At 62.7% G+C, this 56,372-nt stretch carries 54 protein-coding genes and 2 tRNA genes (1 of these 56 running past the window's edge); 28 read left to right on the forward strand and 28 right to left on the reverse strand.

Translation table 11 applies throughout. The features are described 5' to 3' along the window. Nucleotides 1-228, reverse strand: a 228-nt coding sequence (locus tag NKI39_RS17565) for a hypothetical protein (RefSeq protein WP_352833257.1), incomplete at its 3' end; no start/stop codon positions are given. Between NKI39_RS17565 and tyrS the strand changes: the two genes are divergently transcribed. Beyond that, nucleotides 215-1,468, forward strand: a complete 1,254-nt coding sequence (gene tyrS / locus NKI39_RS17570; protein WP_352501564.1) for a tyrosine--tRNA ligase — start codon at nt 215-217, stop codon at nt 1,466-1,468. The genes NKI39_RS17565 and tyrS overlap by 14 nt on opposite strands. 547 nt (nt 1,469-2,015) lie before the next feature. Here tyrS and NKI39_RS17575 read toward each other — a convergent pair. Together NKI39_RS17575 and NKI39_RS17580 are read right to left on the reverse strand one after the other, a co-directional pair. After that, on the reverse strand, nt 2,016-3,110 hold the full coding sequence (locus NKI39_RS17575; RefSeq protein WP_352501563.1) for an alkene reductase: 1,095 nt from the start codon (nt 3,108-3,110) through the stop codon (nt 2,016-2,018). A gap of 58 nt (nt 3,111-3,168) precedes the next feature. Next, on the reverse strand, nt 3,169-3,957 hold the full coding sequence (locus tag NKI39_RS17580; protein ID WP_352472053.1) for an SDR family NAD(P)-dependent oxidoreductase: 789 nt from the start codon (nt 3,955-3,957) through the stop codon (nt 3,169-3,171). A 110-nt stretch (nt 3,958-4,067) separates the two neighbouring features. Between NKI39_RS17580 and NKI39_RS17585 the strand changes: the two genes are divergently transcribed. Beyond that, nucleotides 4,068-4,631: a TetR/AcrR family transcriptional regulator gene (locus tag NKI39_RS17585; protein ID WP_352472054.1), complete on the forward strand. Its 564-nt coding sequence runs from the start codon at nt 4,068-4,070 to the stop codon at nt 4,629-4,631. 428 nt (nt 4,632-5,059) lie between these two features. Here NKI39_RS17585 and NKI39_RS17590 read toward each other — a convergent pair whose 3' ends face one another. After that, nucleotides 5,060-8,437, reverse strand: a complete 3,378-nt coding sequence (locus tag NKI39_RS17590) for a hypothetical protein (RefSeq protein ID WP_352833260.1) — start codon at nt 8,435-8,437, stop codon at nt 5,060-5,062. Nucleotides 8,438-8,533: 96 nt separating this feature from the next. Here NKI39_RS17590 and NKI39_RS17595 point away from each other — a divergent pair, with 96 nt between their 5' ends. Both NKI39_RS17595 and NKI39_RS17600 read left to right on the forward strand, forming a co-directional pair. After that, nucleotides 8,534-9,001 carry a peroxiredoxin gene (locus NKI39_RS17595; protein ID WP_352471944.1) on the forward strand — a complete coding sequence of 156 codons (468 nt, stop codon included), beginning with the start codon at nt 8,534-8,536 and terminating at the stop codon, nt 8,999-9,001. Between the two features lie 137 nt (nt 9,002-9,138). Next, nucleotides 9,139-10,419, forward strand: coding sequence for a M23 family metallopeptidase (locus NKI39_RS17600; protein WP_352833263.1), 1,281 nt, complete (start codon nt 9,139-9,141; stop codon nt 10,417-10,419). A 74-nt stretch (nt 10,420-10,493) separates the two neighbouring features. Here the strand turns inward: NKI39_RS17600 and NKI39_RS17605 are convergent, their stop codons facing one another. Beyond that, nucleotides 10,494-11,285, reverse strand: a complete 792-nt coding sequence (locus tag NKI39_RS17605; RefSeq protein WP_352501558.1) for an alpha/beta fold hydrolase — start codon at nt 11,283-11,285, stop codon at nt 10,494-10,496. A 321-nt stretch (nt 11,286-11,606) separates the two neighbouring features. Between NKI39_RS17605 and NKI39_RS17610 the strand changes: the two genes are divergently transcribed. From NKI39_RS17610 to NKI39_RS17635, 6 genes are all read left to right on the forward strand, one after another. Further along, complete coding sequence (locus tag NKI39_RS17610) at nt 11,607-12,773, forward strand: ROK family transcriptional regulator (protein WP_352833266.1); 1,167 nt, start codon at nt 11,607-11,609, stop codon at nt 12,771-12,773. Next, nucleotides 12,770-13,534: an ATP-binding cassette domain-containing protein gene (locus tag NKI39_RS17615; protein WP_292663106.1), complete on the forward strand. Its 765-nt coding sequence runs from the start codon at nt 12,770-12,772 to the stop codon at nt 13,532-13,534. Before NKI39_RS17610 ends, NKI39_RS17615 begins: the two co-directional genes overlap by 4 nt. 39 nt (nt 13,535-13,573) lie before the next feature. Then, the gene (locus NKI39_RS17620) at nt 13,574-14,614 is read left to right on the forward strand and encodes a sugar ABC transporter substrate-binding protein (protein ID WP_292663104.1); all 1,041 of its coding nucleotides are present in this window, start codon (nt 13,574-13,576) and stop codon (nt 14,612-14,614) included. 162 nt (nt 14,615-14,776) lie between these two features. After that, nucleotides 14,777-15,772: an ABC transporter permease gene (locus NKI39_RS17625; RefSeq protein ID WP_352833269.1), complete on the forward strand. Its 996-nt coding sequence runs from the start codon at nt 14,777-14,779 to the stop codon at nt 15,770-15,772. Then, nucleotides 15,769-16,539 carry an SDR family oxidoreductase gene (locus NKI39_RS17630; protein ID WP_352766855.1) on the forward strand — a complete coding sequence of 257 codons (771 nt, stop codon included), beginning with the start codon at nt 15,769-15,771 and terminating at the stop codon, nt 16,537-16,539. Before NKI39_RS17625 ends, NKI39_RS17630 begins: the two co-directional genes overlap by 4 nt. After that, entirely contained in the window at nt 16,536-17,192 is a 657-nt protein-coding gene (locus NKI39_RS17635) for a GNAT family N-acetyltransferase (protein WP_352769713.1), read from the forward strand. The genes NKI39_RS17630 and NKI39_RS17635 overlap by 4 nt, the downstream gene beginning before the upstream one ends. A gap of 201 nt (nt 17,193-17,393) precedes the next feature. Here the strand turns inward: NKI39_RS17635 and NKI39_RS17640 are convergent, their stop codons facing one another. After that, nucleotides 17,394-17,897, reverse strand: coding sequence for a hypothetical protein (locus NKI39_RS17640; protein ID WP_352769716.1), 504 nt, complete (start codon nt 17,895-17,897; stop codon nt 17,394-17,396). Nucleotides 17,898-17,917: 20 nt separating this feature from the next. Beyond that, nucleotides 17,918-17,993, reverse strand: a tRNA-Val gene (locus tag NKI39_RS17645). Between the two features lie 217 nt (nt 17,994-18,210). Here NKI39_RS17645 and NKI39_RS17650 point away from each other — a divergent pair. Beyond that, nucleotides 18,211-18,287, forward strand: a tRNA-Asp gene (locus NKI39_RS17650). Nucleotides 18,288-18,380: 93 nt separating this feature from the next. Here the strand turns inward: NKI39_RS17650 and rbsK are convergent. Genes rbsK through NKI39_RS17665 form a run of 3 tightly spaced genes read right to left on the reverse strand, consistent with a single transcriptional unit; the run spans nt 18,381 to nt 20,869 of the window. Continuing rightward, on the reverse strand, nt 18,381-19,322 hold the full coding sequence (gene rbsK / locus NKI39_RS17655) for a ribokinase (RefSeq protein ID WP_352833274.1): 942 nt from the start codon (nt 19,320-19,322) through the stop codon (nt 18,381-18,383). Between the two features lie 4 nt (nt 19,323-19,326). Then, on the reverse strand, nt 19,327-19,779 hold the full coding sequence (locus NKI39_RS17660) for an RbsD/FucU family protein (protein ID WP_352471958.1): 453 nt from the start codon (nt 19,777-19,779) through the stop codon (nt 19,327-19,329). Between the two features lie 31 nt (nt 19,780-19,810). Beyond that, nucleotides 19,811-20,869 carry an ABC transporter ATP-binding protein gene (locus tag NKI39_RS17665; protein ID WP_352449436.1) on the reverse strand — a complete coding sequence of 353 codons (1,059 nt, stop codon included), beginning with the start codon at nt 20,867-20,869 and terminating at the stop codon, nt 19,811-19,813. A gap of 293 nt (nt 20,870-21,162) precedes the next feature. On the opposite strand from NKI39_RS17665, the gene NKI39_RS17670 reads away from it, so the two are divergent. The 3 genes from NKI39_RS17670 (at nt 21,163) to NKI39_RS17680 (ending at nt 25,008) form a co-directional block, all read left to right on the forward strand. Continuing rightward, complete coding sequence (locus NKI39_RS17670; RefSeq protein WP_023674663.1) at nt 21,163-22,827, forward strand: ABC transporter substrate-binding protein; 1,665 nt, start codon at nt 21,163-21,165, stop codon at nt 22,825-22,827. A gap of 128 nt (nt 22,828-22,955) precedes the next feature. Further along, nucleotides 22,956-24,077, forward strand: a complete 1,122-nt coding sequence (locus NKI39_RS17675) for a carbohydrate ABC transporter permease (RefSeq protein WP_352456633.1) — start codon at nt 22,956-22,958, stop codon at nt 24,075-24,077. A 13-nt stretch (nt 24,078-24,090) separates the two neighbouring features. Next, a complete protein-coding gene (locus tag NKI39_RS17680; RefSeq protein WP_352833277.1) occupies nt 24,091-25,008 on the forward strand; it encodes a carbohydrate ABC transporter permease in 918 nt (305 codons plus the stop codon). A gap of 50 nt (nt 25,009-25,058) precedes the next feature. On the opposite strand, the gene NKI39_RS17685 is transcribed toward NKI39_RS17680, so the two are convergent. Then, nucleotides 25,059-25,802 carry a creatininase family protein gene (locus NKI39_RS17685; protein WP_352833280.1) on the reverse strand — a complete coding sequence of 248 codons (744 nt, stop codon included), beginning with the start codon at nt 25,800-25,802 and terminating at the stop codon, nt 25,059-25,061. Nucleotides 25,803-25,807: 5 nt separating this feature from the next. Continuing rightward, the gene (gene hxlB / locus NKI39_RS17690; protein WP_352833283.1) at nt 25,808-26,374 is read right to left on the reverse strand and encodes a 6-phospho-3-hexuloisomerase; all 567 of its coding nucleotides are present in this window, start codon (nt 26,372-26,374) and stop codon (nt 25,808-25,810) included. A gap of 184 nt (nt 26,375-26,558) precedes the next feature. On the opposite strand from hxlB, the gene NKI39_RS17695 reads away from it, so the two are divergent. Next, nucleotides 26,559-27,581, forward strand: a complete 1,023-nt coding sequence (locus NKI39_RS17695) for an aldo/keto reductase (protein WP_352833286.1) — start codon at nt 26,559-26,561, stop codon at nt 27,579-27,581. A 74-nt stretch (nt 27,582-27,655) separates the two neighbouring features. Here NKI39_RS17695 and NKI39_RS17700 read toward each other — a convergent pair whose 3' ends face one another. From NKI39_RS17700 to NKI39_RS17715, 4 genes are all read right to left on the reverse strand, one after another. Then, nucleotides 27,656-27,928 (reverse strand): HU family DNA-binding protein, encoded by a 273-nt coding sequence (locus NKI39_RS17700; protein ID WP_006201846.1) that lies wholly within the window; start codon nt 27,926-27,928, stop codon nt 27,656-27,658. 196 nt (nt 27,929-28,124) lie between these two features. Beyond that, nucleotides 28,125-30,536: an endopeptidase La gene (lon, locus tag NKI39_RS17705; RefSeq protein WP_352491903.1), complete on the reverse strand. Its 2,412-nt coding sequence runs from the start codon at nt 30,534-30,536 to the stop codon at nt 28,125-28,127. A gap of 280 nt (nt 30,537-30,816) precedes the next feature. Further along, entirely contained in the window at nt 30,817-32,091 is a 1,275-nt protein-coding gene (gene clpX / locus NKI39_RS17710; RefSeq protein WP_006332719.1) for an ATP-dependent Clp protease ATP-binding subunit ClpX, read from the reverse strand. A gap of 304 nt (nt 32,092-32,395) precedes the next feature. Continuing rightward, nucleotides 32,396-33,025, reverse strand: coding sequence for an ATP-dependent Clp protease proteolytic subunit (locus NKI39_RS17715; protein ID WP_023674655.1), 630 nt, complete (start codon nt 33,023-33,025; stop codon nt 32,396-32,398). Nucleotides 33,026-33,368: 343 nt separating this feature from the next. Between NKI39_RS17715 and NKI39_RS17720 the strand changes: the two genes are divergently transcribed. Next, nucleotides 33,369-33,959: a hypothetical protein gene (locus NKI39_RS17720; protein ID WP_352833289.1), complete on the forward strand. Its 591-nt coding sequence runs from the start codon at nt 33,369-33,371 to the stop codon at nt 33,957-33,959. 4 nt (nt 33,960-33,963) lie between these two features. Here NKI39_RS17720 and NKI39_RS17725 read toward each other — a convergent pair whose 3' ends face one another. Beyond that, nucleotides 33,964-35,067 carry an NAD(P)/FAD-dependent oxidoreductase gene (locus NKI39_RS17725; RefSeq protein ID WP_352449347.1) on the reverse strand — a complete coding sequence of 368 codons (1,104 nt, stop codon included), beginning with the start codon at nt 35,065-35,067 and terminating at the stop codon, nt 33,964-33,966. A gap of 96 nt (nt 35,068-35,163) precedes the next feature. Between NKI39_RS17725 and NKI39_RS17730 the strand changes: the two genes are divergently transcribed. Continuing rightward, on the forward strand, nt 35,164-36,411 hold the full coding sequence (locus NKI39_RS17730) for a cytochrome P450 (protein ID WP_352833292.1): 1,248 nt from the start codon (nt 35,164-35,166) through the stop codon (nt 36,409-36,411). 160 nt (nt 36,412-36,571) lie between these two features. On the opposite strand, the gene NKI39_RS17735 is transcribed toward NKI39_RS17730, so the two are convergent. Beyond that, on the reverse strand, nt 36,572-37,486 hold the full coding sequence (locus NKI39_RS17735; RefSeq protein WP_352682001.1) for a LysR family transcriptional regulator: 915 nt from the start codon (nt 37,484-37,486) through the stop codon (nt 36,572-36,574). A 109-nt stretch (nt 37,487-37,595) separates the two neighbouring features. Between NKI39_RS17735 and NKI39_RS17740 the strand changes: the two genes are divergently transcribed. Further along, entirely contained in the window at nt 37,596-39,053 is a 1,458-nt protein-coding gene (locus tag NKI39_RS17740; RefSeq protein ID WP_352833295.1) for an LVIVD repeat-containing protein, read from the forward strand. Nucleotides 39,054-39,212: 159 nt separating this feature from the next. On the opposite strand, the gene NKI39_RS17745 is transcribed toward NKI39_RS17740, so the two are convergent. The 5 genes from NKI39_RS17745 to NKI39_RS17765 form a co-directional block, all read right to left on the reverse strand. Continuing rightward, a complete protein-coding gene (locus NKI39_RS17745) occupies nt 39,213-39,563 on the reverse strand; it encodes a cupin domain-containing protein (protein ID WP_352501543.1) in 351 nt (116 codons plus the stop codon). Between the two features lie 5 nt (nt 39,564-39,568). Beyond that, nucleotides 39,569-40,849 (reverse strand): O-acetylhomoserine aminocarboxypropyltransferase, encoded by a 1,281-nt coding sequence (locus tag NKI39_RS17750; protein ID WP_352501542.1) that lies wholly within the window; start codon nt 40,847-40,849, stop codon nt 39,569-39,571. 173 nt (nt 40,850-41,022) lie between these two features. Beyond that, a complete protein-coding gene (locus tag NKI39_RS17755; RefSeq protein WP_352682009.1) occupies nt 41,023-41,544 on the reverse strand; it encodes a CoA-binding protein in 522 nt (173 codons plus the stop codon). Between the two features lie 76 nt (nt 41,545-41,620). After that, nucleotides 41,621-42,043 (reverse strand): VOC family protein, encoded by a 423-nt coding sequence (locus NKI39_RS17760; RefSeq protein ID WP_352833298.1) that lies wholly within the window; start codon nt 42,041-42,043, stop codon nt 41,621-41,623. A gap of 9 nt (nt 42,044-42,052) precedes the next feature. Continuing rightward, entirely contained in the window at nt 42,053-42,874 is an 822-nt protein-coding gene (locus tag NKI39_RS17765) for an enoyl-CoA hydratase (protein WP_352833301.1), read from the reverse strand. A gap of 156 nt (nt 42,875-43,030) precedes the next feature. Here NKI39_RS17765 and NKI39_RS17770 point away from each other — a divergent pair, with 156 nt between their 5' ends. The 4 genes from NKI39_RS17770 to NKI39_RS17785 all read left to right on the forward strand — a co-directional run bounded on the left by NKI39_RS17770 (nt 43,031) and on the right by NKI39_RS17785 (nt 45,413). Beyond that, nucleotides 43,031-43,495, forward strand: a complete 465-nt coding sequence (locus tag NKI39_RS17770) for a PaaI family thioesterase (RefSeq protein ID WP_352542427.1) — start codon at nt 43,031-43,033, stop codon at nt 43,493-43,495. Nucleotides 43,496-43,709: 214 nt separating this feature from the next. Then, entirely contained in the window at nt 43,710-44,174 is a 465-nt protein-coding gene (gene rplM / locus NKI39_RS17775) for a 50S ribosomal protein L13 (RefSeq protein WP_023674645.1), read from the forward strand. 1 nt (nt 44,175) lies between these two features. Further along, nucleotides 44,176-44,658: a 30S ribosomal protein S9 gene (gene rpsI, locus NKI39_RS17780; protein WP_023674644.1), complete on the forward strand. Its 483-nt coding sequence runs from the start codon at nt 44,176-44,178 to the stop codon at nt 44,656-44,658. A gap of 224 nt (nt 44,659-44,882) precedes the next feature. Next, nucleotides 44,883-45,413 (forward strand): hypothetical protein, encoded by a 531-nt coding sequence (locus NKI39_RS17785; protein ID WP_352542425.1) that lies wholly within the window; start codon nt 44,883-44,885, stop codon nt 45,411-45,413. Between the two features lie 87 nt (nt 45,414-45,500). Here NKI39_RS17785 and NKI39_RS17790 read toward each other — a convergent pair whose 3' ends face one another. Then, the gene (locus tag NKI39_RS17790; RefSeq protein WP_352614137.1) at nt 45,501-46,409 is read right to left on the reverse strand and encodes a LysR family transcriptional regulator; all 909 of its coding nucleotides are present in this window, start codon (nt 46,407-46,409) and stop codon (nt 45,501-45,503) included. 94 nt (nt 46,410-46,503) lie between these two features. Between NKI39_RS17790 and NKI39_RS17795 the strand changes: the two genes are divergently transcribed. Continuing rightward, a complete protein-coding gene (locus NKI39_RS17795; protein WP_352833305.1) occupies nt 46,504-47,382 on the forward strand; it encodes an aldo/keto reductase family oxidoreductase in 879 nt (292 codons plus the stop codon). Between the two features lie 336 nt (nt 47,383-47,718). Here the strand turns inward: NKI39_RS17795 and NKI39_RS17800 are convergent, their stop codons facing one another. After that, nucleotides 47,719-48,777 (reverse strand): glycerophosphodiester phosphodiesterase family protein, encoded by a 1,059-nt coding sequence (locus tag NKI39_RS17800; RefSeq protein ID WP_352745892.1) that lies wholly within the window; start codon nt 48,775-48,777, stop codon nt 47,719-47,721. 304 nt (nt 48,778-49,081) lie between these two features. On the opposite strand from NKI39_RS17800, the gene speB reads away from it, so the two are divergent. The 3 genes from speB to NKI39_RS17815 are packed head-to-tail and all read left to right on the forward strand — an operon-like array spanning nt 49,082 to nt 51,885. Then, nucleotides 49,082-50,089 (forward strand): agmatinase, encoded by a 1,008-nt coding sequence (gene speB / locus NKI39_RS17805; protein WP_352471982.1) that lies wholly within the window; start codon nt 49,082-49,084, stop codon nt 50,087-50,089. Nucleotides 50,090-50,118: 29 nt separating this feature from the next. Next, the gene (argC, locus tag NKI39_RS17810; RefSeq protein WP_352833308.1) at nt 50,119-51,045 is read left to right on the forward strand and encodes an N-acetyl-gamma-glutamyl-phosphate reductase; all 927 of its coding nucleotides are present in this window, start codon (nt 50,119-50,121) and stop codon (nt 51,043-51,045) included. Continuing rightward, nucleotides 51,046-51,885, forward strand: coding sequence for an aminoglycoside phosphotransferase family protein (locus NKI39_RS17815; protein WP_352833311.1), 840 nt, complete (start codon nt 51,046-51,048; stop codon nt 51,883-51,885). On the opposite strand, the gene NKI39_RS17820 is transcribed toward NKI39_RS17815, so the two are convergent. Then, on the reverse strand, nt 51,875-52,969 hold the full coding sequence (locus NKI39_RS17820) for a COX15/CtaA family protein (protein WP_352833314.1): 1,095 nt from the start codon (nt 52,967-52,969) through the stop codon (nt 51,875-51,877). The genes NKI39_RS17815 and NKI39_RS17820 overlap by 11 nt on opposite strands. 151 nt (nt 52,970-53,120) lie before the next feature. On the opposite strand from NKI39_RS17820, the gene NKI39_RS17825 reads away from it, so the two are divergent. Continuing rightward, nucleotides 53,121-53,348 carry a DUF2842 domain-containing protein gene (locus NKI39_RS17825; protein WP_023674629.1) on the forward strand — a complete coding sequence of 76 codons (228 nt, stop codon included), beginning with the start codon at nt 53,121-53,123 and terminating at the stop codon, nt 53,346-53,348. On the opposite strand, the gene NKI39_RS17830 is transcribed toward NKI39_RS17825, so the two are convergent. After that, nucleotides 53,345-54,403, reverse strand: coding sequence for a polysaccharide deacetylase family protein (locus NKI39_RS17830; RefSeq protein WP_352471988.1), 1,059 nt, complete (start codon nt 54,401-54,403; stop codon nt 53,345-53,347). The two genes, NKI39_RS17825 and NKI39_RS17830, sit on opposite strands and share 4 nt — an antisense overlap. A gap of 89 nt (nt 54,404-54,492) precedes the next feature. Here NKI39_RS17830 and NKI39_RS17835 point away from each other — a divergent pair, with 89 nt between their 5' ends. Further along, a complete protein-coding gene (locus NKI39_RS17835; protein WP_352833316.1) occupies nt 54,493-55,722 on the forward strand; it encodes a GNAT family N-acetyltransferase in 1,230 nt (409 codons plus the stop codon). A 23-nt stretch (nt 55,723-55,745) separates the two neighbouring features. Here the strand turns inward: NKI39_RS17835 and NKI39_RS17840 are convergent, their stop codons facing one another. Continuing rightward, a protein-coding gene (locus tag NKI39_RS17840) for a GumC family protein (protein ID WP_352833319.1) crosses the window boundary here: on the reverse strand, nt 55,746-56,372 show its end. It continues 1,623 nt past the right edge of the window; 627 of the gene's 2,250 nt are visible here — the last part of the coding sequence; its start codon lies off the right edge, out of view; its stop codon occupies nt 55,746-55,748.

Raw genomic sequence — 56,372 nt, forward strand, 5'->3', positions numbered from 1 at the left:
ACTGACCCAGAACACGATCCACCATCGCGAATCTCCCTGCTCCAACCTCACAACAGAATCACTGATCGGCTTCTGTGCAAAGATCCCACATGGGGAGAAGGCAAGAGGGTGTCGCAAAACCGGATTCCACTTTTGCTGATCGCGCTTGAGTGCTAAACGCCCGCCTTCATGCATAGCCGAGCCGCGTTCGGCCGGAAGCTTTTCGGGAAAGAAAATGTCCGCCTTCAAATCCGATTTCCTGCGCACGATGAGCGAGCGCGGTTTCATCCACCAGACCTCGGACGATGCCGGCCTCGACCAGCTTTTCGCCACGGAAACGGTGAGCGCCTATATCGGCTTCGACGCCACCGCCAGGAGCCTGCATGCCGGGTCGCTGATCCAGATCATGATGCTTTACTGGCTGCAGCAGACCGGCCACCGGCCGATCGCGCTGATGGGCGGCGGCACCTCGATGATCGGCGATCCGTCGTTCAAGGACGAGGCGCGCAAGCTTTTGACGCCGCAGGACATCGAGGACAATCTCGCCGGCATCCGCCGCAACTTCACGCCCTACCTCAAATTTGGCGGCGGCCCCAACGACGCCGTCATGATCAACAATGCCGACTGGCTGATGGACATCAACTACGTCAATTTCCTGCGCGATGTCGGCCGGCATTTTTCGGTCAACCGCATGCTGGCCTTTGATTCGGTCAAGCTCCGGCTGGATCGCGAGCAGTCGCTGTCGTTCCTCGAATTCAACTACATGATCCTGCAGGCCTACGACTTCGTCGAGCTCTACAAGCGCCTCGGCTGCCGGCTGCAGATGGGCGGCTCCGACCAGTGGGGCAACATCGTCAACGGCATCGATCTCGGCCATCGCATGGAAGGCGCGCAGCTCTATGCGCTGACCACGCCGCTGCTCACCACCTCGTCCGGCGCCAAGATGGGCAAGTCGGCCTCGGGCGCGGTCTGGCTCGATGCGGAGATGCTGAGCCCATACGAGTTCTGGCAATACTGGCGCAACACCGAGGATGCCGATGTCGGCCGTTTCCTGAGGCTCTACACGACCCTGCCACTCGCCGAGGTCGGACGCCTCGAACGGCTCGGCGGCTCGGAGATCAACGAAGCCAAGAAGATCCTCGCCACCGAAATCACCGCCATGCTGCATGGCCGCGAGGCGGCGGAGGAGGCCAGCGAAACGGCGCGTAAGACGTTCGAAGAAGGGGCGCTCGCCGAAACACTGCCAACCGTCGAGGTGGGCAGGACCGATCTTGAAGCCGGCGTCGGCATATTGTCGCTGTTCGTCACCGCCGGGCTGGCCGGGTCCAACGGCGAGGCACGGCGGCATATCCAGGGCGGCGCCGTGCGCCTCAACGACCAGCTCGTGGCCGACGATCGCAGGATGGTGACGCTGCAGGACCTTGGCCCGGAAAACGTCGCGAAACTGTCGCTCGGCAAGAAGAAACACGTTCTGGTGCGGCCGGTCTGACCAGGGCCCGGTACTTCCTGTTAGATCTTTTCCGAAACCGGTTTCATCTTGCGGCGCTGACCTTCGGTTCGGAATCACCGCCGAGGCTAATCAGCTAGCTCCCGAGAATGGCCGAGGTGCCATTCGTCTCATCGATCGGATCGAGCAGGTAGCGCAAATAGCGGACGTTCTGCGGCGCTTCGATGAACGTCTTGTTCGGGGCACGGAAGCGGACTTGCGGCTTGGAGGCTTGGAGGCTTGGAGGCTTGGAATGTGAGAAGCGGACGTTCAGGCGCCCCCATGCATCGACGCGATCTGACCCATTCACGACAGTCGAAATCACGGTGAACGGGTCCGCTTGCGCCGGTAAAGCGAACGTACGACGTGCTACGAATCTCGCCTGGCTGGTCCTGGGCGGACCAGAGGAGCTAACGTCTATGCTATAGCCCTCCATGGCCCTCCTGAATCCCTGGGTTTGGACACCAGTTCGAGCGGAGCGCCAGAGAGATGCCCTGAGGCGCTGCTGTCACGTGGGATGGCTGCCTCGCAGGCGCCGCCCTCCGATAGCTCATGGGCGGCTTGAGGCGGCGATCGCGGGATAGTCGGTATAGCCAGCGGAGCCGCCGCCATAGAGCGTCGCCGAGTTGAACTCCGTCAGCGGCGTGCGCGTCTTCAGCCGTTCCACAAGGTCGGGATTGGCGATGAACGGGCGCCCGAAGGCGAAGAGGTCCGCCTTGCCCTCGGCGAGCCGCGACGCCGCGAGGTTGAGGTCATAGCCGTTATTGGCGATATAGGTATTGTTGAAGCGCCGGCGGAGCGATCCGAAGTCGAACGGCGCGACATCGCGCGATCCGCCCGTGGCGCCCTCGACGACATGGATATAGACGATGCCCAAAGCATCGAGTTGATCGACGATATAGTCGAACTGCGCCTGGGGGGCGCTGCTCGAGACGCCGTTGGCGGGCGAGACGGGCGAAATCCGGATGCCGGTGCGCTCTGCGCCGATCTCCTCGACCACCGCAGTCGCAACCTCCAGCATCAGCCGGGCGCGGTTCTCGACCGATCCGCCATAAGCATCCGTGCGGACATTGGCACCGTCCTTGGCGAACTGGTCCAGCAGATAGCCGTTGGCGCCATGAATCTCGACGCCATCGAAGCCGGCCTCAATGGCGTTCGCGGCTGCTTGCCGGAAATCGTTGACGATCCCCGCAAGCTCGTCGAGCGCCAGCGCGCGGGGCTCCGAAACCTCGACAAAGCCGTTGTTCACGAACGTCTTGGTCGCGGCCCGGATTGCCGAGGGCGCGACGGGCGCGGCGCCGTTCTCCTGCAGATCGACGTGCGAGACGCGGCCGACGTGCCAGAGCTGCAGGAAAATCCGCGCGTCCTTGGCGTGCACCGCGGTCGTGACCTTTCGCCAGCCGTCGATCTGAGCCTGAGAATAGATGCCGGGCGTGTCCTGGTAACCTTGTCCCTGCCGCGAGATCTGCGTGGCCTCGGAGATCAGCAGGCCGGCGGAGGCCCGCTGGCCGTAATACTCGGCGGCAAGGTCGCCCGGAACGAAGCCCGGGCCAGCGCGATTGCGCGTGAGGGGCGCCATGACGATACGATTGGAGAGCGTCAGCGAGCCGAGAGAATAAGGCTCAAAAAGTGCTTTGTTGGTCATAGGTCACCTTGTTTGTCCCCGCCGCGACGAGGTCGTTATCAAATGGTTTCGTTGGTGCTCAGGCGACCTTGCGGTACCGCTCGGCGGGATGTTCGTTCCGATAGTTCGGAAGCATGGCCTGGCGCGCGGCCTGAAGCGCATCCCACTGCCCGGCATCGGGAAGCGGCGGGATGGTCACCGGTTCGCGGCGGTCGAAGCCGACCAGCGCCGCATCAACCAGATCGTCCACCTCCATCACGTTGGAGAGCGTGTTGATGTCGGCGCCGACGTGGTCCCAGATCTCCGTACGCGTCGTGGCGGGCAGCACGGCCTGGACGTAGACACCCTTCGGCGCGAGCTCGAGGCTGAGCCCCTGCGACAGAAACAGCACGAAGGCTTTGGTTGCGCCGTAAACCGTCATCCCGAACTCCGGCGCCAGCCCGACCACGGAGCCGATGTTGACGATCGACCCTTCGCCAGCTTTCGCAAGACGCGGGGCGATGGCGCTGGCAAGTCGCAGAAGCGCGGTCGTGTTGAGCGCAACGAGCCGGGCGACGTCATTGGTACTCTGCTCGATGAAGCTTCCGCCGATGGCTGTTCCGGCATTGTTGACGAGAATCCCGATGCGGGCGTCATCGCGCAGCCTCGTCTCTACCGTTGCAAGCTCGGCAGGCTGCGTAAGATCAGCCTGGATGATATCGATCGCAACGCCAGTTTCCTGACGGAGCCGGGCTCCCAGTGCCTCCATTCGTGCCACGTCACGGGCAACCAGCACGAGGTCGTGTCCGCGGCGGGCGAACCGTTCGGCATAGGAAGCTCCGATGCCCGTGGAGGCGCCGGTGATGAGGACTGATGGAATGGTGGTCATGGCATTGCTCTTTTCTCTGATGGAACCTATATTCATGACGATCATCATGATTGCGGCTAAATATGATGGGCATCATGTAAATGTCAACGGGGCCGACGGAGAATTTTGAAATGAAGGTCAGTCGAGAGCAGATGACGGAGAACCGTCACCGGATATTGGATGCGGCCAGCCGGCTGTTTCGCGAGAAGGGGTTCGACGCGGTCAGCGTGGCGGAAGTGATGAAGGCCGCCGGGCTCACCCATGGCGGCTTCTATGGCCATTTCAGTTCGAAGGACGACCTGATCGCGCAGACCCTTGCCCACGTCCTCGCCGCGGACTCAGGCGGAGGGGGCGATCTTCGCGCTTATGTAGGTTCCTATCTTTCGCCCCGGCATCGCGACAACTGCGCCGGCGGTTGCCCGACGGCGGGCCTTGCCGCAGCCATCCGCCATCAGACCCCGGCTGCACGCTCGGCCATGACGGAAGGCCTACGATCGCAGATCGACCGTATCGGCAAGGCGCTCCCGGAGTTGGATCCGGCAGACAGACGCCGCGCGGCGATCGGAAGCTGGGCAGCGATGGTGGGGGCAGTAATCCTCGCCCGGGCGATCGACGATCCCGCGCTCTCGGATGAAGTGCTTGAGCAGACGCGTGCCTGGGTCGATGCCGGGATCAGCCAAGTGTCTGCCAGCTAGGTGGTCTGCGGCAGGAGTGCTCTTGTCGAGAGCAATGCGGCTATCGGCGTTGGTTGGGTGGCTATCTTGCAGAATATCGCACGGCAGCGTGCAATCAGCGGGATCCGCGGACCAAGAGGGTTTCGAACTTCCCTGTTGAGGGAACCATGCTGTCGCCCAATTTCCGCTAAACTGGCGAATGAAGCCGTTCAACGGCAGAACATCGAATGACCGCTCCTGGCGCAACTACGCCCTCAAGCGCGATCGCCGGTGATGTCCGCTGTAAGGCGGTGGCACAACTAACTTTAACGGCCGACATTAGGCGCAAAGCGGCCATTTAGGCCCGGGCGGACGTCAGTCGCCTTTGGATCATGGGCGTGAATTCGCGGGGCGGACGAGCGGCCGCTTAAGATCAAAACTCGGTCGCTCGAGGTAATTGGGTTTTGACCTCAGCGATACTCGAAGATCGACCTGAAAATCCCGGGCGCTATCACCGATAGCGGATTGACCTCCAGGTTCGGCTTGTTGGCGTTGCCCTTGAGCCTGTAGGTGACGCCGATCAGGCCGCGGTCGCGGCCGTTGCCGAGCAGTGCGCCGATCAGCGGCAGTTCGCCGAAGATGCGGTTTACGCCGTAGGCCGGCATGAACGTGCCGGTCATGTCCATATTGTTGTTCTGGTCGTAGAGCGTGCCCTGGAAGGTGGTGCCGATGCGCGAGCCGCGCAGTACGCCGTTGCGCAGCTTGAGATAGCCGCTGCCCTTATCGATCTCGCTGAAACCGCGCTCGAACTTCACCCTCGACGTGTCGAGATTGCCTTTGACCGCCTCGTTGAGGCTGCGGTTGTCGCCGGCCGGCGTCGTCGACACGATCGAGGCGAGCTTCGGCTCGTTGACGACAAAGAAGTTCTTGGCGTCGACCTGGCCTTTCATCGGACCGTCGCCGGCCCCGGTGAGCGCCAGCGTGATCGAGCCGCCTTCCATATGCTCGTAGATGTTGAGGAAGCGCAGTATGGCGCCGGCGTCGGCCGACTTCATGTTGAGCGTGCGCAGGCCGCCGCCGGTCGTGTTGCTGATGGTGATGGCGGCTCCCGAACTTGCCGTGGCGCTCACCTTGAGCCCGTTCACCCGGGACCCTGCGGCGCTGTAGTCGAGTTTCAGATTCGACAGCACCTCGTCGTGGAAGCCGGTCAGGGAGCTGACGTCGGCGCTGACCGAGATCGCATCGACGCCGGTGGTCTTGGTGGCGGTATCGACATCGGACGTGAATTGCTTGATCAGCGAGCGTGCGTCCAGCGCGCTGCCGCTGACCTCGACCGCATAGGCTTTGCCCGACCGCTTCACCGAGACGGCGACGTCGTCGCCCCTGTTCAACGTGACCTTGCTGAACCGGGCCGAGGACAAGGCGCCGTTGACCAGCACGGCGCTGCCGTCGATGGAGAAGGTCTTGCCGTCGAGTTCGAAATTGGACAGCGTCGTGGTGTCGCCGGTCTTCGCCATGGCGAAGACCACCTTGGCGGGAATGCCGGGGCCCTTGCTCCAGCCGGCCCAGGGAATGTCCAGCCTGGCATTGGTCAGGTCGGCCGACACGTTCTGGTTGCCGGTGCCACTCTTGTCGATCGCCACCTTGATGGTTCCGGAAAGCAGCGTCGACAGGCCAGGCATGGCGGTGGCGCGCGTCTTGTCGTCGAGCACCAGCTCCACTTTACGACTGCGCGGCGGGCCGCCATCCCTGAGTGGCTCGATCAGGTCGAGCTCGGCCGGAATGCCGTTGAGCAGCGCCTTGGCCGAGATCACCGCCCGGTCGGGCGCGACCGTGATCGAGCCGTCGGCATGGCTGACCGTCTGGCCCTCGAACGGCTTGCCCAGCGACAGGTCCTTGTAGTCGAGCGCCACCAGCCAATCGAGTTTGGAAGAGTCGACACCGGACTGCAGCGGAATATCGGCCTTGACGTGGCCGGTCACCGTGCCGGACAGGTCGTCCGGCAGCAGGCCGACATGGCGCATGGCGTTGATCGGGTCAAAGGATGCCAGCTCGGCGATTGCCGGCGCCTCGCCGGCGACATCGATGTCGAGCGCGCCGATCACCGGCGGATGGTTCGCCGCCTTGACGGTGAGCGTGCCGTTGCTCGCCGCCACCGTGCGGCCGCTCGGCATATAGACGCTGCCCGACGACAGCGCGACGTCGACGTCATTGCCGTGGAAGCCGACGACGCCGACGGCATCGCGGATCGGCGGAATGCGGCCGGCCGTGTCGAAGCGCGATCCTTCGACCTGGAATCGGCCGAACACTTCATCGGCCGAAAGTGGCACGCCGTTGCCGAGCCGTCCGGGCACGACCTGGAACTGCAGGCTGCCATCGACGACGCGGCCGCCGAACAGGTTCTTGAGCACCCACAGCCTGGCATTGCGCGCCGAAAACCAGGGCCATAATTGCTTGACGTGCGAGACCGGCATGTCGTGGACATTGAGCGCCACCGATATGCCCGGCGCCTGGTTGGCGACGAATGAAACCGAAGCCGTGCCCAGCACTTCGCTGCCCGGTCCGGACCGGACGCCGATCTGCTCGGCGACCAGCTTTTGGCTCGTCGGCTGGTAGACGCCGGCAATACGGGCAATGAAGCTGAGCGCCGGCTCCGGCGAATCCGAAGGCGCCAGGGTCGAACCGTCGCTGGTCAGGTCGTAACGATAGGATGGCTCCTCGCCCGCTGCGCCGGTAGCGGGCTTCGGGCCGATCGAACCGGCGAAATCGAAGGTCGAGCGGCCGGTTTTCACCAGCAAGCTTTCGACCTGGATCTTGTTCGACCCGGCGACGAGCGTCGCATCGAGATCGATGTCGGCCGGAAGCAGGCCGCGCGAACCGAGATTGAGCACCGACCCGGTCAGTGACAGGGCAGCGGTCAGCCGCGAACTGTTGTCGCCGGTCCCTTCCGACCCCGCCAGCTTCAAGGCGATCGCGCCCAATTTGCCGCCTGCTGCCGCAGCTTCGGCATCCGCCGCCTGGATGCTGGCATCCAGCGTGGTGATGCGTCGCGTCGCCGGATCGCGGGTGGCGGAAGCGGCGATGGTAAGTCCCCTGCCGTCGACATCCGCATCGGATGAAAACTCCATGCTTCCCGGTCCCGTCTGCGACACGGAGGCGTCGGCGATGGTGACCGACTTGACCGATCCGGTCTCGGGCAGTGCCAGCTCGACGTTGCGCAGATCGATCTGGCGCATCGAATCCACGCGCACCGCATCGAGCGCGCGGTTGACGTTGGCGAAGACGGCGGCGGAAAGTTTTTCCGGATCGATGAGGCCATCCTGGTTGCGCAGCCCGGCCGTCCAGTCGCCGCCGGACGGCATCGCGGCCATGACGATGTGCGCGTCGGAAATCCGGGCGCTGGTCAGCCGTACCTCGCCCGAAAGCAGCGGGATCAGCCGGATGCCGAAGCGGACCCGGCCGGCATCGGCCATCGGTTTGCCGTCGGCGGTCTTGAGGCTGACGTCGCTGACCTGCAGCGCAATGAAGCTCGACCCGTCAAGCGTCAGCCGGGCCGGCCCGACGGCAACGTCGACATCGAAGCCGGCCAATCTCTCGATTGCCGTTTCGGCTTCCGCGCGAAGCCGCTCCGAGCCGAAGCCGGACACGCCGATCGCGTAGACGCCGGCGCCAGCCAGCAGCACAAGGGCGACAAGGCCGGCAAACAGCCGCGCCATCAAACGGACGCCGCGACCGATCGACGCCTGGCCGAGCGGCGGGACGCGGCACGCGGACGGAAAGGTTCCCAGGTCGGTGATCTCGTCACGCCTGAACCTGATCTTCTCGTGCTGCGGTAGCTCCTGATCCACGCAATCTTCCGTTGAAACGAATTCGATCGTGGACGAATCCCCGCTCGACATTATATCGATGCAGCCTGGCGCGTAACCTCAAACAAGGGCATCGGTATGGCTGGCCTCGACGTGGGCGATGTTGCGCCGCAGTTCGATCTTCCGCGCGACGGCGGCGGTTCACTCAGCCTCGCCGCATTGCTGGGAAAACCCATCGTACTCTATTTCTACCCACAGGACGACACCACAAGCTGCACCAACGAGGCGATCGGCTTTTCGCAGTTGAAGCCGGAGTTCGAAAAGGCCGGCGCTGTCGTCATCGGGCTCTCGCCGGACAGCGTCAAGAAACATGACAAATTCAAGGCGAAATACGATCTGAGCGTCAACCTTGTCGCCGACGAAGAACGCAAAGTGATCGAGGCTTACCATTTGTGGGTGGAAAAGAAGCTCTACGGCCGCACCTATATGGGCGTCGAGCGGGCGACGTTCCTGATCGGCCGGGACGGACGCATCGCCAGGATCTGGCGCAACGTCCGCGTCAAGGGGCACGCCGAAGAGGTGCTGGAGGCGGTTCACGCCCTTTGAGAGCTGCGCCAGGCCGCTGTAATTCGATACCCGTTTTGCGCGAAGACCTTTGCCTGTCGTTCGATCGGCAAAACTTTGTTAACCCTAATAATGTGTAATCAGGCTTGTCGTTGGTGTCGTAACGAAAGCTTGGTCCCGTGAACGTAGCCAGTCAGTCAGCGGTCTTCGGCAGACGCAGAGAGCCCCACACGGTCATCATCGCCCGGGGCGACCAGATAAGGCATTTCACCATACGCCCGTGGCTGGCTGCATTTTGCGGCTCGGCGCTGGCGGCGGTCGTCATCGGCTACCTGCTGGCGACCTCCTATCTGGTGCTGCGCGACGATCTAATCGGCGCCACGACGGCGCGGCAGGCGCGCATGCAGCAGACCTACGAAGACCGCATCTCGGCACTGCGCAGCCAGGTCGACCGCATCACCAGCCGCCAGCTACTCGATCAGCAACTGATGGAAACCAAGGTCAGCGAGCTGCTGGAACGGCAGAGCCAGCTCAGCCTGCGTCACGGCCGTCTCGGCCCGATCCTCGAACGAGCCGAAAACGAGGTCGCAACGCCGCCCATGCCGACGGCAAAGCCGGACGAACATGCCGACGCGACCGGCAGCATCCAGCCGATGGCCTATTCCGTCGCCAGCCTTGCTGCCCCCCTTCCCAGCAACGACACCAGGCCGTTCTCGCTGTGGTCGACCCGCGCCGATCCGCTGCCGAGCGAAAGCGCGGCCGACCGGGCAGACAAGCTCTTCGTTTCGATCAACAACTCGCTGAAGGCCATCGAGAGCCAGCAGCTCACCCGCATCGCCACACTTGCCGACAATGCCTACAAAAGCGCCGACGCGATTTCGCAGGCGCTCGAGGCCGCCGGCCTGCCCGTCGACAGCGAATTCGAAAAGAGCGACGTCGGCGGCCCGCTGATACCACTCGACAGCTCGTTGGTCTTCGACAGCAAGGTCAAGGAGTTGGACGAGGCTCTTGACGCGCTGGATCATCTTAAAAAGGAAGCGCGCCGGCTGCCGCTCGCCAACCCCGCCCCCGGCCGCAGCGTCACCAGCCCGTTCGGCGTGCGCACCGACCCCATCCTCGGCACGGCCGCCTTGCATTCCGGCATGGATTTCAGGGCGCCGGTCGGTGTGCCGGCCAAGGTCACGGCAGGCGGCGTCGTCGTCAAGGCCGGCTGGAACGGCGGCTACGGCCGCATGATCGAGGTCGACCACGGCAACGGTTTTGTAACGCGTTACGGGCATCTCAGCGAAATCGACGTCGCCGTCGGCCAGAAGCTCGATGCCGGAGACGTCATCGGCAAGACCGGCAACAGCGGCCGCTCGACCGGCCCGCACCTGCACTACGAGGTCCGCCACAATGGCGAGGCGATCGATCCGCTGCGCTTCCTGACCGTCGGCAAGAAGGTCGAGCGGTATCTGTAGAGCCGGCGATTCATTCGGCGTGAAGCCTGTCGCGCGCCAACCGCCCGCCAGGCAATATCAGAGATAGATCGCTTTCAGCCCTCAGCAGCAGCCATGAACGCGCCGAGCCGCCGGTTGAACGGCTCACCGGTCTGCTGAACGCTGTGCCCCGCGCCGGCGATCACGGCACGATCGGCACCAAGCACGTTTTCGAGCACGTCGCAGACGGCGTCGAATGCTGCGCTGTGCCCGCCGGATACCACCAGTTTCGGGAACGGCGCATCGGCAAGTTGCCGAAGCGGAATTTCGGCCTCCCATGGCCCGCGTTCGACGACGAGCATGGCCGCGCCTTGCGCGAGCGGGGGCGGCAGCGGGTCTGGCAATTGTATCGCCGAGCCGACCAGATGGAGAAACTGGCGCAAGAAAAGCGCGGGATCGTCGCGCGGTCCGCTTTGCCAGTGGGTCTTCAGGCGCGTCACGAGTTCATTGACGGCAACATCCTCGCGCGCAAGGTCAAAGGCCGGCGGCTCGATCACCGTGAGCGAACGGATTGCTCGCGGGCGCATCGCTGCTGCAAGAAGAGAGATGACGCCGCCATAGGAATGCCCGACCAGATGGACGCGGCTTTCGCCCCAGAGGTCATGCGTCCGATCGAGGAATCCGGCGACCAGTCTGGCGTCGACGACGAAATCCTCGCGTTCGGCAGGGGAACTTGATCCGTATCCCGGCCGGTCGACCACAACCAGCTTCCAGCGCTCCGCAAGCGGTTGCTGCGCGGACCACGTCATCATGCCGTTCGTGACGCTGCCGTGGACGAACAGAACCGGCGGCCCGTCGCCCCGCACCTCATAGCCGAGATCAATCCCGTCGAGGGTCAGCTTCGGCATCGCATCTCCTCCCGCAGACCGGCGAGAGGAAGTATGCTCCCCGCAACGGAAAGGCGCAACGAACTCCGATCCCTGGCCGGCTCACAGCCGGTTCCGAAATGGGCTTCAGGGCGCTGATCGGAATGCCGGCCAAGGTCATGCCCGGCGTCCCGTCCAGCCGGTGGCGCTTCATGCTGGAAAATTGCCAGAGTTGGCCCATCCGCCGGCGGGCGCGAATCCGCCGGCGTTAAAAGGACCTTGGCCACAGGCGAATTATTTTTGAATTCCATTTGACTGAATAAATCTTCAGTGCCAGTCTGGCCTCTCTCGAGGGCACAAGGCATGGCACTGCGGGGAACCAATCAGGAGTTCGGGCGGCCGTATAACCGGCGCATCGTGCTCGAATCCATCCGCCTTCACGGACCGATCGCCCGCGGCGATATCGCCAGGCGGGTCGGACTCACCGTGCAGACGGTGTCAACCATCGTTCGCGAGCTGGAAGAGCACGGTTACGTGCTGTCGCTGCGCGAAGAGCCCAAGGGGCGCGGCCTGCCACCGGCAACGCTGCGCATCAATCCGGAAGGCGGCTATGCCGTCGGCATCCACGTCACCCCGCTGGGCATCAATGCCGCCCTGATCAACCTAAGCGGCGATGTTATCGAGAGCACCTACCGCGAAGCCCCAAATGCAACGCCCGACCACGCTTTCGAGCTGATCGGCGCCATGGTGCTCGAATTGACGGCATTGCGGCCCGGTGGCCGCGTTCTCGGCATTGGCATGGCGCTGCCCGGACCGTTCGGCGTGGAGTCCATGAGCTTTGTCGGGCCGACCACCATGACCGGCTGGAAGGATGTGGCGCTGCGCGAGCGGCTGGCCGCCTCGACCGGACTGCCGGCCTTTTTCGAAACCGATATGGCGGCGGCTGCTATCGGCGAGCGCCTCTACGGCCTCGGAACGGCATATTCCGAGTATTACTATCTTTATTTCGGCGTCGGTCTCGGCGGCGTCATGGTGCATGACGGGGCGGCATTGCGCGGCGCCTGGGGAAACGCCGGTGAAATCGGCCACATTCCCGCAGTGCCAGGCGGGGAGCCCTGCCCGTGCGGCAATCGCGGCTGCCTCGAACGGTATCTCTCGCTCGAGGCGCTGCGGCGCCGCAACATCGCCGACGCCGAGTGGGTGAGCGAGATTGCGCCGATCTTCCGCAACGCCGTCACCATCATCGAAAACCTGTTCGATCCCGAAACCATCATCCTCGGCGGGCTGGCGTCCACCGAGCTGCTCGAAAGGCTTGCCGGCGCGGCCGTGCACCTGCCCAATTCGGTGTCGGCGCGAAGCGATCGCACGACGCCCCGCGTCAGCGTCGCGCGCGGCGGCCAGCATGCGGTGTTGCGCGGCGCCGCCGCGCTTGCCGTCTCAGGAGTGCTTTCGCCACGCTTCGGCCAGATCTTCACCGCCGAGCGCGAACGCGGACGAGATCTCTTGCATAACAAGGGGATCGCAGCATGAGCGAACCGCTGCTGGTGCTCGACAACGTAGCCAAGAATTACGGCGCCATCGAAGCGCTGAAAGGCATCAGCTTTTCGATCGACAAGGGCGAAGTGGTGGCGCTTCTGGGCGACAACGGCGCCGGCAAATCGACGCTGGTCAAGATCATTGCCGGCGGCCTCGAGCCGACCTCCGGCCGCATGCTGTTCGAAGGCAAGGAATTCCTGGCCAAATCTCCCGCCGAGGCCAAGGCCGCGGGGATCGAGACGGTCTACCAGGACCTGTCGCTTTGCACCAATGTCGACGTGGTCGCCAATTTCTTCATGGGCCGCGAGATCACCAGGAAGGTTCTCGGCATTCCGGTGCTCGACGAGCGCGCCATGGAGCAGGTGGTGCAAAAGGCGCTGGCCAGCGCCGGCACCCGCATTCCCTCGCTTCGCACCAATGTCGAGCATCTTTCCGGCGGCCAACGGCAGGCCATCGAGCTCAACCGGTTCGTGCATTTTGGCGGCAAGCTGGTGCTTCTCGACGAGCCGTTCGCGGCGCTCGGTGTCGAGCAGACGCGGCGCGGCCTCGACATGATCCGCCAGGTGGCGAGCCAGGGCATCGGCGTCGTCATCATCACCCATATCATGCAACAGGCCTTCCAGGTCGCCGACCGGATCGTGGTGATCCGGCAAGGCGTCGTGGCGGGCGATGTCGCACGCAACAAAACAAGTCCCGACGCGGTGATCAACATGATCACCGGAGAGACGCTCGCCGGTGCCGGACCGGCGAGCTGAGGGACAAATGAGGGGTCCGGCGCAAGAGGAGCGAACGACATGAAGAAAATACTTCTTTCCGTCTTCGGTATCCTGGCACTGGCCTTTGCCACGCTCACGCCGGCATTCGCCCAGTCCAAGGGCACCGTCTACTACATGGTGCCGACATTGCTCGATGAGTTCCAGACCGGCTCGGTGAGCGCGCTGGAACTGTTCCTGAAGCAGGTCGGCTACGAGATGAAGACGTTGAACGCCGACAACAAGACCGACGCTCAGCAATCGCAGATGAACGACGTCATCGCGCTGAAGCCGGCGGCGATCATCCTTGCCGCCGTCGATTTCAATGCGCTGAAACCGTCGATCGAGGCGGCCCGTGCCGCCGGCATCCCGGTCGTCGAGTTCGACCGCCAGATCACCTCGACCCCGTCCGACTTCACCTCGGTGGCCGGAACCGTCGAGATCGGCTACGTCGCCGCCGACCAGGCGCAAAAGCTCCTGACCGCGAAGAACGGCTCGGTGAAGGGCAAGATCCTGCAGGTGCTCGGCGATCCGGGCGATCCCTACACGCTCGACATCCAGAAGGGTTTCGAGGAGAAAATGAAGGCGTTCCCGGACGTCAAGATCATCTCGCTGCCGGCCATGCAATGGGCGGCGGATGCAGCCGGGACCATCGTGAACGACCAGTTGCTCGCCAACCCCGACATCGACCTGATCTTCAGCCATGCCGCGCATCTTTCGGTCGCTGCCGTCGCCTCGCTCGAGGCCGCCGGCAAGAAGCCGGGCGACGTCATGCTGATGAGCTCGAACGGCGCTCCGGTCGGCCTCGACTTGATCCGCAAGGGCTGGCTCAACGTCGAAGTCGAGCAGCCGCTCTACGCCCAGGCCGCGGCGGTCGCGATGTTCATGGACAAGGTGGTCAACAAGCAGGAGATCAAGCCCGGCGAATATGATGTGCTTGGCCTGAAATCAACCCTGACCAAGGAAGCGTGGGGACCGAACATCAAGATCCCCGGCGCTGCGATCACCAAGGAAAATGTCGATAACCCGGCCTTCTGGGGCAACATGAAGCCGCCGACCGAAACCATAAAGCCGGTCGAATAGCGAACTCGCCAGAAGCTCCGGGCCATGCCGGCCCGGAGCCCAGCCCTGCAGCCCGGGTGCGTTCAAACGGACGCGCGCGGGAATGCTGCAGCAATTTTCAACCACGCCTGATAGTCCGAAAACCGAGTGGTTTTTCGGGGTCGGCGCCAACCGGATCCTGAGATGAACCCCCGCACGCGCCAAACCCTCGAGTTCATCCTCGACAATCTTGTCTGGTTCATGCTGGTCTTCGTGCTGGTGGTCTTTTCCATCCTTATCCCGAACTACTTCCAACTCGGTATCTTCGCCAACATCATCGAGGCGTCGAGCGTGCTCGGCGTAATGTCGATCGGCCTGGCGCTGGTCATCATCGCCGGCCATATGGACCTGTCGGTCGAATCGGTCGCGGCGCTCAGCGCCATGGCGGTCGGCATCCTGTTCTGCTCGTCGGGCATCGGCCTTGGCATCCAGTTGCAGCCGCAATGGCTGATGGTTCCGGTTTCGCTGCTCATCGCGCTTGCCGTCGGCGGCCTCATCGGCGCCTTCAACGGCGTCCTCGTGGTCAAGGTGAAGATGAGCGCCTTCATCATCACGCTGGCGTCCTACATCTGGGTGCGCGGCCTGGTGCTGGTTATTTCCGGTGGCCGCTCGGCACAGGACCTGGCGCCGGCAATCCGCTGGTTCGCCATCCAGCGCCTGGGTGGTCTGCCGCTGACTGCCTGGATCGCCATTGCGTGCTTCGTGGTGTTCTCGCTGATCATGGCCAAGACGCCCTTCGGCCGGCACCTGGTCATGATCGGCGGCAACGAGACGGCGACCTTTCGCGCCGGCATCCGCGTCAACCGCAACCTGGTCATAGCCTTCGTTCTCGCCGGCGCCATCGCCGGCCTTGCCGGTTGGCTGCTGGCGATCCGTACCTCCGGCGCGACAGCTAATCTCGGGGTCGGCCTGTTGTTCAATGCCTTCGCCGCGGTCGTCATCGGCGGCGTCAGTCTGAAGGGCGGCGTCGGCACCTTGCCCGGCGTCTATGCCGGCGTGCTGCTGCTCTCGGCCATCAACACGGCGATCAATTTGATGGGCCTGCCGGCCAACTTCACCCAGGTGATCCATGGCGTGCTGGTGCTTGCCGCCGTGCTGCTCGATGCGTTCAAGCAGACGATACGCCAGAGGCTGGCATGACCGGCCGTCTGGAAGACAAAGTCGCGCTGATCGTTGGAAGTGCGCGCGGGATCGGCAAGGGCATCGCACGACGCTTTGCCGAAGAGGGCGCGACGCTTGTCCTGGCCGATACCGAGGCTGAGGTCGGGCAAGCGACTGCGGACGAGCTCGGTGCCGCCTTCATACGCACCGACATCTCGCAGATGGCCGATGCCGAGGCCGCTGTTGCACTGGCGCTCGACCGTCACGGCCGGCTCGACATCATGGTCCAGAACGCCGGCATCTATCCCTGGCAATTGCTGGAAAACACCAGTCCCGACGATTGGGACCGGGTCATGGCGGTAAACTTGCGCGGCAGCTTCATCGCTGCTCGCGCCGCACTGGTGCCGATGAAGGCACAGCATTTTGGCCGCATGCTGTTCACCTCCTCGATCACCGGCCCGCATGTCACCAGCCCCGGCCACGGCCATTATTCAGCGACCAAGGCCGGCATCAATGGGCTGATCCGTTCGGCTGCGCTCGAATTCTCGGGCTACGGCATTACAGTCAACGGCGTCGAGCCCGGCAACATCCTGACCGAAGGCATAGAGCAGCATCGCGGTGCGGCCTTCATCAAGAACATGGAAGACGCCATCCCGCTCGGCCGTCTCGGCAGCCCGCGCGATGTGGCCAATGCCTTCCTGTTCCTAGCCTCTGACGATGCCAGCTACATCACGGGCACGACCATCATCGTCGACGGCGGGCAGCTTTTGCCCGAGGGCAAGGATTTCCGGCTGCTGCCGCCATGATCCTCGATTTCGGCGGCGGTTTCTTCCTGCGCCGGGCGACCACCGCCGATCGTGCAGCGCTTGCGATGATCTGTCTCAAGACCGGCGATGCCGGCAAGGACGCCAGCGGCCGCGAGGACGACCCGGAACTGCTCGGCCTCCTCTACACCATTCCCTACCAGGTGCTCGAACCCGAGCTGGCCTTCATTATCGATAGTCCCGCAGGTGCGGCCGGCTACCTGCTTGGCGCGGCCGATACGGGCGCTTTCAATGCCAGCCTGGCATCAGACTGGTATCCCGACCTTCAGCGGCGCGTGGCAGACCCCGGACCCGACAGCTCGCGCTGGCGCGGCAGCGACTGGGCGCGGCATCGGGTCCATCGTCCCGATTTCGCTGTTCCGCCTGCGCTGACCGCCTATCCGTCGCATGGCCATATCGACCTGTTGCCGCAAGCGCGCGGGAAAGGCATCGGCCGGCGCGCGATGGCCTTCCTCGAGCAGGGGCTTGCCGCGAGCGGCTCGACCGGCATCCACCTCGAAGTCATGCCGGAGAACGATGGTGCGCTAAGGTTCTACAAGGCGATTGGATTTGAGGTGGTGCAGGACGCTGATTCATCGAAGCGTTGTGTTTATGTGGCGAAACGGATTGCTCACGCTCCGGCGATTGCAGGCTGATCTGCGACAGGCCAATCGCCCAAGTTGCAAAGAACCGGGAGGCCTATGGACGTACAATGCTGCCGTTCTGCAGCAGCCAGTTGCCCCGCGTGAACACCTTTGCCGCGGGAACGAAACCTTCGTCGCGTGCTCCACCGCAGACACGAAAGTCACCAGCATCAACACGGTGCGGGGCTAATCCGAGTGTTGGCGGAGCGTCTACTAGTGCAGTATGGGCGGCAGGGGAACATCCGCGACCGTTCCCCCGGCCACAATCGAGAGCACATAAAGCAGATAAATGGCTAATACCAACAGGGCGAGGAATGAACCGCTGGCAAAGACTCCTGCAACCGCGGCGTCGGGATAAGCTTCGACTTGTTCTTTCTTGAAGGTGTCTTCTTCGTTACGGGTTGTCTTCACAATCCGTTCGCCTGGAAGCCGGTTTTTTTCAGCTTCCTTCGATATCTTATCCGCGAGATCTCCTGCGATCACGGGATCGTCCGGAAGATGACTCGCAAGCCATCCAGGAATATTTTCGCTCCCGCCCATGCCCATACGCAATTGAGATACTGCAAGTTGTAGCTTTCGGCAATCGTTTCCCTCATGAGAGGCAAGCAGATCAGACTTAAGTCCCTGCGGAAAGACAGTTTGAATCAGACCAAAGTCCGAGTAGCACAGTGGTCGGATGCGTCTCACCTGGCGATCAGCTTGAGCGGTGTAGCCCAAACTGAACACATCGAGGAAAATGGTGGGCGATGACGGGCTCGAACCGCCGACATCTTCGGTGTAAACGAAGCGCTCTACCAACTGAGCTAATCGCCCGCTCCGGGCCGGACCTTTAAGCAGTTAGGACCGGCTTCGCAAGGCCAAATGAGCGGCCAGTGGCTTGGCCGGGAGCCGGTTTCGGCAACAAAGTTCGGCTTGTCAAAAAACCTTCTGCTGTTTGCTGTTATGCTGTCCGGGTCCGCTTGACACCCGGTGGCTTACCCCTTATCCACCGCCCCAACGACGAACACGGCTGACACGTGTTCGTCCATGCGCGGGTGTAGCTCAGTTGGTTAGAGTGCCGGCCTGTCACGCCGGAGGTCGCGGGTTCGAGCCCCGTCACTCGCGCCATTTCTCCTTTGGGGTCACGTCCCCTGGTGTCGGAGAAATGTCGACGTTGATTTGTCAAAAACCGTCGTCGTTCATGATGTAATCCATACGGTCTCACCCCTCGGCGAGCAGCGCCTCGACCTCCTGCAGCGTCGGCATGGACGGGGCGGTGCCTGGGCGCGTCACCGAGATGCCGGCGACGGCGCAGGCGAAGCGCACCGCTTCCAGAGGTTCGATCCCCCTCGACAGCGCGGCAGCCAGGCCGCCGTTGAAGGCGTCGCCCGCGCCTGTGGTCTCGACCACCGGGCCGGCGGCGACCGCTGCGACATGCTCGGAACGATCGGCCGTGTGCAGCAGCGCACCGTTTTCGCCAAGCGTCACGATGACTGCCCCAACGCCCTTCTCAAGCAGGCTGTCGGCGGCACGGCGGGCGTCGTCGATCGAGGACACCTTGATGCCGGTCAGTTCCTCGGCCTCGGTTTCGTTCGGCGTGACATAGTCGCAAAGCGTGTAGATGCGGTCCGGAAGCCTGGCCGCGGGCGCCGGGTTGAGGATGGTGGTCACCCCTGCCCCGCGCGCGATCTCCAGCGCCCGCAGCGCCGCCTCGATCGGCTGTTCGAGCTGGGTGACGAAAACGCCGGCCGCGCGGATCAGGCCGGCATTTGCCTCGATATCGGCGGGCGAGATCAGCATCGCCGCACCCGGACTGACGATGATCGCGTTGTTGCCGCTCGTCTCCTCGACGAAGATATAGGCGGCACCGGTGTAGCTTTCCGGTGTGTCGATGACGGCGCTCTTCACGCCGGCGTGCGACCAGGTCTGTCTCGCCATATCGGCAAAGGGGTCGACGCCGAGGCGGGTAAGAAAGGTGACGTCGGCGCCGAGCCGGCCGGCCGCCACCGCCTGGTTCGAGCCCTTGCCGCCGGGGCCGAGCGTGAAGGACGTGCCCAGGATCGTCTCGCCCATGCGCGGCTGGCGGGCGGCGCGGTAGGCCGTATCGGCGACGAAGACGCCCAATATGACAACCGGCTTCATGACGATCGGATTCGCCGGCATCCCGCTACTCCGCATCCGGTGGCACGACGCCCTTGCGGAACGCAAAACAGCCATAGAAGCGGCGCTCGCCGGTCTGGATGACGCAATAGGCCTTCTTGGCGCGTTCGTAGAAGGCGTAGCGCTCGACCGAGATCATCGGCCAGGCCTTGCCCTCGGCGGCATCGATCTCTTTTTGCACTTCCTTCTGCACGGCGGGAATGTCGTCCGGCTTGCCGACGATCTCCATGCGCGCGGCGGCATCGTCGACGAAGGTGTCCAGCGGATAGAGCGACAGTACCGCCTTGACCACGTCGGCCGCCGACGCATCGATGCGCAGTAGCCGGCCAAGCACGGTCTGGCGCGCCACCGAATCGGACGGGAAATTGGTGTCGGCGATAATCAGATCGTCACCGTGGCCCATCGCCCGCAGCGCCTGCAGCACATCGGCATTGAGCAGCGGATTGATTCCTTTGAGCATGGTATTCCTCGCGAAGTTTGCTGGGGCGAAATCAGAGACGCTTGCCGGTCTCTGCGTCGAAGAGATGCACCTGGTCGAGCCGCGGTTTCAGGTGCAGTGTGTCGCCCGGCTTGAAGTCGTGGCGCTCACGGAACAGCGCCACCATCTCGCCCTCGCCGAAGCGCAGGAACACCAAAGTCTCGGAACCGGTCGGCTCGACCACCGAAATCTTCGCCGGAACACCATCGGGATGGATTTCGAGGTGCTCGGGCCGCACGCCGTAGACGACATTACGGCCATCCTCGACGGCACTGGTCGCCGCAATCGGGAACGGCGTCCCGGCGATCTCGACGACGGGCTTGTCGCCCTTGCGCACGACGCCCTTGAGCAGGTTCATCGAGGGCGAGCCGATGAAGCCGGCGACAAACAGGTTGGCTGGCCGGTCGAATAATTCCAGCGGCGCGCCGACCTGTTCGATGCGACCGTCGCGCATCACCACGATCTTGTCGGCCATGGTCATGGCCTCGATCTGGTCGTGGGTGACGTAGATGGTGGTGGTCTTCAGCCGCTGGTGCAGTTCCTTGATCTCGGTGCGCATCTGGACACGCAGCTTGGCGTCGAGATTGGAGAGCGGCTCGTCGAAGAGGAACACCTGCGGGTTGCGCACGATGGCGCGGCCCATGGCGACGCGCTGGCGCTGGCCGCCAGAGAGCTGGCGCGGATAGCGCTTGAGGTAGGGATTGAGGTCGAGGATGTCGGCGGCGCGCTTGACCCGCTCAGTGACCACCGCCGGGTCGGTTTTGCGCAGCTTGAGAGCAAAGGCCATGTTCTGCTCGACCGTCTTGTGCGGATAGAGCGCGTAGTTCTGGAACACCATGGCGATGTCGCGCTTGGCCGGCGGCAAATGGTTGACGATGCGCTCGCCGATGGCGATGGTGCCGCCGGAGACCGTTTCCAGCCCGGCCACCATCCTCAGCAGCGTGGACTTGCCGCAACCGGAAGGCCCGACCAGCACCACGAACTGTCCGTCGGCGATGTCGACGCTGACATCGTGCAGAACCTTGACGGTTCCGAACGCCTTGGCCACATTGCGGATCGCGACTTGAGCCATCATTCCCCCTTCAGTTGCCGTGAAGCTAAACAACGCAAACGGCTAGGGCAAGTCAGTCTCTTATAGATAAAAAACCCATTCACGTTGACACCGCACTTCGTTGTGCGAATAGTGACAGTGCCCGGCTTATGACCCTGTTCCGGGCGCACCGGTACGCTTGTCCGGCACTGAATGCCAAGCGTCGCGGGAGGGAGAATTCGGGCCGCTATTTACCGGAGTCGCTGTCGTTGGGGAACATAATCGGCGCTCCACCATCTGAACCAATTCACAATTGACCTTCTGGGAGGAACGAAATGAAAGTCAGCCTTTATAACCAACTTGTCCGCGCCGGGGCCACCCGCCGCGACGTGCTGAAGGGAGCGGCCAGCATGGCCGCCCTCGCGGCGGCCTCAAGCGCCGGACTTGGTGCGCTGACGCGCACGGCTGCGGCCGCCGACGACCTGCGCGCGCAGATCCTGCAGATTCCGGGTGTCGGCAAGGGTCAGCCGACCGATGCCGATTTCCAGCAGGTCGGCGAGCTTTGCCTGGGAGCCACCAAGGCCAATGTCAAGGAAGGCGAATTCGCCGGCGTCGAACTCACCTTCATGGGCCTCAACAACCAGAACCTGCACAATGTGCTGTTTCGCGGCTTCCTGAAGCCGTGGGAGACCTATACCGGCGCCAAGATCAACTGGATCGACCTGGCGCAGGCTGACTACAACGCCCGCCTGCAGCAGTCGATCGCGACCGGCACCGTCGATTTCGACATCATCGAAATGGGGGCACCGTTCGAAGGCGACGTCTGCGGCAAGGGTCTCACCTCCGAGATGCCGGACTGGGTCAAGGACCAGATCGACATGAAGGATGTCGTGGCCTATCTGCAGCCGCCGGTGGGCACATGGGACGGCAAGCAATATCGCGTGACCGTTGACGGCGACGCACATAATTTCAACTACCGCACCGACGTGTTTGCCGATGCCGACCTCGCCAAGGCCTGGAAGGACGGCGGCGGAGAAGGCGAATGGGGCGTGCCGAAGACCTGGCAGCAGGTGCAGGCGGTGACGAAATTCCTCAAGGGCAAGCAGGTGAAGGGCCAGGATGTCTTTGGCTACCTCGATGCGCCCAAGCCCTGGGGCGGTTTCGGCTTCTATTTCCTCGGCAGCCGCGCCAGCGCCTACGCCAAGCATCCCGATGACAAGGCCTGGCTGTTCGATGCCGACACGATGAAGCCGCGCGTCAACAATCCGGCATGGGTGCGGGCGATCCAGGACGTCATCGATGCCCTGCCCTCCGAACCTGCCGACCAGATCAACGCCGACCCGAACACCACCGCCTTCCAGCAATTCTTGGCAGGCACCGGTTCGATGGTTACCTGGTGGGGCGACGTCGGTTCGAACGTCAAGACCAACGATTCCTCGGTCGTCGGCGACATCACCGGCTTCTCGATCCTGCCGGGCTCGGACGATGTCTACAACTCCAAGACCGGCCAGTGGGACAAGCTCGCCAGCGGCCCGAACCATGCGCCGAACTGCGCCTATCTCGGCTGGGGCGTTTACGTCATGGCCCGCGTCGACAGCGACGAAAAGAAGAAGAAGGCGGCATGGTCTGCCGCTGCCCATCTCGGCGGCAAGGACCTGTCGCTCTGGTGCGCGGCCTATCCGTCGGGTTTCCAGCCCTATCGCAACTCGCATTTCAACATTCCGGAATGGGTGGCGGCGGGCTACGACGAGGCGTTCATCACCTCGTATCTGAAGTCGGAAGCCGACAGCTACAACCATCCCAACGCGGCGATCGAGCCGCGCATCCCCGGCATATTCCAGTACTACAGCGCCGCCGAGGACATTTTGGCCAACACCTTTGCCGGCAAGATGAAGGCGCAGGAAGGCGCCGACGCCATCGCAGCCGCCTGGGAGAAGCTGACCGACCAGATCGGCCGCGACAAACAGGTCAAGCTCTACAAGGCCTCGCTCGGCATGTAGGCTGAGATCGTGAAACCTGGTCCGGCGGCGCACAGCCGCCGGACATCCGCTTGACCGGCCCGGCCTCGATCGGCTCGGCCGGTCATCGAGCCTCCTGTGAACAGGCAAGACGCGTGGCTGACCGGACCCTGGCTGACCAGACTTTGTCGACAAGTGAATGGCCGGCAGGCGCCGTGCCATCCGACCTGATTCCGCGGAGCCGCAAACGGCTTGGCTGGGCGCTGATGGCTGCTGCGACGCTCGGCCTTCTGGCGGTGATCGCGCTGCAAATCCTCTACAAGAGCGAGGTCGACACTATCGGCTTCGACACCTGGCGGCCGGTGGTCTATGCCTACGTGCTGTGGGGTGTCGCGCTCGGCATCGGCCAGGTGCTGACGCGCGGCGAGGACGGCCAGCGCGCGCTGTTCCTGCTGCCGGCGCTGCTGTTTACCATTGCCATGGTGATCTTCCCGACGCTATTCGGCTTCTACATCGCGCTGACCGACTGGAACCTCAGTTCCTTCAGCGGACGGCAGTTCAACGGGCTCGACAATTTCTGGCAGATGCTGAACGACGCCTATTATCGCAACGCGCTGTTCAACATGGTGCTCTACGTGCTGGCGGTGTTCGTCGAATATGTCATCGCCTTCGGCCTGGCGCTGCTGCTCAACGCGCAGATTAGGGCACGAAAATTCTTCCGCGTCGTGTTTCTCATGCCGCTGATGCTGTCGCCGGTGGCGGTGTCGTGGATGATCGGCAAGTCGCTGATGGAATACCGCTTCGGGCCCGCCGCGACGCTGGCGCGCCACCTCGGCTGGGAAAACCCGGCCTTCTTCTCCAACCCGATCACCGCCCGCATCTCGATCATGGTGCTCGACGCGTGGACGTTCATCCCGTTCATGATGATCATGCTGCTCGCCGGCCTGCAGGCGATGTCGCGCGAGGTGCTCGAGGCAGCGCGTGTCGATGGCGCCACTGCCTGGCAGACTTTCTGGCAGGTCACCTTCCCGCTGATGCTGCCGGTGTCGGTGACAGCGGTCATCCTGCGCATCATCTTCAAGCTGAAGCTCGCCGATATCATCATCACCGTCACCTCCGGCGGGCCGGGCGGCGCGACCGATTCGGTGTCCAGTTTCATCTACCGCGAATATCGCGACCGTTCGAACGTCGGCTACGGCACGATGCTGGCGATGGCCTATTTGATCATCATCATCGTGTTCGTGACCTGGCTGCTGAAGTTCGCCAGCCGCTTCGTGCGCAACGTCAACTGATCGGGCCGGCAAGATGAGCGTTCAGACCACCGACTATGCCGCTTCCGAAATCCGCTCGCCGGCGAGCTTCCTCGCTAACCGCGTCTTCATCTATGGCGCGCTCATCTTCTGGGCTTTCATCTGCCTGTTCCCGATCTATTGGACGATAACCACTTCGTTCAAGACCGCGGTCGACGTCACCCAGGGCCATCTGATCCCGTTCGTCGACTTCCGGCCCGACTGGAAAGGCTGGCGTTCGCTCGGCCTGTCGCCGGACTCGATCTTTCGGACGTCGACGGTCCGCGACGAATTCATCAAGCGTTTCATGAATTCGGTCATCACTTCGGTCGGTGCGTCGACCCTCGCCATCGTCATCGGCAGCCTCGCCGCCTACGGGCTGACCCGCTATCGTTACAAGTTTGCCTGGTTCAGGAACGAGGATATTTCCTTCTTCTTCCTGTCTCAGCTGATCCTGCCGCCGGTGGTTTTGGCCTTGCCCTTCCTCGTGCTTTACCGGGAGGTCGGCCTGCTCGACACACGCGTCGGGCTGATCCTGCTCTATACGCTGATGGTGCTGCCGATCGTCATCTGGATCATGCGAGACCAGTTCAACTCCATCCCGGTGGAGCTGGAGGAGGCAGCACTCGTCGACGGCCTGTCGATCTGGGGCGCCTTCTTGCGCATCGTCATGCCGATCGCGCTGCCGGGCATGGTCGCCGCCTTCATCCTGGCGATGGTGCTGTGCTGGAACGAGTATTTCTTCGCAGCGCTTTTGACCTCGACCGACGCAAAGACCATTCCTGTCATGGTGGCCAGCCAGACCGGCTCACAAGGCATCAACTGGTGGTCGATGGCAGCGCTTGCCACCGCCGCCATCACGCCGCTCGCCGTCATCGGCATCGCGCTCGAGCGTTACCTGATCATGGGCATGACAGCGGGCGCGGTGAAATAACTGCGCCGGCTCTCCCTTCTCCCCTTGTTGCGGGAGAAGGGAAAAGCGCGCTAACCCGAAAGTGTTGCTCGCAAATGCTCGAGGATCATGGCAACCCCTTTTTGCCCCAATTCCGCCGAAGCTTCGGGCGCACTTGCCGTGTACCAGCCGGTGTTGTCGGCGAAGCGGCCGGCATCCACCGCCTCCGGGCACAGCGCCAGCATCAGCGACGTCTCGCCGATGCCGGCATGGTCGAACGGGTACTGGCTGTGCAGTGAGGCCGGCATCAGCGGATGCACCTGCACCCAGTTGAAGAAATTGCTGCCCTCGGCGTGTTCGGCATAATAGTCAGCCATCGCCGCAGAGCCCCACCAGCCTTCGCCACGTTCTTTCTCCAGGAAGCGGAAGATCGCCTGCCGGCCGGCGGCCTTGAAGGCGAGATCGGTTGGCATGCCGGCGGCAAAATTTTCGGTCTGGTGGTGAATGATGGCGTGGATGTTGCGGAAGCCGATGCGCAGCAGGCTATAGAACAGTTCTTCCGCGAATGGCGCCAGCACATTGCCGCCGACCTGCAGCGAACCACTGCCCTCCGGTGCTGCAACGGCATAGCTCGCCGCGCCGTAATAGAAGGGCGGCAGAATGACGATTTCGGCTTCTTTTTCGAACAGTTCCAGGCTCTTGACCACCGCCAGCGTGTCCATGCCGACGGCCATGTGCTCGCCGTGATATTCAAGCACACCCAGCGGCAACACGACCGGCCGGTTTTCGGCGATCACCTTGCGTATCTGATGCGGCAGCATCAATTCGTAGCGCATGACACCTACTCCATATTGGTGTGGCGGGCGCGCATCGCTTCCGCCGAGACGCCGGTCAGGTCCCTGAGCTTCAGCACCATCACTTCGAAGAGGACGAACAGCACGCCTTCGAAAACCGAGCCCATCGGCAGGACGGATGTCTTTTCGGGACCCTGGTCGTCGGCCATGGTCTGAGCAGGGATAAGCAATGTGAAGTCGGCCAGCTTTGCGGCAGTGCTGTCGGCTTGCGCGGTGAGCAGCAGGACTGTGGCACCGGCCTCGCGCGCGACCTGCATCAAGGTCAGCACCGTCGACGTCTCACCGGGGCCGGAACTGGCGAGGAAGACATCGCCCTCGCCCAGCGGCGGCGTGGTCATGTCGCCGACGACCGACACCGGCAGACCGAGATGATAGAGCCGCATGGCAAAACCCTTGACCTGCAGCGCCTCGCGGCCGCAGCCATAGGTGACGATCTTTTTCGCACCGGCCAAGATGGCGCAAGCGGCGTCGATGCGGCTTGCGTCGATACGCTCCAGCACGGTGCCAAGCTCGTTCAGCGCAATCCCAAACAGGTTTTCGCCGGCGTCTGTCATGACATTTGCACCAGCCTGCCGGTGCCGGAGAACCATTTGAATATCTTAGTCACCTTTGCCCCGAACAGCTTGTTTTCATTCATGCTATCACCGCGAAAATCGGTGTCCAACGACACGCAGTGCTTTTGATGCGCTACAGCCGTGATAGTGTCACGGCAAATCGTGAATGAGGAAACGACGACATATGAAGACACGGCATTTCGACCGCATCGGCAATGGCGGCATCACCTTCACCGAGCTCGGCTTCGGCACCGCACCGCTCGGCAATCTTTACCGCGCCGTCCCCGACGAGGATGCCAATGCTACGCTGGAGGCGGCATGGCGGGTCGGCTGCCGCTACTTCGACACCGCGCCGCTTTATGGGCTAGGCCTAGCCGAAACGCGGCTCAATCCGTTCCTGCGTTCGAAGAAGCGCGACGACTACGTGCTGTCCAGCAAAGTCGGGCGCATAATGCGCGCCTGCCCGCCGGAACAGCGCACCGGCATCGGCAAATTCTTCGACACCCCATCGCGCCGAGAGGTCTACGATTACAGCTATGACGGCGTCATGCGCTCCTTCGAGGCCTCGCTGGAACGGCTCGGCGTCGACCGCATCAACATCCTCTTCGTGCACGATGTCGACATCTTCACCCATGGCAGCAAGGAAGCCTCGGACCAGCGCATCCAGGAATTCATGAGCTCCGGCTACTACGGATTGCTGGCATTGCGCGACCAGGGCGTGATCAAGGCATTCGGCGGCGGCATCAACGAGTGGCAGGTTGCCCAGACGCTGGCCGAGCGCGGCGATTTCGATCTGTTCCTGCTTGCCGGGCGTTACACGCTGCTGGAGCAGGAAGCGCTGCAGTCTTTCCTGCCGCTATGCCAGCAACGCGGCATCGGCATCGTTCTCGGCGGGCCTTACAATTCCGGCATCCTGGCAACCGGGCCGAAGCCCGGCGCCTACTACAATTATTCGGAGGCGCCGCAGGACATCATCGACCGCGTCACCCGCATCGAGGCCGTCTGCAGACGCCACGGCGTGCGCCTGATCGAGGCGGCGCTGCAGTTCCCGCTGCTGCATCCTTCCGTCGTCTCGGTAATCCCCGGCGGCCAGCGGCCGGGCGAAGTCGAAAGCAATCGCTCCCTGCTCGACGCAAAGCTGCCATCGGCGCTGTGGACCGATCTCAAGAAAGAAGGCTTGATGCGCACGGACGCGCCGACGGCATAGCGCCGCCTTTTCCAACAGAAAAGAAAAACCGGATATGCCGGCTTTTCTTTTCTCTGAAAGACTTAAGGAGGCGCCTAGTTGACCGCGTCCTTGAGGCCCTTGCCGGCCGAGAACTTCGGCACGGTGCGCGCCGGGATCTTCACTTCCGCACCGGTCTGCGGATTGCGGCCGGTCGACGCGGCGCGTTTTGACACGGTGAAATTTCCGAAGCCGACAAGCCGGACATCGCCGCCCTTTTTCAGTTCGCCGGTGATGACGGAAAACACCGCATCAACCGCCGACTGCGCGTCACCCTTCGAAATACTCGCGGCATCGGCGACAGCGGACACCAGTTCGTTCTTGTTCATAAAAATTCCCTTCCATGAGAAAACCGGAACACTCGACTCATCCGGCAGGAAACGGACTTTAGAAAGAAGCGCTCCGGCAACCAAGTCGAAAAGCGCCGGGAAAGTCGAAAAAAGCCCGGAAATCCGCGGTTCTTCACATGAAAAAGCCGGGCTCAAGGCCCGGCTCTCTCTTTGTGCATTGCAACTTTAGCAAGCACTAATGCGCCAGCGATTTACCAGCCTCGTCTCCGACATCGACCACGGCCGGCGCATTGACGGGTTCGACCCACTGGATCGGTTCCGGCATGCGCACCAGCGCATGGCGCAACACTTCGCCAACCCGTGAGACCGGAATGATCTCCATGCCGCTCTTCACGTTCTCCGGAATCTCCGCCAGATCCTTGGCGTTCTCTTCCGGAATCAGCACCTTCTTGATGCCGCCGCGGAGTGCGGCAAGCAGCTTTTCCTTAAGGCCGCCGATCGGCAGCACCCTGCCGCGCAGCGTGATCTCGCCAGTCATCGCCACATCGGCCCTGACCGGGATACCGGTCAGCACCGAGACGATCGCCGTCGCCATCGCCACGCCAGCCGACGGTCCGTCCTTCGGGGTTGCACCCTCCGGCACGTGGACGTGGATATCGCGCTTGTCGAACAGTGGCGGCTCGACGCCGAAATCGATGGCCCGCGAGCGGACATAGGACGCCGCCGCCGAAATCGATTCCTTCATCACGTCGCGCAGATTGCCGGTCACGGTCATGCGGCCCTTGCCGGGCATCATGACACCTTCCACCGTCAACAGCTCGCCGCCGACTTCCGTCCAGGCGAGCCCGGTGACCACGCCGACCTGATCGTCGCTCTCGACCTGGCCGAAGCGGAAGCGCGGAACACCAAGGTAATCGGCAAGATTGTCCGCCGTGATGTTGATCGTCTTCTTCTTCGTCTTCAGGATCTCGGTCACCGCCTTGCGCCCGAGCTTCATCAGCTCGCGCTCCAGGCTTCTGACGCCCGCTTCACGGGTGTAGGTCTGGATGATGCCGCGGATCGCGTCCTCGCCGACGGAGAACTCCTTCGGTTGCAACGCGTGGTCGCGGATCACCTTGGGCATCAGGTGACGCTTGGCGATCTCGATCTTCTCGTCCTCGGTGTAGCCGGCGATGCGGATGATCTCCATGCGGTCCATCAAGGGCGCAGGGATGTTCAGCGTGTTCGCCGTCGTCACGAACATCACGCTCGACAGGTCGTATTCGACCTCGAGGTAATGGTCCATGAACGTCGAGTTCTGCTCGGGATCGAGCACCTCGAGCAAAGCCGATGACGGATCGCCGCGGAAATCCTGGCCCATCTTGTCGATCTCGTCGAGCAGGAAGAGCGGGTTGGATTTCTTCGCCTTCTTCATCGACTGGATGACCTTGCCGGGCATCGAGCCGATGTAGGTGCGGCGGTGACCACGGATCTCGGCCTCGTCGCGCACGCCGCCCAGCGCCATGCGGATGAACTCACGGCCGGTCGCCTTGGCGATCGACTTGCCGAGCGAGGTCTTGCCCACGCCGGGAGGTCCGACGAGGCACAGGATCGGCCCCTTCAGCTTCTTCTGGCGGCTCTGCACAGCGAGATATTCGACGATGCGGTCCTTGACCTTGTCGAGGCCGAAATGATCGGTATCGAGCACATTCTGGGCAAAGGCCAGGTCCTGCTTGACCTTGGAGTTCCTGCCCCACGGGATCGACAGCAGCCAGTCGAGATAGTTGCGCACGACGGTCGATTCAGCCGACATCGGCGACATCGTCCGCAGCTTCTTCAGCTCGGCTTCCGCCTTTTCGCGGGCCTCCTTGGAGAGCTTGGTCTTCTTGATCCGCGCCTCGATCTCGGCGGCCTCGTCGCGGCCGTCCTCGCCCTCGCCGAGCTCCTTCTGGATCGCCTTCATCTGCTCGTTGAGGTAGTATTCGCGCTGCGTCTTCTCCATCTGGCGCTTGACGCGCGAGCGGATGCGCTTCTCCACCTGGAGCACCGAGATTTCGGCTTCCATGAAGCCCATCGCCTTTTCCAGCCGTTCCTTCACGGACAGCGTGGCGAGCATCTCCTGCTTCTCGGGGATCTTGATGGCAAGGTGCGAAGCGACCGTGTCGGCGAGCTTGGAATAGTCGTCGATCTGGCTGGCAGCACCCACCACTTCGGGCGAGATCTTCTTGTTCAGCTTGACGTAGTTCTCGAAGTCGGTGACCACGGAACGCGCCAGCGCCTCGACCTCGACCTCTTCCTCATCCGGTTCGACCAGCGCCGCAGCACGGGCTTCATGGAAATCGGGACGGTCGGTGAACGCGACGATTTTCGCGCGCGAGGCACCTTCGACCAGCACCTTCACGGTGCCGTCCGGCAGTTTCAGCAATTGCAGCACATTGGCGAGCGTGCCGATGTCAAAGATGGCATCGGGCTCCGGATCGTCGTCGGCGGCATTCATCTGGGTCGCGAGCAGGATCTGCTTTTCCTGACCCATCACTTCTTCCAGCGCCTTGATCGACTTTTCACGCCCGACGAAGAGCGGAACGATCATGTGCGGGAACACCACGATGTCGCGCAGTGGGAGGACTGCGAAGACGCCGTCGCTGGGAGCCTTGGATAATTTGGCCATTGTCCAACCTTTCATGTCGCGGCCGCCAATCGGCCAACCGCGAATCTCATATTAACGACCGGGGATCGTTCCGCCTACCACCGTTTGTGACGGGAGTTTTACAGCACAGAATTCGGCACCACGGCCTTCCGCCTTTAGTTGGAGGCACAGGGGGTAAAGATCAAGGGTCAACACGGTCCGTCCCTCCAATCCGCAGCCACTACGCGGCGCCGTACGCGGTGTGCGACAGCAAAACGGCGCCCTGCGGCGCCGTTTCAGAAAAATCCATTGCCGGCTCACGTCAGGCGCTGACGTTGCCCTTCTTTTCCTTCTGCTCGGAATAGATGTAGAGCGGCCTGGCGTTGCCTGACACCACCTCTTCCGAAATAACCACTTCGCGCACGCCTTCCAGTGCCGGCAGCTCGAACATGGTGTCGAGCAGGATCGCTTCCATGATCGAACGCAGGCCGCGTGCGCCGGTCTTGCGCTCGATGGCGCGCTTGGCGATCGCCGACAGCGCGTTCTCATGGAAGGTCAGGTCGACATTCTCCATCTCGAACAGCCGCTGATACTGCTTGACCAGCGCGTTCTTCGGTTCGGTCAGGATCTGGATCAGCGCCGGCTCGTCGAGATCCTCCAGCGTCGCCAGGACAGGCAGACGGCCGACGAACTCGGGAATGAGGCCGAACTTCAACAGATCCTCAGGCTCGACCAGGCGGAAAACATCGCCGGTGCGGCGATCCTCGGGCGAAGCGACGATGGCGCCGAATCCGATCGAGGTCTTTCTGCCGCGATCCGAGATGATCTTGTCCAGGCCGGCGAAAGCGCCGCCGCAGATGAACAGGATGTTGGCGGTGTCGACCTGCAGGAATTCCTGCTGCGGATGCTTCCTGCCGCCCTGCGGCGGCACGGAGGCGACAGTGCCTTCCATAATCTTCAAAAGTGCCTGCTGCACGCCCTCGCCCGACACGTCGCGGGTGATCGAGGGATTGTCCGACTTGCGCGAGATCTTGTCGATCTCGTCGATATAGACGATGCCGCGCTGGGCGCGCTCGACATTGTAGTCGGCCGACTGCAACAGCTTCAGGATGATGTTTTCGACGTCCTCGCCGACATAGCCGGCCTCGGTCAGCGTCGTCGCGTCGGCCATGGTGAAGGGGACGTCGATGATGCGGGCCAGCGTCTGCGCCAGCAACGTCTTGCCGCAGCCGGTCGGGCCGATCAGCAGGATGTTCGACTTCGCCAGCTCGACGTCGTTGTTCTTGCCGGCATGGGCGAGGCGCTTGTAGTGGTTGTGGACGGCCACCGACAGCACGCGCTTGGCGTAAGGCTGGCCGATGACGTAGTCGTCGAGAACCTTGAGGATTTCCTGCGGGGTCGGCACGCCCTCGCGCGACTTCACCATCGAGGTCTTGTTCTCCTCGCGGATGATGTCCATGCACAGTTCGACGCATTCGTCGCAGATGAACACCGTCGGCCCGGCGATCAGCTTGCGCACTTCGTGCTGGCTTTTGCCGCAAAACGAGCAATAAAGCGTGTTCTTGGAATCACCGCTGTTGTTGCCGACCTTGCTCATTTTCATGTCCTTTCATGGCCGCCCGCCGATGGTCTGGTTGAAAGGGCGCATATTCAATCTATCGCGGGAATCCGCTGCCGCCAGTGCCCCGGCTCCCGCAACGCATTCCGTACGAAACACAAATCGGAAAACGGGGCAATGATTCGAACAACCCCACGCAAAGCTAAGCCGTCGAAAATCAACATAGCCTTAACGTAGGCAATTGCACCCGTCGAGGGAACAGCCAATTGTGGCCGAAATGCCGCAAGCTGCGCCAAAAGCGCGTGATCCCGCCACTCATTGCCACCGCGGGGCCACCGCGGACCTATAAGGCAATACCTTCGACCGGCTCACGTGACGAAATGACCTTGTCGATGAGGCCGAAATCCCTGGCCTCGTCGGCAGTCATGAAATGGTCACGGTCGAGCGTTTTTTCAATCTCATCATAACTCTTGCCGGTGTGCTTGACGTAGACCTCGTTGAGGCGGCGCTTCAGCTTGATGATGTCCTGGGCATGGCGCTCGATGTCGGAAGCCTGGCCCTGGAAGCCGCCGGAAGGCTGGTGGACCATGATGCGGGCGTTCGGCGTGGCAAAGCGCATGTCCTTGTGGCCCGCCGTCAAGAGCAGCGAGCCCATCGAGGCGGCCTGACCGATGCAGAGCGTCGACACCGCAGGCTTGATGAACTGCATGGTGTCGTAGATCGCCATGCCGGAGGTGACGACGCCGCCGGGCGAGTTGATATAGAGGTTGATTTCCTTCTTCGGATTCTCCGCCTCGAGGAACAGCAGCTGCGCGCAGACAAGCGTCGCCATGCCATCCTCGACCGGGCCGGTGATGAAAATGATGCGCTCCTTGAGGAGCCGCGAGAAAATGTCGTAGGCCCGCTCGCCGCGATTGGTCTGTTCGACCACCATCGGAACGAGGTTCATGTAGGTTTCGACGGGGTTCTTCATGGACTATCCCTTTTTGAGGATGGGATTCCGGCGCCGGAGATTTGCAATCGGGCAGAATCGGTTCTGGATCGTTATTGTGTAAATAGGATGCCGGCTCACCCTAGCGCAAGGCCGCCTCTACTAGCCATCCGGTTAAGTCGAATCAAGGTTTCCAAACCAGTTTCGCCTGTCGCCGTGCCTGTAGCCCCTCTCCTGCCGTGGGAAGGGGCGCTCATGCTTGGCCGTTGTTAGCAGTTTCTTAACCCCATCGCTTAACGAAAAGTGGTGAAACCGCTTTTTCCGGCCACGGCTTACCCTACAATTCAACGTTGAACTCGCTTCGCAGTTCAAACAGGGGAGTGCTATGATCAAGAAAGTTGCTTCCTTGGCCCTTACCGGCATCAGCGTTCTCGGCATGGCGTCCGAAACGGCTGCCGGCGGACGCGCGGTCGAATGCTACGAGCAGGTCAATCGGCCGGCCGTCTACGACACCGTCTACGAGGAGGTGCTCGTCAGCCCAGCCGGCCAGCAGGTGCAGTATGAAGCGCCGATCTATGGGACGCGCGAGCGCGTGGTGCAGATCGCGCCGGCGCGCGTCAGCTACGAGATCGTGCCCGCCATCACCCGCACCATCTACCGGTCCGTGAGGGTCGATGACGGCGGCTATTCCTGGGAATGGCGCATCATTCATGGCCGCAAGGTGCTGTGCAAGGTCAGGCACAGGGCGCGCTATGAACGCGTGGCCGAGATCGTCGTGATTGAGCCGGAACGCCGGCGGCGCGTTGTCCTGCCCGCCGAATACGAGAGCGTCGCCGAAGAGGTGCTGGTGCGGCCGGAGCAGCGGCGCATCATCGAAATTCCGTCGTCTTATCAGACAGTGGCCCGCCGCGTGGTGGTCAGGGAGGGCTCATCCAGCTGGCGGCGCGTACATATTCCGAGGCATTGCCGATACTAGGCGCTCAGGCCGCCTCGGCCCTGAGCCATTTCTTCAGGCCGCCGACATCGCCATTGCCGACGCAGGCCGCAACCCTTCTGCCGACCGCCGCGCCGAACTTGTAGCCGTGGCCGGAGCAGGCCGAGACGACCAGGCATCTGCCTTTCCGGTGGGCCAGAAATTTCTCGTCGGCGGTGAAGGTGTAGGCGCAGGTGACCACTTCGGTGACCTTGTACTCGTCAATACGGGCAATCGGCGGTGAAAACAGGTTGCGGATCGCCTCGCCTTCGCCCGGCACCGGCTGACGGTTCCAGTCGGCATCGCTGGTCGGCACCCTGTGCAGGCCCGAGCCGAATTTCATGCCGGCCCCGCCCGAGGGCGGGATGGCGTAGCCGTCGACAGTGCCGCCGATGTTGAGGACGACCGGTGCTTCCTGCCAGACCGCTTTCAGGTCCGTCGGCGGTTCGACATAGGCGAGCGCGGTGCGCCAGGTTTTCAGCTCGCCATCCAGCTCCGGGAACAGTTTTAGCACCCAGGCGCCGGCAGCGACGACGATCCGGTCGGCCTGCATCGTTTCGCCGCCCGCCAGCACGACATGCCCGGCCTCGGCGTCGATCTCGACCACCTTGCTGTTTTCGTAGACATTGGCGCCGTTCGCGCGCAGCCACCTGGCGAGGCCGGCAGCGATCTTGCGGCAGTGCAGCGCGCCGCCGTCCGGCGAAAAATACGCATAGCGGAATGAACCAGGTTCTAGGAACGGCCAGCGTTCGACCGCGGCATCCGGCTCGAACAATTCGAACGGGTAGTTCCCGGCTTCCATGCCTTCGCGGTATTCCTCGGCCTCATCGCCCGGCTGGCGCGAAATGCAGATGAAGCCGCGCGGATCGAGATGGCTTTCACCGAGATCGGCCCACATCTCATCCCAGGCTTCATACGCTTCGGTGATCAGCCGGCCATAGCCCGTTCCGGCCCGGTAGGCGCGGCGGATGATGCGATGATGGTCGCCGGAGGCGGCGAGCGGATTGGGGATTGGTCCCTGCTCGACGATCGAGACGAGGTGACCGGCCTTGGCCAGCGACCACGCCGTCGAAAGCCCGGCAATGCCTGCACCGACCACGATCACATTCATGAAACCGTCCTTCCGCAGCCGCTTCGGCGGCTCGCCTCACGGGAGGGCCAACATACGGTCTGGCACCAGACAGGCAAGCCGCGCTAATGATCTGGCATGACCGAATTGAAGCCGCCCTACCTTGCCTTTGATCCAGCCTCCCGCCGCCTGCGGCTCGATCCGCACGAACCGGCTTTTTTCCAGGACCCTTACGAAGCCTATGCCTTCCTGCACGGCGCATCGAACGCCTTCGTCTGGGAAGAATTTGGTTTCTGGTGCTTTGGCGGCTTCGACGACGTCAACCGTCTGTTGCGCGATCGCCGCTTCGGCCGCCAGAACCCGGCCGGCATTCCGGACAGCCGGGGCATCGGCCAGGACCGCACGCATCTCAGCGCCTTCGACGACGTCGAGGCCAATTCGATGCTGGAGCTGGAGCCGCCTGTCCACACACGGCTCAGAACGCTGGTCAACCGCGCCTTCGTCTCGCGCCAGGTCGAGCGGCTCAGGCCACGTGTCGAGGCGCTGGCCAACGAACTGATCGACCGTCTCGAACCAGGAGGAGTCGACCTGCTGCCGGCATTCGCAGCTCCCTTGCCGATCACCATCATTGCGGAGATGCTCGGCGTGCCGGTCGACATGGGGCCGCAGCTGCTCGACTGGTCGCATCGGATGGTCGCCATGTACATGCATGGCCGCACCCGCGAGACGGAGGACACGGCCAATCGCGCCGCGCGCGACTTTTCCGATTTTCTGCGCGGCTACGTCGCCGAGCGGCGAAAGAGGCCGGGCGAGGATCTTCTGTCGCTGCTGATTGCGGCACAGGAGGACGGCCAGAAACTGTCGGAGGACGAGCTGGTATCCTCGGCCATCCTTTTGCTCAATGCCGGCCATGAAGCAACTGTCCACCAGACCGGCAATGCGGTGCGCTCGATCCTTGCGCAAGGCGGCGACGCGCGCCGCTTCTTCGCCTCACCGGAAGCAACAGCCGCGACGGTCGAAGAGTGCCTGCGCTTCGACGCGCCGCTGCACATGTTCACGCGCTACGCCTATCAGGAGGTCGAGGCCGGGCCGGGGATCATCGTCCAGCCGGGCGAGACGATCGGGCTGTTGCTCGGCATGGCCAATCGCGACCCTACTGCGTTTGCCGAGCCCCTCGCCTTCAGGCCGGACCGTGCCGACCAGAAGAACGTATCGTTCGGCGCCGGCATCCATTTCTGCATCGGCGCGCCGCTCGCCCGGCTCGAACTGCAGGTGTCGCTGAAAACCTTGTTCGACCGGCTACCGCAGCTGCATCTTGCCGAACAGCCGCGCTTCCGCGACACCTATCATTTCCACGGGCTGGAAACGCTTGCCGTCAGAATCTGAGGACGGCTTCCGACGACAGGCTTCGAAGCCGGCTCCGGCGAATTCCGGTCAAATAGGTAACATCTCAAGGCCGCGAGTGCCAAATAATCGCTGATTGAACGATGAAGCTACCGGAAGCAGGACCTCACACTAAAAATCCCGGATGCCTACAGAAATTCGGTCATGAAGCTTGAAGAGAGACGGGATTTGAATCTTTTTGCGTCGTCTCGCGGACGATGTCGAGGAAGGCCTTCAGCACCGGCGAGGGTTGTTCATGCCGGTAGATGATTGAAGTGTCGATAGACAAGGTTCGTCCCTGGATAGGGCGATAAACGACGCCGCTCCGGCGCAAATTTTGCAGACAGGCGGGCAGCAGCGAGACGCCCAGCCCGACGGATACAAGTCCGATGATTGTCTGCTTCGGCGTTGCTTCTCGAACGATCCTCGGGCTGAACCCGGATGAACGGCACAACCCGACGATCTCGTCATAGAGGGATGGATTGATGCTGCGCGGGAACTGAATCAACGCTTCGGAGGCCAAGTCGGCTAGCGCGACCTCTGCTTCCGAGGCCAGCCGATGCGTTTCCGGCAAGGCCACGATCAGGGGTTCGACCAGTATGCTTTCGACCTTCAATGCGTTGTGAACGACGGGAGGATGAACAAAACCGATATCGAGCTGGCGTTCGGCCACAGCCCTGACTTGATTGGGAATGCGCAGGTCGGTCAGGCTCAACTCGACCTCGGGATAGCGCTTGGTGAAGCGTTGGACGACAGACGGCACCACGCTGTAGATAGCCGCGTCGATGAATCCGACAGCAAGATGGCCGGTTTCGCCACGATCGGCTTTGCGAGCAAGCTCCACCGCCTGCTCTGTCTGCTGAAGCACGGCCCTAACCTCATCAAGGAACACACGCCCCGCCGCAGTCAGTTCGACCTTGCGCTTGGTGCGCTCCAGCAAGCGCACACCCATCGCCTGTTCCAGTTGCTGGATCTGCTTTGTCAGGGGCGGCTGTGAGATATGCAAGCGCGCTGCCGCGCGCCCGAAATGCAGCTCTTCGGCGACGGCCATGAAGGACTGCATCAGCTTGTGGTTCATCTTCAGCCTTTAATTTCCCAAATAGAATTACCCATGGCTCAAACGATATTGGAGGGAAAGTATCGGAATCTGCAAAATCCGGAAAGCTGCAAAATCCGGGAGACGCGCTTTGAAAAATTCCGAGATTTCACGCCGCCAGATGCTGAAAGTGCCGCTCATCGGCGCGACGATCGCCGCGACATCTCAATCCGGTCTTGTTTGCGAGGCCCTTGCCCAACCCGTTCCAGCTTCGTCGCCAGCGCCCCCTGGCGCTTTCGCCCACAATGTCGAAGCAGTGGGCTATACCGATCTCGATCATCGCCCAGCCTTCAAAATGGCGATCAGGCAGGTTGGCGAACGTTGGTATCTCTACACTGGGCACTTCTGGCACTCCGGCTGGAGCATCGTGGACCTGACCGACCCGGCCAAGCCCGAGACGGTCAAGTTCGTGCCCTATCTCGGCACGAATACTTGGACTCTACAAATAGATTTGTCCGGCGACACGATGGTGACCGCCCTCGAAAAGCCCTTTGCTAATTTCGGCGGTGACCCCGACGCACCGTTCGGCGAAGGCGTTCTGATCTGGGATATCGCGGACCCCATCAATCCGAAACAACTCAGTCACTACCGCACCGGCGGAAACGGCACGCATCGCAACCTCTATCCCGGTGGACGTTATGTCCACCTTGCCGCCGGCATGCCGGGTTACAGGGGCAACATCTACGTCATCCTCGATATTTCGGATCGCTCGAATCCGCGCGAAGCCGGACGCTGGTGGGTGCCGGGCCAGCACGAGGCCGGCGGCGAGAGCTTTGCGGCTGCGAAGCCCGCCACCGACCAGGAGACCGCCGATCGCTACCGGTTGCGACTGAAGCCGCAATGCATGTGCGGCGCCTTCTGCGCCAGCACGGGCGAGGATGTCTCGCTGCACGGCCCGCCTTATGTCACTGGCGATCTTGTCTATTTGCCTTATGGTGCGGCGGGAATCGTTGTGCTCGATATTAGCGATGTCTCCCAGCCGAGGCAGGTCGGCGGCCTGAGCTTCAGCCCTCCGTTTCACTCGCGCTTCGGTGTGCATAGCGTGCTGCCGATTCCAGAGCGCGGCATTGCCTTCGCCAATTCGGAGAACGTCACCTATGGACTTGGTCCGATGCATCACGCTTCGATCGTCGATATTTCCGATTCCAGTGAACCCTTTCTGCTGTCGCTGTTGCCCGAACCAGTGCCACCCGAAGGCGCTCCCTATTCGGATTTCACAACTCGTGGCGGCTGGCGCGGACCGCACAACATCAACCACCACCAGCATCATCCCGATGTCCAGAAACAAGGCGATCTGTTCTATATCGCGCACTTCAACGCCGGGCTCAGGGTCTATGACGTCTCGAATACTCGGCTTCCGCGCGAGGTCGGCTACTTCATCCCGCCGGAGCCAGTCCGACGCTACGGCCCTATGCCGGAAGACAAGCTGGTTGTTCAGACCGAGGACGTGGTCGTGGACCGGCGCGGCTTCATTTACATAACTGACAAGAACCAGGGGCTCTGGATTCTCCGCTACACCGGCCCGCGGCCGGAAACGGATCGAACGTGACGGTCACATTCACCCTGAATGAAGCCTTAGTCGGAGCGCGGAAGCGGAGGCAGTCATGATTTGCTGGGAAAGTTTCATGGCACCGCGGCATTATGAGCCGATACGGATTTTCCGACACGGACATCGATCGCCTTTTGTAAAGTCCGGCGCGATGCGAGATCAAAGCTTGATCACATACTCCTTGCGCGTCGTTTCAAGCACTTCCCAGCTGCCCTTAAAGCCCGGCCTCAGCACGAAACTATCGCCGGCTTTGACGGTGCGCGCCTTCCCGCCGTCTTCGGCGATCGCCGAGACCCCTGACAGGATGTGGCAGAACTCCCATTCGTCATATTCGATGCGCCATTTGCCCGGCGTTGCTTCCCAGATGCCGGCATAGAGGCCGCCGTCCTGTTCCTCGACATTCCAGGTGCGGAATTTCGGATCGCCCGAAATCAGGCGATCCGGCGCTGGTGCGCCAAGTTCCGGTTCGACGGTGTCGACGCCGACGGAAAGAAATTTCGGCGTGGTCATGGCGATCAAACCTTGGCGAGAGCCTGTTCCAGATCGGCGACGATGTCGTTGACGTCCTCGATGCCGACCGAAAGCCTGACCGTGTCAGGCCCTGCCCCGGCGTTGATCTTCTGCTCGTCGGAAAGCTGGCGATGCGTGGTCGATGCCGGGTGGATGACCAGCGACTTGGTGTCGCCGACATTGGCCAGATGCGAGAACAGTTCGAGCGCCTCGACGAACTTGATGCCCGCCGCATAGCCGCCCTTCAGCCCGAAGGTGAACACCGCGCCGGCGCCAAGCGGCGAGTACTTCTTCTGCAACGCGTTGTTCTTGTCGCCGGGCAAGCCGGGATAGGAAACCCAAGCGACCTTGGGATGGTTGGAGAGCCATCCGGCGACCGCCGACGCATTGTCGCAGTGGCGCTGCATCCTGAGCGGCAAGGTTTCCAGACCGGTCAGGATCAGGAATGCATTGAACGGCGAAATCGCCGCGCCGATATCGCGCAGCCCGAGCACTCGGGCGGCAATGGCGAAAGCGAAATTGCCGAAGGTTTCGTGCAGGACGAGGCCGCCATATTCGGGGCGCGGCTCCGACAGCATCGGATACTTGCCCGACTTCGACCAATCGAACGTGCCGCCGTCGACAATAGCGCCGCCGATCGAATTGCCGTGACCGCCGATGAACTTGGTCAGCGAATGCACGACGATGTCGGCGCCATGCTCGATCGGCCGCAGCAGATAGGGCGAGGCCAGCGTGTTATCGACGATCAGCGGCAGGCCGTGCTTGCGGGCGATGTCGCCAATCTTCTCGATATCGACGAAGACGCCGCCAGGGTTAGCCAGGCTCTCGATGAAGATCGCCTTGGTCCTGTCGTCGATCTGGCTCTCGAAGGTCGAGATATCATTGGTGTCGGCCCAGCGCACCTGCCAGCCGAAATTCTTGAAGGCGTGGCCGAACTGGTTGATCGAGCCGCCGTAAAGCTTTGTCGCGGAAACGAAATTGTCGCCGGGCTGCATCAGATTGTGGAAGACCAGCACCTGCGCGGCATGGCCGGAGGCGACCGCAAGGCCTGCCGTGCCGCCTTCGAGTGCCGCGATGCGCTCTTCCAGCACCGCCTGCGTCGGGTTCATGATGCGGGTGTAGATGTTGCCGAACGCCTTCAGCCCGAACAGCGAGGCGGCATGGTCGGCATCGTCGAAGACGAAGGAGGTGGTCTGGTAGATTGGAGTCGCTCGCGCGCCGGTCGCCGGATCCGGCTTGGCGCCGGCATGGACGGCGAGCGTGTTGAAACCGGGCGTGCGGGCCATCGAAAAACCTCCCTCAATGGTGAATGGTGAATGGTGAATGGTGAATGGTGAATGGTGAATGGTGAATGGTGAATGGCAAAGTCGGCCAGCCCCACCCTGATTGCAAGCGGCTCATATGCCGCCTTGCCCGCCTTCCAGAAAAATCTTTCTATTCACCATTCACTATTCACTACCTACTTCTGGCGAACGCCGAAACTCTGGAATCCCGGCCGCATCAGCGGCTTCTTCGACGACAAAACGCCGGAATTGACGCCGGTCCAGCCGATCTCGCCGGACAGCTTGCCATATTCGATCTTGGGGCAACGGTTCATCACCACCTTGATGCCGGCGGCCTCGGCGCGCGCGGCGGCCTCGTCATTGCGCACACCAAGCTGCATCCAGATGACTTTCGGCAGCGGATCGAGCCGCAACACCTCGTCCACGATGCCCGGCACGGCAGCGGAGCCGCGAAAGACGTCGACCATGTCGATTGGCTCTGGAACATCGGCCAGCCTGGCATAGGTCATCCGCCCGAGGATTTCCTTGCCGGCCTGGCCGGGATTGATCGGGAACACCGAAAACCCTTTGCCGAGCAGATATTTCAGCACGAAATAGCTCGGCCGCACGTCATTGGCCGATGCGCCGACCATGGCGATGGTCTTCACCGAATTGAGGATGCCGGCGATATAGGCGTTGTCGTAGGCGTCGTGGTTCATGCCTCGTCATACAGCGCTTCGGAGTGAGGTGCCAACAGCCGAGCAAGTGGCTTGCAATGGGCCAGGGAGAACGTCGTCAGCCCGGCAGCGAGATCGTTCCGTCTTCCGCAATCGGAAAGGCCGGATTGTACGCAACCTCCCAGACATGCCCGTCGGCATCGGCGAAATAGCCATACCAGCCGCCCCAGAAGGCGCGCCCGGCCGGCTTGACGATCTTGCCGCCAGCCTTCTCAGCCGCCGCAAGCACTTCGTCGACCTCGGCGTCAGAGCGGGTGTTGTAGGCGAGGTAGACGGCCGACGGCGCCTTCGAGAAGCTGACGCCCGAATCCTCTTCGGCGCTTGGGCGCGGAAACAAGCCAAGAATAGCGCCGCCCATCTGGAAGAAGGCAACGCCGTCGGTGATCCCGGCATGGCGGGTCAGGCCCATCGCCTCATAGAAGCGCGTCGCACGGTCGAGATCGTCGGTGGCGATGGTGATGATGGAGATGCGCGGTTCCATATCCGCCTCCTACTCCTCCGGCCATTCCGGCTTGCGCTTGCCGATGAAGGCGCCAATGCCCTCTTCCGCATCGCGCGCCAGCATGTTCTCGACCATGACTCGCCCGGTGTAATCATAGGCCTCGGCCAGCCCCATTTCTGCCTGTTCGTAGAAGGCTTCCTTGCCGATCTTGACGACCAGAGAGGATTTGGACGCAATGGTTTGCGCGTATTTGGTGACAATCTGATTCAGATATTCGCGCGGCACGACGCGGTTGACCAAGCCGAATTCCTTGGCGGTTGCCGCATCGATCGTCTCGCCGGTCAAAAGCATCTCCAAGGCGTGCTTGCGCGAGACGTTGCGCGACAGCGCCACCATCGGCGTCGAGCAGAACAGTCCAATATTGACGCCAGGCGTGCAGAAGGTCGCCTCGTGCGAGGCGATGGCGAGATCGCAGCTGGCGACCAACTGCAATCCGGCCGCCGTCGCCAGGCCGTCGACTTCGGCGATCACCGGCTTAGGATGGCGAACGATCGCCTGCATCAGTGAAGCGCAGGCGGAAAACGTCTTTTCGAAGAAGCCCCTGCCGCGATCGGCATCGGCGCGGTGCGCGCTCAACTCCTTGAGGTCGTGTCCGGCGCAGAACACCTTGCCGACCGCCCCGAGGACGATGACGCGGACGGATTTGTCGGCCTTGGCGCGGTCGAGTTCCGCCGTCAGCGCCGCCATCACTGCAAGCGAAAGAGCATTGGCCGGCGGATTGGCGAGCGTCAGGCGCAGCACGCCGTTGTCCAGCCTGGAGACGACCGGCCCTTCGGCAACGGCAGGCTTGATGGCGACGATTTCGGCCATGATCATTCCTCTGCGATTCCGGATCGATGATGGACTAATCTAGTATGCCGCCTCGCTTCGTCCAACTCCCTCGTCCGCTTCTGCCATAATGAATGGGGTGTTGCCAGAAACGCCACGTCGCGTTCATACATGCAGGGCGCAAACCGGGAGACTGAAATGCCCGCCCACAGCAATCTCAAGCCGGTGCTGGCGGCTGCCGAAATCAACGCGCTGATGGCGACCATTTTCCCGCAGCTCAACGACCAGTTCACCTTCTACGAGGCGTTGGAGGTGTTTCCAGGCGGCTGTGTCGTGCGGCTCAACGCCGACGAGCGCCATTTGCGTCCCGGCGGCACCGTGTCGGGTTCGGCGCTGTTCACGCTGGCCGACATAGGCGGCTATGTCTGCGTGCTCTCGCATGCCGGACCGGATGCGCTTTCGGTCACCACCAGTCTCAACATCAATTTCGTCCGCAAGGCCGAGGCCGGGCCGATCGACGGCCATTGCCGCATCCTCAAGCTCGGCAAGAGCCTGATGGTGTTCGATATCGACATCGTCGCCGGCCCGGAGGGACACACGGTAGCGCACGCAACGGGCACCTATTCGATCCCGCCAAAGCGGATTGACGGTGTGGTAAAATAATACCTTTCATCCAAGGCATTGTTTTTGCTGGATTTTGATAGCTCGCCGACATTTCACGCGCCTTGACGCAGTCGCCGTCCTCTCCTATAAGCCCTCACGGAACAGCGGCCCGCAAAGGCCGCCGTTTTGTTATTGGCGGCGGGCAAGCGCCTTTCGCCAATCCAAGCAACAAGAAACGCCTTCTTTTGAAGGTCCGAACCGAAAGCAACAATCCATGGCAACCTTTTCGCAGAAGCCTGCGGATGTGGTGAAGAAGTGGGTGCTGATCGACGCCGAGGGTCTCGTCGTCGGCCGTCTCGCCACTGTCATCGCCAATCATCTTCGCGGCAAACACAAGCCCACCTTCACCCCGCACGTCGACGACGGCGACAACGTCATCGTCATCAATGCCGACAAGGTGGTGTTCACCGGCAAGAAGTTCACCGACAAGGTCTATTACTGGCACACCGGCCATCCCGGCGGCGTCAAGGAGCGCACCGCGCGCCAGCTGCTCGAGGGTCGTTTCCCCGAACGTGTCGTCGAGAAGGCCGTCGAACGCATGATCCCGCGTGGCCCGCTCGGCCGTCGCCAGATGAAGAACCTCCGCGTCTATGCAGGCACGGAACATCCGCATGTCGCCCAGCAGCCCGTCGTCCTCGACGTGGCCAAGCTGAACGCCAAGAACAAGAAGGTTTCGTAAGATGGCTGAGCTTTCCTCGCTCGCAGAACTCGGAGCTGCCACCGGCAATACCAACACCCAGCCGGCCGCACCCGTCCACGTCCAGAAACTCGATAAGTCGGGCCGCGCCTACGCCACCGGCAAGCGCAAGAACGCCATCGCCCGCGTCTGGGTGAAGCCCGGCTCCGGCAAGATCGTCGTCAACGACAAGGTGTTCGCCGAATATTTCGCGCGTCCGGTGCTGCAGATGATCCTCAACCAGCCGATTATCGCCGCCAATCGCGCCGGCCAGTACGACATCGTTGCCACCGTCATCGGCGGCGGCCTTTCCGGCCAGGCGGGTGCCGTGCGCCACGGCATCTCCAAGGCGCTGACCTATTACGAGCCGGCGCTGCGCGCCGTGCTCAAGAAGGGCGGCTTCCTGACCCGCGACAGCCGCGTCGTCGAGCGCAAGAAGTACGGCAAGGCGAAGGCCCGCCGCTCCTTCCAGTTCTCGAAGCGTTAAACAGAGACCTGTTTTCTATCGATTTTGTCAAATGGGCTGCGTATTTCGCAGCCCCTTTTCTTTGTCGACATAGCAATCCCGCATCTTCAGGTGACCCAACATAATATTAGTAGTATCTTAATTACAGGCGCGTTCCAGATCCCAGGCCAGCAGCCAACTCCACAGAGCGGGAGCTGTGCACGTTGCGACGCGCCGGTAACCCGACGCTCGCGAAGGAGGAGGCAATGCGCATCCATTCCAGCAGTGTGTTTCTGGCAGCTGTCGCCGCCACTTGGGCATTCGCCGCGCCTGCGGCCGACAAAAGCGACGAGCAGCTGATCGAGAATGCGATTACAGCGGCACCGGCGGCTGTCGGCAAAAACGCCGCCGTCGTGAATTGGGAGATGAAAACGTTGAGGAAGGGCACCAACGGTTTCACTTGCATCCCGGACGACCCGAGCACTCCCGCCGACGACCCAATGTGCACGGATGAGAACGGGATGGCGTGGATGCACGCGATCATGTCCAAGAAGGAGCCGCCTGCAGGGAAAGTTGCTTTCGCCTACATGCTAAAAGGAGGCGATGCGGCCAGCAATACCGACCCCTTTGCAACCAAGCCGCCGGAGGGGGCCGAATGGCTGCATGATGGTCCGCACGTGATGGTCATGAACGCACCAGACATGATGGCCTTGTATCCCCACGAGCCGAACCCCACACAACCATACGTCATGTTCCCCGACACGCCCTACGCGCACCTGATGATTCCAGTCAAATAGATCAAGCAAGACCTGCCGCGAAACGTAGTGGCGGGTCACCTGAGGGAAGGGAGCCGCGCTTATTTTCGGGCGCGGCTCTCCCGGGTGTCAGGGCTGGCCGGCGGACGCCTTGATGAAGTCAATGAACGCCCGCAACGGCGCCGGCACGAGGCGCCGGCCGGGATAGTAAAGGAACGGCCCGGAGAAGCTCTGCCACCAGGGTTCAAGCAGCGGTTCGAGCGCTCCGCTCTCGAAGTGAGGACGTAGCCAATCCTCGAACAGGCTGATGATGCCGGTGCCGGCGATGGCTGCATCGACTTTGAGGTCAGTCGCCCCGCCCAGGGTCACGAGAAGCGGCCCCGTCGGGTCGACCCGCACCACCTCGCCGTCGCGCTCGAATTCCCACGGCGGCATCGCACGGCTGGCAAAGCGGCCGCGCAGGCAGGCGTGGCCGAGCAGGTCGCGCGGGTGTTGCGGCCGGCCATGACGATCCAGGTAGGCCGGGCTGGCGGCGGTGGCGAAGCGCTGCACACGCGGTCCGATCGGCACAGCGATCATGTCCTGCTCCAGCCGCTCCTCATAGCGGATGCCGGCGTCGCACCCCGCCGCCAGCACATCGACGAAGCTCTCCTCCGAGATCACCTCCAACCGGATGCCCGGATAGGCGGCGAGAAAAGGCGGAACGATGCTGGGCAGTACCAGCCGCGCCGCGCTGACCGGCACATTGAGGCGCAACGTACCTGCCGGCCTGTCGCGAAAGCCGTTCACTACGTCGAGGGCCGACTCCACCTCGGTCAAGGCAGGACCGAGCCGCGCCAGCAGGCCTTCGCCGGCTTCCGTCAGGACAACGCTGCGGGTCGTCCGGTTGAGCAGCCTGACACCGAGCTGCGTCTCCAGGCGCCGCACCGCCTCGCTCAAGCCGGACGCACTGCCGCCGCTGGCGCGTGCCGCATCCCGAAAACCTTTGGCGCGCGCTACGGCCACGAAGGCGTTCAGGTCCCCGAGATCAATCTGCATTGTTCGTCATTCCGCACAGCCCGTGCGAATTGTACCCAATTATCATGAGATCGGACAGCGTCTATCTGTGCACCGTTCCTGAAGGAGAAAGACCATGTCCAGCGTCGACCAGTCCGGCACATTCATCCTCGGCGACCGCAAGGTGAGACGGCTCGGCTACGGCGCCATGCAGCTCGCAGGGCCAGGCGTCTTCGGCCCACCAAAGGACCATGACACGGCATTGGCCGTACTGCGCGAAGCCGTTGCACAAGGCGTCAACCACATCGACACCAGCGACTTCTATGGCCCGCAGGTGACCAACCTGTTGATCCGCGAAGCGCTCGCACCCTATCCCGACGACCTCGTTATCGTCACCAAGATCGGTGCCCGACGCGGCACGGATGGCTCATGGCTGCCGGCCTTCTCGGCAGAAGAGCTGACACAGGCGGTGCACGACAATCTGCACAATCTCGGACTCGACGTGCTGGAGGTGGTCAACCTTCGGGTCATGTTCGACGCGCATGGCCCCGCCGAAGGGTCGATCGAGGCGCCGCTTGCGACGCTTGCCGAGCTCCAGCGACAGGGCCTCGTGCGCCACATCGGGCTGAGCAACGTCACCGCCGCACAGATCGCCGAAGGCCGCAGGATGTGCAGGATCGTCTGCGTGCAGAACCAGTACAATCTGGCGCATCGGGGCGATGATGCCTTGATCGACGATCTGGCCCGCGACGGCACCGCCTATGTGCCGTTCTTCCCACTTGGCGGCTTCAACCCGTTGCAGTCGTCGACCTTGTCCAAGGTCGCCGCACGCCTCGGCGCCACGCCCATGCAGGTCGCGCTCGCCTGGCTGCTTCGCCGCGCGCCCAACATTCTTCTGATTCCCGGCACGTCTTCCGTCGCGCATCTGCGGGAGAACCTCGCCGCTGCCGACCTCGAACTGTCGGACGATGTCATCAAGGAGCTGGATGGTGTGGCAATGGCGGCCTGCGGGTAGATTGCCGAAGGCAGTGATGAGCCAATCTCCCCCAAGTGGGTTCCCTTGCGGGGGAGATTGCCGGCAGGACAGCGAAGGAACCGCCGAGGCGCTGAAGGATCGTCGCATTTTTCTGCTACTACGCCACATTTTGTTCTTGCTTTGTGCCGGCAGCTATGCTACTAATCTGGGTATGGTGCTAATTGGCTCCAGCGACCCGCCCACGGAGGCGGGTTTTCTGTTTCTGGGTTCCTTCGAAAGTTTGGCGCTGCCGGCCTGGGGTAGGCGGGACAGCGCCCTTCTGCCCTGCCGGGCATCGTCACCACAAGAGGGAGATCCAATTCTCGCCGCGCCGGTCTAGTTGATGCTGGCCGTGTTGGCCGGCTCGGCCGGGCGCTTCTCACCGGCATAGGGCACGCGAAAACCGTTCGCCGCCAGCCAACTGATGGCGGCCTTCGGTTCGTCGGTCTGGATGATGGTGGCGCCGCGCTCGACCCAGAAGCCATAAGTCTCGCGCGGCAGGCTGGCCGCAACCGCCAGCTCGTCGCCGCGACCGCCGGCGAGGAAGCCTCCCGGCTTGTTGACGATGGCATAGGTGTCGGCCCAGATGTGCCAGTCGCCCCTCACCGCCAGCGCGCGCATGCGCGGGCTGAACAGCGGGCCGCCGGTCTCGGTCAGTGTCTCTGATCCCATGCGCCAGTTGATCATCTCGACCGCGCGCATCGGGAAGGCCCGGCCCACTTTCTCGGCAAACATGGCGTCGCGAACCGCGTCATCGGCGATAATCGGCATGAACTGGAAGCCGCTGCCGATCGCGTCCATGGCGGCCTTGACACTGGCAATCCGCTCCGCATTCCACAGGTTCTCCTTGACGATCACCTGTTCGGCCATGCCGAGGTCGCGCGCAACCGCGACCATGCCGACGAGGCTTTCGGTGTCGAGCTTGTTGTCGAGATTGATGAGGATCCTGTCCCTGGTCGTCATCAACATCTCGCGCAACGTCGAGACCGTCTCGCCCGTAACGGCGCCGGTGCCTTCGATCACCAAACGGCACGTCTTGAGTTCGGCCATCGTGCGGTTGACCACCTCACCCTTGCAATTCGTCGTGCGGTCGAGCCAACTGTCATGCATGACGACGAACTGTCCGTCCTTCGAGCGCCTTATATCGACCTCGACGATTTCGGCGCCCATTGCGATCGACGCCTCGGCGGCGGCGATCGAATTTTCGGGATAGAGCGTCTTGCCGGATTGCATGCCGCCGGCGCGGTGCGCGGCCACTATCACATGGTCGCGCCATTGGTTGGCGTGCTCGAAGCGGTCGAGAATCTGCCTGGCGCGCGTTTCGCCTGCCGATGCCTGGCCAAGGGAGAGCGCCAGCGCCGCGGAAAGTAGAAGGCTCAGCCAAATCGTTCGCATGAGACAGGTCGTTCGCACGAGAATCGCTCCGTACCGGGATCGCACCCCGGTTAAGCGATGCCCGTGACAGGCAGGTGAACGAAGCCGGCTTGCAAAATGCCGGAAAATCAGGTCAGCGCCGGCCGAAGCAGTCTTCGGCGGCTACTTTCGGTTGCTTGCCAGGCAATCTCCTGGCGAGCCTGCCGGGTTCGCCTGGCGAGCAAGGATTTGTGACCGGATCGAATGGCCATGATCCTCCGCAGGGGTCGCAATTCTGAGAATTATGTCCAATAAGGTTGCGCGTCGACGCACAGGAGATCGCTTCATGCCGCCAAGGACCATCGATCATGCCTTCACCACCCGCTCCAGGACGGGTGCGTCGTTCGAGCCGACCTATGCCGGCGCCCTGTCGTTCATGCGGCGCAAATATTCGAAGGACGTGAAGGACGCCGATGCGGTGGTGTGGGGCATTCCCTTCGACGCTGCGGTCACCAATCGGCCGGGCGCCCGTTTCGGACCGCAGGCAATCCGCCGCGCCTCGGCCATCCTCGACAACGACCCGCAATATCCGTTTTCGCGCGATCTGTTCGAACAGCTTGCCGTGGTCGATTATGGCGACTGCCTGCTCGACAGCGGCAATCACCAGAAGACGCCTGCCACGATCGAACGCGAAGCGGCCAAGATCCTGAAATCCGGCGCCTTTCTGCTGTCACTCGGTGGCGATCACTTCGTCACCTGGCCGCTGCTCAAGGCGCATGCCGCCATCCATGGCCCGCTGGCTCTGGTGCAGTTCGACGCACACCAGGACACCTGGCCCGACGACGGCAAGCGCATCGATCACGGCTCCTTCGTCGGCCGTGCAGTCAAGGAGGGCATCATCGACCCCGACCGGTCGATCCAGATCGGCATCCGCACCCATGCGCCCGACACGTTCGGTATCAAGATCCTATACGGCCATGAAGTGGAGGAAATGCGTGCGTCCGACATCGCGTATGCCATCGTCGACCGTACGGGCGGCAAGAAGACCTATGTCACTTTCGACATCGATTGCCTGGACCCGGCTTTTGCGCCCGGCACCGGAACGCCGGTCGCGGGAGGCCCGTCTTCGGCAAAGATCCTGTCGGTGCTGCGCCAGATCAACCAGCTCGATATCGTCGGCGCCGACGTCGTCGAGGTTGCGCCAGCCTATGATCACGCCGATATAACGGCGATTGCCGGCTCGATGGTGGCCATGCACTATCTCGGGCTGCTGGCGGAACGAAAGGCCCGGCTCGAGGAAATGAACCAAGGCAATCACAGCGTTGCCGGATTGAATCAGGCGAGCGGCATATAGCTTTGAGATAACAGGAATTTTGGCACGCAATGAAACCGAAAATCTTCATCGACGGCGAGCACGGCACCACCGGTCTGCAGATAAGGGCGCTGCTTGCCGAGCGCGGCGACCTGGAAATCATCTCCATCCCGACCGAGCGCCGCAAGGAAACGGCAGCGCGCGCCGAGTTCCTCAATGCCGCCGATGTCGCGATTCTCTGCCTACCGGACGCGGCCGCCAAGGAAAGCGTTTCGCTGATCGCCAATGACACCACCAAAGTGATCGACGCCTCGACGGCGCATCGTGTCGCCGATGGGTGGGAATATGGTTTCGCCGAAATGGACAAGGACCAGGCGAAGAAGATCGCTTCGGCGAAGCGCGTCGCCAATCCTGGCTGCTGGCCGCAAGGACCAATCGCGACGCTGCGGCCGCTGGTTGCGGCGGGGCTGCTGCCGGCCGATTTTCCGGTCACCGTCAACGGCATTTCCGGCTATTCCGGCGGCGGCCGGCCGATGATCGAGGATTATGTCGCCAAGGGCGAGGATGCGCCGGAATTCCTGCCCTACGGACTGACGCTGCAGCACAAGCACGTGCCGGAACTCAGGACCTATGCCAGGCTTTCGCACGATCCGATCATGCAGCCGGCAGTCGGCAATTTCGCGCAAGGCATGATCACGGTGGTGCCGCTGCAACTCGGCGGCCTCGACCATGTGCCCAGCGGTGCCGAGCTTCACGCGGCGATCGCCGATCATTTCGCTTCCATCGATGGCGGCGTGGTCGAGGTAGCGCCGTATCTGCATCAGGAACGCATGCCCGACATCGATCCGGAGATCTACAACGGCACCAACCGGATGAAGCTCTATGTCTTTGCCAATGATAACAGGGCGCAGGCGCTGCTGCTTGCCGTCTACGACAATCTCGGCAAGGGCGCCTCGGGCGCTGCCGTGCAGAACATGGATCTGATGCTCGGCCTCTGAATGGATGCGCCAGCATTTCCGAAGCGCTGGAAGGTCGGCGCGCCCGAACTCATCGCCGAAACGTTCAGCAGCCGCATCTGGAAGGTTGCTCGCGAAGACGGCTCACCGGCAATCGTCAAGGATCTAAAGCCTTTCGACGATGTCGAGGACGAGTTGCGCGGCGAGCATTTCCTCGCCTGGCGACGCGGCGAAGGCGCGGTGCGGCTGCTGGGCCGCGATGGCCAGTGCATGCTGCTCGAATATGCTGGCGACAGGATGCTGTCACACCATCTTGCCGAACACGGCGACAATGCCGCCACCGCGATCGCGGCGGAGGTGATGGCCAAGCTGTTCTCGCCGTCGAAGCACCCTGCCCCGCCGGACCTTCAGCCGTTGCGGATCCGGTTTTCCAGCCTGTTCAAAAAGGCGAAGGCTGATCGCGCCGCCGGCGAAAAGAGCCTGTATGTCGAAGCTGCCGAAATCGCGGAACGGCTGTTGTCCAATCCGCACGACGTACGGCCGCTGCATGGCGACCTGCATCACGACAACATCATGCACGGTCCGCGCGGCTGGCTGGCGATCGATCCGAAGGGCGTTCTCGGCGACCCCGGCTTCGATGCCGCCAATGTGTTCTACAACCCACTCGACCGAGACGATCTTTGCACCGATCCGCGGCGGATCGCGCATATGGCGCATGTCTTTGCAGCAACGCTCGGCCAGTCGCCGCCCGCGATACTGGACCACGCCATCGCCTATGGCTGCCTGTCGGCTGCATGGCACCATGAAGATCGCAATGCGGTCGACGAAAACCGCGAACTGGCGATTGCCGCGGCAATCCGGCGGGTGCGGCTCAGCCTCTGAGAGCGATCTCGTGGGGCAGCGGGTAAGCGCCCTTGGTACCGCGCCAATGCGCGGCGGCGAAGCCCAGCAGAAACAGCGCGAATGCCTGATGCGTCAGGGCCATGTGCAGAGGCACCTGCATCAATAGCGTGCCGATGCCGATCGACGCCTGCACCGCGACAATCAGGAACAGCAGCGTCGCGCGCCGGGCATGCGTCGTGCCCGGCAGGCGCCGGCGTGTCGCAATCATGTGCCAGAGCGCGACCGCGAAGATCGTGTAGGCGCCGACCCGGTGGACGAATTGCACCGTCTTCGGGTTTTCGAAGAAATTGCGCCATGCCGGCTCGAGCAGCAGCAGGTCGCCGGGAACCAGCTTACCGTCCATCAGCGGCCAGGTGTTGTAGCTCAAGCCGGCATCTAGCCCTGCGACCAGCCCGCCGAGATAGATCTGGACCAGCGCCAGCAGCACCAGAAAGCCGGCCAGACGTTGCGTCGAGCTGTCGGCGGCAGGTTCCGAGTGCGGCGCCAGCCCACGCGCGACCACCATGGTCGCCGTGAAGATCAGCGCCGCCAGCGTCAGATGCGTCGCCAGCCGATATTGGCTGACCGAAACCCGGTCAACCAACCCGGACGCCACCATCCACCAGCCTATCGCGCCCTGCAGAGCGCCGAGAAGGAGGATGCCCGACAACTTCGTGCCGAGGCCCCGCTCGATGCGGCGCGTCGCCCAGAAGAACAGCAGCGGCAGGGCGAAGACCACGCCGACACTACGCGCCAGGATGCGGTGCACCCATTCCCACCAGAAGATCGATTTGAACGCCTCGATGCTCATGCCGTTGTTGAGTTCGGCATATTGCGGGGTCTGCTGGTAGCGCAGGAACTCCTCCTGCCACTCGGCATCATTGAGCGGCGGGATGACGCCGTGTATCGGCTGCCATTCGGTGATCGACAGGCCGGAATTGGTGAGCCTTGTAGCGCCGCCGACCAGTACCAGCGCAAACAGCACCAGGAGCACGACATAGAGCCAACCGCGTACCAGCGCGCGGTTGCGAAGGTCGCGATCGCGGGCGGCGAAAGGCGCGGCATCGGATATGGCAGCAGCCATGGATTTGTCCCGGCAGTTGAAGTCGCGGATTGGTGAACCATCGCAACCCGGCTTGCAAGACCGGACAGCGCGGCACGCCGTCGCGCCGTTTCTGGCGGGTTGCGCGTATTGGCTGTTCGGCCTAAGCGATAGCGATCAACGAGATCGCGCCATGCCCATTCGCCTGAAAAAGCTGATCGGAAGCTTCCTGCTGGTAGTGCTGGTCATTGTCTATGCGCTGGTCGCCTCGATCGTGGCGGTCGCCCAATTGTCGCAGTCCGGGCCGCTGGCGCACTTCATCTTCTTCCTGCTCAGCGGGCTTTTGTGGGTGCTGCCGGCGATGGGCATCATCAAATGGCTGATCCTGGAGCCGCGGCCGAAGGGGCGAGGCAACAGTTAGATCGTCACCACCGTCTTGCCGGCATTGGCCAGCGGCGTCGTCACGCCCGACAACATTGTTCGGATGTGGGCGACGCTCTGATAGCGGCCATTGACCGAAATGCGCGGCAGGGCGTGCAGGAAGCCGGCATGCTCGGCGCGGAGTATGCCGTGGCGGGTCGTCACCGCCGAGGCGTAGCCGGCATCGCGGGCTAGGCCTACTTCGCGGCGGCCGACGGCACTGGCATAACCGTAGGGATAGGCGAAATGGCGCGGTTCCTCGCCGAGTTTGGCCTGCAATATGCGCTTGACGTCGCCGATCTCATGTCGCGCATCGCTCTCGGAAAGCCGCTTCAGATTGCAGTGATTGACGCTATGTGCGCCGATCGCCACCAGCGGGTGCCCGGCCATGGTGCGGATCTCGTCCCAGTTCATCAGCGTGCTCGGGCGCGGACCACCCAACTCGATGCCGTTCGAGCGCGCCAGATCCCGCAACACCGCACGCTGGTCCTGCTCGCGCACCTTCAGCGTCAGATGAGCGTGCAGGCGCGCATTGGCCTGGACCTTTTTTCCCGGACTCGAGCAGTCGATTGTCACCGGGCCATCCGGCGTCGTCAGCGTCAGGCGATCGCGCGCATTGACGATGTCCTCGACCACGTCCCACCACAAATCGGCAGCGCCGTCGATCAGCCCCGGCGCGACGTAGATGGTGATCGGCGCGCCGTGCTTCTCCAGCACCGGCAGCGCCTCGGTCATGTTGTCTCGATAGGCGTCGTCGGCGGTGATCGTCGCAAACTGGCCGTCCTTGTCGCCGGCCTTGATGCGCTCGATCGCCTCGTCAAGCGTGACGAAACTGTAGCCGTTCGCCTTCATGTCGGCGATCACGGTGTCGAGAAACCCCGGCGCGATGTTCAAATGGCGGTTGACGCCGTTCGGCTTCTCCGGTGTCGCGGTTACCCGATGCAGCATCAGGATGGCGCCAAGGCCGCCGATAAACGGCTTGGCCAGCGGCGCGAGACCGGAATAGCGGGCGAGATTGAGCGCCAGTTTGCGGATTGCCTCGCCCCCGTCGATCATTCATTCACCTTTTGCGCCTAAGCTCATCAAGCATGGAATGCGCCTGCGCGGACCCCCAATCGCGACGAATACGCCCCAAGGATTGAGGTATGGTTGACGCCACCGCGTCATTTGACGGCAATCGGCTGGCAAGCAGCGAGGCGTCGCCGTATGCCTTGCCGGCCGGCAAAGCCGGCCTGTCAACCTCGGTCGCCGATAGTGCGGCGTTGGCGGCGTACGCAGAATTCTGCCATTCGGCGCTTTTTGCCCCTGCGCAAAGCGCCGGCTGGATCCTGAACTGGGCCGCACATACCGGCGCCGACGTTGTCGTTGCGACGCTGCGCGCCGAGGACAGGCCGATTTTCTCACTGGCGCTGGAGGTCACTCGCAGTGGAGCGTTCCGCGTCGCCCGGTTCATGGGCGGCCGCCATGCAAACGGCAATTTTGCCGCCGCCGACCCGCAATGGCTGGCGAATGCCGATAGCGCGGCGATCCGCTCGATGCTGGCGGCGATTGCCAAGGCGCGGCGCGACATCGATCTTGTCGCGCTGGAGCGGCTGCTGCCCGATCTCGACGGCGTTGCCAACCCGCTCTCCGCCTTGCCGCATTTTTCGAGCCCCAATCTGTCGCTGGCTGCCGGTCTTGTGGGAGGATTTGACGCACTGCTCACCCGCGTGAGCGGCAAGCGCAGGCGCAAGAAGCATCGCTCGCAGGCGCGCAAGTTCGAGGCCGTTGGCAGCTATCGTCGCATCGAGGCGAGGACTGCGGACGAGGTGCACATGCTGCTCGATGCCTTTTTTGAGATGAAGGAATCCCGCTTCCGCAAGATGGGCATCGCCAATGTTTTCGGTGAGGCGGAGGTGCGCGCTTTTTTCCGCTCGCTGTTTGCCGACGCGCTTCAAGAGGAAGATCCGTCCTTCGTCCTGCATGGGCTGGAAGTCGCCGGCAAACTTCGTGCAGTCACCGGGTCGAGCCGCTCGGGCAAGCGGCTGATCTGCGAGTTCGGGGCGATTGCCGAGGACGACCTCGCACACACCAGCCCGGGCGACTTCCTGTTCTTCGAGAACATCCAGGAAGCCTGCGAGGCGGGTTTCGAAATCTATGATTTCTCGGTCGGCGACGAACCCTACAAGCGATTGTGGTGCGATGTCGAAACGCAGCATTTCGAGGTGCTGGTTCCGCTGACGCTGAAAGGTCGTGCGCTGGCGCTTGCGCTCAGGCACGGCGCAAGCCTGAAGGCATTCATCAAGCACAGCCCATTGGTCTGGAAGCTAACCAAGCTACTGCGCCGCAAAGCCGTGGGGCGGACAGCACCGGCCGCAGGCGAAGACGACAGCTGATTTCGATTTGAGAGAAAACTGCCTCAGGCGGCCGAGCGCCGTCCCGGCATTGGGCCCGGCGCCACATGGCCGATGGGCGTGACCAGCGTCAGGTCGGGATAGCCACTCTCGATGAGCGCGACCGCAGCCTGTGTCACCTCGTCGTCCGGCTCAAGCATGGAGAGCAAGACCTCGGTCCCCTCGCCCACCAGGCGGCTGATGCCTTGCGCGTCGGCCGGTCCGCATTCGACCACGACCAAATCATACGCGGTGGTCAGCGACTGCATGATGATCGGCAGCCGGTCGGCGGCGCGCATGGCGCGGACCGGATCGGCTGTGCCGACGGGAATAACGTGGCAGTCCGAATAGAGATCGGGGTGGATCACATCGCTGAACTGCGCTTGCGAGGCGAGCAGATCGGTGATGCCCGGAAACAGCCCGCTGTCCAGCATCGGCCGCGAGGCGGCACCCGAAGCGGTGAGATCAAGCAGCAGCACGCGTAGCCCGGCGTCGGAGACTGCGCGCGCCACCAACACCGCCGAGGCAGCCGCCTCGTCGCCTTCCGGCGACACGAATATGGCGCGGGCGGCACCGGTGGCGATCAGTTTTTCCGCGGCCTTGTCGATGTCGACCTCGCCGAGGATAGAACGTGCCGGTTCAATGTCTCCAGC

The sequence above is a fragment of the Mesorhizobium sp. M0664 genome (genome assembly GCF_040320565.1).
GTDB lineage: Bacteria > Pseudomonadota > Alphaproteobacteria > Rhizobiales > Rhizobiaceae > Mesorhizobium.

Coding starts and splice junctions, on each gene's coding strand:
- tyrS (WP_352501564.1), top strand. CDS start 215: ATGTCCGCCTTCAAATCCGATTTCCTGCGCACGATGAGCGAGCGCGGT.
- NKI39_RS17575 (WP_352501563.1), bottom strand. CDS start 3,110: ATGACCAACAAAGCACTTTTTGAGCCTTATTCTCTCGGCTCGCTGACG.
- NKI39_RS17580 (WP_352472053.1), bottom strand. CDS start 3,957: ATGACCACCATTCCATCAGTCCTCATCACCGGCGCCTCCACGGGCATC.
- NKI39_RS17585 (WP_352472054.1), top strand. CDS start 4,068: ATGAAGGTCAGTCGAGAGCAGATGACGGAGAACCGTCACCGGATATTG.
- NKI39_RS17595 (WP_352471944.1), top strand. CDS start 8,534: ATGGCTGGCCTCGACGTGGGCGATGTTGCGCCGCAGTTCGATCTTCCG.
- NKI39_RS17605 (WP_352501558.1), bottom strand. CDS start 11,285: ATGCCGAAGCTGACCCTCGACGGGATTGATCTCGGCTATGAGGTGCGG.
- NKI39_RS17610 (WP_352833266.1), top strand. CDS start 11,607: ATGGCACTGCGGGGAACCAATCAGGAGTTCGGGCGGCCGTATAACCGG.
- NKI39_RS17615 (WP_292663106.1), top strand. CDS start 12,770: ATGAGCGAACCGCTGCTGGTGCTCGACAACGTAGCCAAGAATTACGGC.
- NKI39_RS17620 (WP_292663104.1), top strand. CDS start 13,574: ATGAAGAAAATACTTCTTTCCGTCTTCGGTATCCTGGCACTGGCCTTT.
- NKI39_RS17625 (WP_352833269.1), top strand. CDS start 14,777: ATGAACCCCCGCACGCGCCAAACCCTCGAGTTCATCCTCGACAATCTT.
- NKI39_RS17630 (WP_352766855.1), top strand. CDS start 15,769: ATGACCGGCCGTCTGGAAGACAAAGTCGCGCTGATCGTTGGAAGTGCG.
- NKI39_RS17635 (WP_352769713.1), top strand. CDS start 16,536: ATGATCCTCGATTTCGGCGGCGGTTTCTTCCTGCGCCGGGCGACCACC.
- rbsK (WP_352833274.1), bottom strand. CDS start 19,322: ATGCCGGCGAATCCGATCGTCATGAAGCCGGTTGTCATATTGGGCGTC.
- NKI39_RS17660 (WP_352471958.1), bottom strand. CDS start 19,779: ATGCTCAAAGGAATCAATCCGCTGCTCAATGCCGATGTGCTGCAGGCG.
- NKI39_RS17665 (WP_352449436.1), bottom strand. CDS start 20,869: ATGGCTCAAGTCGCGATCCGCAATGTGGCCAAGGCGTTCGGAACCGTC.
- NKI39_RS17670 (WP_023674663.1), top strand. CDS start 21,163: ATGAAAGTCAGCCTTTATAACCAACTTGTCCGCGCCGGGGCCACCCGC.
- NKI39_RS17680 (WP_352833277.1), top strand. CDS start 24,091: ATGAGCGTTCAGACCACCGACTATGCCGCTTCCGAAATCCGCTCGCCG.
- NKI39_RS17685 (WP_352833280.1), bottom strand. CDS start 25,802: ATGCGCTACGAATTGATGCTGCCGCATCAGATACGCAAGGTGATCGCC.
- hxlB (WP_352833283.1), bottom strand. CDS start 26,374: ATGACAGACGCCGGCGAAAACCTGTTTGGGATTGCGCTGAACGAGCTT.
- NKI39_RS17695 (WP_352833286.1), top strand. CDS start 26,559: ATGAAGACACGGCATTTCGACCGCATCGGCAATGGCGGCATCACCTTC.
- NKI39_RS17700 (WP_006201846.1), bottom strand. CDS start 27,928: ATGAACAAGAACGAACTGGTGTCCGCTGTCGCCGATGCCGCGAGTATT.
- lon (WP_352491903.1), bottom strand. CDS start 30,536: ATGGCCAAATTATCCAAGGCTCCCAGCGACGGCGTCTTCGCAGTCCTC.
- clpX (WP_006332719.1), bottom strand. CDS start 32,091: ATGAGCAAGGTCGGCAACAACAGCGGTGATTCCAAGAACACGCTTTAT.
- NKI39_RS17715 (WP_023674655.1), bottom strand. CDS start 33,025: ATGAAGAACCCCGTCGAAACCTACATGAACCTCGTTCCGATGGTGGTC.
- NKI39_RS17720 (WP_352833289.1), top strand. CDS start 33,369: ATGATCAAGAAAGTTGCTTCCTTGGCCCTTACCGGCATCAGCGTTCTC.
- NKI39_RS17725 (WP_352449347.1), bottom strand. CDS start 35,067: ATGAATGTGATCGTGGTCGGTGCAGGCATTGCCGGGCTTTCGACGGCG.
- NKI39_RS17730 (WP_352833292.1), top strand. CDS start 35,164: ATGACCGAATTGAAGCCGCCCTACCTTGCCTTTGATCCAGCCTCCCGC.
- NKI39_RS17735 (WP_352682001.1), bottom strand. CDS start 37,486: ATGAACCACAAGCTGATGCAGTCCTTCATGGCCGTCGCCGAAGAGCTG.
- NKI39_RS17745 (WP_352501543.1), bottom strand. CDS start 39,563: ATGACCACGCCGAAATTTCTTTCCGTCGGCGTCGACACCGTCGAACCG.
- NKI39_RS17750 (WP_352501542.1), bottom strand. CDS start 40,849: ATGGCCCGCACGCCCGGTTTCAACACGCTCGCCGTCCATGCCGGCGCC.
- NKI39_RS17755 (WP_352682009.1), bottom strand. CDS start 41,544: ATGAACCACGACGCCTACGACAACGCCTATATCGCCGGCATCCTCAAT.
- NKI39_RS17760 (WP_352833298.1), bottom strand. CDS start 42,043: ATGGAACCGCGCATCTCCATCATCACCATCGCCACCGACGATCTCGAC.
- NKI39_RS17765 (WP_352833301.1), bottom strand. CDS start 42,874: ATGGCCGAAATCGTCGCCATCAAGCCTGCCGTTGCCGAAGGGCCGGTC.
- NKI39_RS17770 (WP_352542427.1), top strand. CDS start 43,031: ATGCCCGCCCACAGCAATCTCAAGCCGGTGCTGGCGGCTGCCGAAATC.
- rplM (WP_023674645.1), top strand. CDS start 43,710: ATGGCAACCTTTTCGCAGAAGCCTGCGGATGTGGTGAAGAAGTGGGTG.
- rpsI (WP_023674644.1), top strand. CDS start 44,176: ATGGCTGAGCTTTCCTCGCTCGCAGAACTCGGAGCTGCCACCGGCAAT.
- NKI39_RS17785 (WP_352542425.1), top strand. CDS start 44,883: ATGCGCATCCATTCCAGCAGTGTGTTTCTGGCAGCTGTCGCCGCCACT.
- NKI39_RS17790 (WP_352614137.1), bottom strand. CDS start 46,409: ATGCAGATTGATCTCGGGGACCTGAACGCCTTCGTGGCCGTAGCGCGC.
- NKI39_RS17795 (WP_352833305.1), top strand. CDS start 46,504: ATGTCCAGCGTCGACCAGTCCGGCACATTCATCCTCGGCGACCGCAAG.
- NKI39_RS17800 (WP_352745892.1), bottom strand. CDS start 48,777: ATGCGAACGATTTGGCTGAGCCTTCTACTTTCCGCGGCGCTGGCGCTC.
- speB (WP_352471982.1), top strand. CDS start 49,082: ATGCCGCCAAGGACCATCGATCATGCCTTCACCACCCGCTCCAGGACG.
- argC (WP_352833308.1), top strand. CDS start 50,119: ATGAAACCGAAAATCTTCATCGACGGCGAGCACGGCACCACCGGTCTG.
- NKI39_RS17815 (WP_352833311.1), top strand. CDS start 51,046: ATGGATGCGCCAGCATTTCCGAAGCGCTGGAAGGTCGGCGCGCCCGAA.
- NKI39_RS17820 (WP_352833314.1), bottom strand. CDS start 52,969: ATGGCTGCTGCCATATCCGATGCCGCGCCTTTCGCCGCCCGCGATCGC.
- NKI39_RS17825 (WP_023674629.1), top strand. CDS start 53,121: ATGCCCATTCGCCTGAAAAAGCTGATCGGAAGCTTCCTGCTGGTAGTG.
- NKI39_RS17830 (WP_352471988.1), bottom strand. CDS start 54,403: ATGATCGACGGGGGCGAGGCAATCCGCAAACTGGCGCTCAATCTCGCC.
- NKI39_RS17835 (WP_352833316.1), top strand. CDS start 54,493: ATGGTTGACGCCACCGCGTCATTTGACGGCAATCGGCTGGCAAGCAGC.